The 57,671-nt window shown below is 40.5% G+C and carries 57 protein-coding genes, 2 pseudogenes and 1 riboswitch (1 of these 60 running past the window's edge); of the genes and pseudogenes, 49 read left to right on the top strand and 10 right to left on the bottom strand.

The window, feature by feature from the left end; translation table 11 throughout:
- Positions 1 to 128 carry the final stretch of an ABC transporter permease gene (locus tag DXA07_RS00285; protein ID WP_118482817.1) on the top strand. It extends 763 nt beyond the left edge of the window, so only the last 128 of its 891 coding nucleotides appear in the window; its start codon lies beyond the left edge, outside the window; it ends in the stop codon at positions 126 to 128.
- Between the two features lie 32 nt (positions 129 to 160).
- A riboswitch (cyclic di-GMP riboswitch) is annotated at positions 161 to 236 on the top strand.
- A gap of 42 nt (positions 237 to 278) precedes the next feature.
- Here the strand turns inward: DXA07_RS00285 and DXA07_RS00280 are convergent.
- Positions 279 to 1,145, bottom strand: coding sequence for an AraC family transcriptional regulator (locus tag DXA07_RS00280; RefSeq protein ID WP_118482815.1), 867 nt, complete (start codon positions 1,143 to 1,145; stop codon positions 279 to 281).
- A gap of 219 nt (positions 1,146 to 1,364) precedes the next feature.
- Between DXA07_RS00280 and DXA07_RS00275 the strand changes: the two genes are divergently transcribed.
- The 5 genes and pseudogenes from DXA07_RS00275 to DXA07_RS00250 all read left to right on the top strand — a co-directional run bounded on the left by DXA07_RS00275 (position 1,365) and on the right by DXA07_RS00250 (position 9,257).
- Positions 1,365 to 4,403 carry a glycoside hydrolase family 2 TIM barrel-domain containing protein gene (locus tag DXA07_RS00275; RefSeq protein ID WP_118482813.1) on the top strand — a complete coding sequence of 1,013 codons (3,039 nt, stop codon included), beginning with the start codon at positions 1,365 to 1,367 and terminating at the stop codon, positions 4,401 to 4,403.
- A gap of 16 nt (positions 4,404 to 4,419) precedes the next feature.
- Positions 4,420 to 5,792, top strand: a pseudogene (locus DXA07_RS00270) (glycoside-pentoside-hexuronide (GPH):cation symporter).
- A gap of 214 nt (positions 5,793 to 6,006) precedes the next feature.
- On the top strand, positions 6,007 to 6,447 hold the full coding sequence (locus DXA07_RS00265) for an Hsp20/alpha crystallin family protein (RefSeq protein WP_118482811.1): 441 nt from the start codon (positions 6,007 to 6,009) through the stop codon (positions 6,445 to 6,447).
- 364 nt (positions 6,448 to 6,811) lie between these two features.
- Positions 6,812 to 8,167, top strand: a complete 1,356-nt coding sequence (locus DXA07_RS00255) for an AAA family ATPase (RefSeq protein WP_118482807.1) — start codon at positions 6,812 to 6,814, stop codon at positions 8,165 to 8,167.
- A 157-nt stretch (positions 8,168 to 8,324) separates the two neighbouring features.
- Positions 8,325 to 9,257, top strand: a complete 933-nt coding sequence (locus DXA07_RS00250) for a beta-ketoacyl-ACP synthase III (protein ID WP_348980706.1) — start codon at positions 8,325 to 8,327, stop codon at positions 9,255 to 9,257.
- A gap of 642 nt (positions 9,258 to 9,899) precedes the next feature.
- Here DXA07_RS00250 and DXA07_RS00245 read toward each other — a convergent pair.
- Positions 9,900 to 11,258 (bottom strand): citrate synthase, encoded by a 1,359-nt coding sequence (locus DXA07_RS00245; protein WP_118482805.1) that lies wholly within the window; start codon positions 11,256 to 11,258, stop codon positions 9,900 to 9,902.
- Positions 11,259 to 11,410: 152 nt separating this feature from the next.
- On the opposite strand from DXA07_RS00245, the gene DXA07_RS00240 reads away from it, so the two are divergent.
- Genes DXA07_RS00240 through DXA07_RS00230 form a run of 4 tightly spaced genes read left to right on the top strand, consistent with a single transcriptional unit; the run spans position 11,411 to position 14,727 of the window.
- Positions 11,411 to 12,451 (top strand): triacylglycerol lipase, encoded by a 1,041-nt coding sequence (locus tag DXA07_RS00240; RefSeq protein WP_243013939.1) that lies wholly within the window; start codon positions 11,411 to 11,413, stop codon positions 12,449 to 12,451.
- Positions 12,452 to 12,477: 26 nt separating this feature from the next.
- A complete protein-coding gene (locus DXA07_RS13190) occupies positions 12,478 to 12,762 on the top strand; it encodes a hypothetical protein (RefSeq protein WP_243015386.1) in 285 nt (94 codons plus the stop codon).
- 29 nt (positions 12,763 to 12,791) lie between these two features.
- On the top strand, positions 12,792 to 13,973 hold the full coding sequence (locus tag DXA07_RS00235) for a hypothetical protein (RefSeq protein ID WP_118482803.1): 1,182 nt from the start codon (positions 12,792 to 12,794) through the stop codon (positions 13,971 to 13,973).
- 58 nt (positions 13,974 to 14,031) lie between these two features.
- Positions 14,032 to 14,727, top strand: a complete 696-nt coding sequence (locus tag DXA07_RS00230; protein WP_021944463.1) for a hypothetical protein — start codon at positions 14,032 to 14,034, stop codon at positions 14,725 to 14,727.
- A 56-nt stretch (positions 14,728 to 14,783) separates the two neighbouring features.
- On the opposite strand, the gene DXA07_RS00225 is transcribed toward DXA07_RS00230, so the two are convergent.
- Complete coding sequence (locus tag DXA07_RS00225; protein ID WP_021944462.1) at positions 14,784 to 16,043, bottom strand: transglutaminase domain-containing protein; 1,260 nt, start codon at positions 16,041 to 16,043, stop codon at positions 14,784 to 14,786.
- A 216-nt stretch (positions 16,044 to 16,259) separates the two neighbouring features.
- Here DXA07_RS00225 and DXA07_RS00220 point away from each other — a divergent pair, with 216 nt between their 5' ends.
- Positions 16,260 to 16,439, top strand: a complete 180-nt coding sequence (locus DXA07_RS00220; RefSeq protein ID WP_021944461.1) for a DUF6472 family protein — start codon at positions 16,260 to 16,262, stop codon at positions 16,437 to 16,439.
- Between the two features lie 37 nt (positions 16,440 to 16,476).
- Here the strand turns inward: DXA07_RS00220 and DXA07_RS00215 are convergent, their stop codons facing one another.
- Positions 16,477 to 18,321 carry an ABC-F family ATP-binding cassette domain-containing protein gene (locus tag DXA07_RS00215; protein ID WP_118482801.1) on the bottom strand — a complete coding sequence of 615 codons (1,845 nt, stop codon included), beginning with the start codon at positions 18,319 to 18,321 and terminating at the stop codon, positions 16,477 to 16,479.
- Positions 18,322 to 18,506: 185 nt separating this feature from the next.
- Positions 18,507 to 18,764 (bottom strand): HPr family phosphocarrier protein, encoded by a 258-nt coding sequence (locus DXA07_RS00210; protein WP_008400539.1) that lies wholly within the window; start codon positions 18,762 to 18,764, stop codon positions 18,507 to 18,509.
- 373 nt (positions 18,765 to 19,137) lie between these two features.
- On the opposite strand from DXA07_RS00210, the gene udp reads away from it, so the two are divergent.
- The 3 genes from udp to DXA07_RS00195 all read left to right on the top strand — a co-directional run bounded on the left by udp (position 19,138) and on the right by DXA07_RS00195 (position 21,376).
- On the top strand, positions 19,138 to 19,914 hold the full coding sequence (gene udp / locus DXA07_RS00205; RefSeq protein ID WP_118483090.1) for a uridine phosphorylase: 777 nt from the start codon (positions 19,138 to 19,140) through the stop codon (positions 19,912 to 19,914).
- 141 nt (positions 19,915 to 20,055) lie between these two features.
- Positions 20,056 to 20,307, top strand: a complete 252-nt coding sequence (locus DXA07_RS00200) for an acyl carrier protein (RefSeq protein WP_008400537.1) — start codon at positions 20,056 to 20,058, stop codon at positions 20,305 to 20,307.
- Positions 20,308 to 20,329: 22 nt separating this feature from the next.
- A complete protein-coding gene (locus DXA07_RS00195; protein WP_008400536.1) occupies positions 20,330 to 21,376 on the top strand; it encodes a hypothetical protein in 1,047 nt (348 codons plus the stop codon).
- A 418-nt stretch (positions 21,377 to 21,794) separates the two neighbouring features.
- On the opposite strand, the gene DXA07_RS00190 is transcribed toward DXA07_RS00195, so the two are convergent.
- The 3 genes from DXA07_RS00190 to DXA07_RS00180 are packed head-to-tail and all read right to left on the bottom strand — an operon-like array spanning position 21,795 to position 23,904.
- The gene (locus tag DXA07_RS00190) at positions 21,795 to 22,757 is read right to left on the bottom strand and encodes a hypothetical protein (RefSeq protein WP_118482799.1); all 963 of its coding nucleotides are present in this window, start codon (positions 22,755 to 22,757) and stop codon (positions 21,795 to 21,797) included.
- On the bottom strand, positions 22,754 to 22,981 hold the full coding sequence (locus DXA07_RS00185; RefSeq protein ID WP_008400533.1) for a helix-turn-helix transcriptional regulator: 228 nt from the start codon (positions 22,979 to 22,981) through the stop codon (positions 22,754 to 22,756). Before DXA07_RS00185 ends, DXA07_RS00190 begins: the two co-directional genes overlap by 4 nt.
- A 14-nt stretch (positions 22,982 to 22,995) precedes the next feature.
- On the bottom strand, positions 22,996 to 23,904 hold the full coding sequence (locus DXA07_RS00180; protein WP_118482797.1) for a DUF2975 domain-containing protein: 909 nt from the start codon (positions 23,902 to 23,904) through the stop codon (positions 22,996 to 22,998).
- 278 nt (positions 23,905 to 24,182) lie between these two features.
- Between DXA07_RS00180 and fliB the strand changes: the two genes are divergently transcribed.
- The 5 genes from fliB to DXA07_RS00160 all read left to right on the top strand — a co-directional run bounded on the left by fliB (position 24,183) and on the right by DXA07_RS00160 (position 27,203).
- A complete protein-coding gene (gene fliB / locus DXA07_RS13635) occupies positions 24,183 to 24,665 on the top strand; it encodes a flagellin lysine-N-methylase (protein WP_284467250.1) in 483 nt (160 codons plus the stop codon).
- On the top strand, positions 24,662 to 25,264 hold the full coding sequence (locus tag DXA07_RS13630; RefSeq protein WP_284467249.1) for a hypothetical protein: 603 nt from the start codon (positions 24,662 to 24,664) through the stop codon (positions 25,262 to 25,264). Before fliB ends, DXA07_RS13630 begins: the two co-directional genes overlap by 4 nt.
- 190 nt (positions 25,265 to 25,454) lie before the next feature.
- Entirely contained in the window at positions 25,455 to 25,919 is a 465-nt protein-coding gene (locus DXA07_RS00170; RefSeq protein ID WP_348980717.1) for a TIGR00730 family Rossman fold protein, read from the top strand.
- Positions 25,920 to 25,942: 23 nt separating this feature from the next.
- A complete protein-coding gene (locus DXA07_RS00165; RefSeq protein ID WP_021944452.1) occupies positions 25,943 to 26,683 on the top strand; it encodes a DNA alkylation repair protein in 741 nt (246 codons plus the stop codon).
- A gap of 46 nt (positions 26,684 to 26,729) precedes the next feature.
- Positions 26,730 to 27,203, top strand: coding sequence for an LURP-one-related family protein (locus tag DXA07_RS00160; RefSeq protein WP_118482794.1), 474 nt, complete (start codon positions 26,730 to 26,732; stop codon positions 27,201 to 27,203).
- On the opposite strand, the gene DXA07_RS00155 is transcribed toward DXA07_RS00160, so the two are convergent.
- On the bottom strand, positions 27,200 to 27,736 hold the full coding sequence (locus tag DXA07_RS00155) for a TetR/AcrR family transcriptional regulator (RefSeq protein WP_118482792.1): 537 nt from the start codon (positions 27,734 to 27,736) through the stop codon (positions 27,200 to 27,202). The two genes, DXA07_RS00160 and DXA07_RS00155, sit on opposite strands and share 4 nt — an antisense overlap.
- A gap of 140 nt (positions 27,737 to 27,876) precedes the next feature.
- Between DXA07_RS00155 and glgB the strand changes: the two genes are divergently transcribed.
- The 29 genes and pseudogenes from glgB (at position 27,877) to DXA07_RS00015 (ending at position 54,693) form a co-directional block, all read left to right on the top strand.
- A complete protein-coding gene (gene glgB / locus DXA07_RS00150; protein WP_348980716.1) occupies positions 27,877 to 29,778 on the top strand; it encodes a 1,4-alpha-glucan branching protein GlgB in 1,902 nt (633 codons plus the stop codon).
- A 20-nt stretch (positions 29,779 to 29,798) separates the two neighbouring features.
- Positions 29,799 to 31,682, top strand: a complete 1,884-nt coding sequence (locus DXA07_RS00145; protein WP_182427533.1) for an aminopeptidase P family protein — start codon at positions 29,799 to 29,801, stop codon at positions 31,680 to 31,682.
- Between the two features lie 22 nt (positions 31,683 to 31,704).
- On the top strand, positions 31,705 to 33,291 hold the full coding sequence (locus DXA07_RS00140; protein ID WP_118482786.1) for a zinc ribbon domain-containing protein: 1,587 nt from the start codon (positions 31,705 to 31,707) through the stop codon (positions 33,289 to 33,291).
- Complete coding sequence (locus DXA07_RS00135) at positions 33,279 to 33,491, top strand: hypothetical protein (protein ID WP_118482784.1); 213 nt, start codon at positions 33,279 to 33,281, stop codon at positions 33,489 to 33,491. The genes DXA07_RS00140 and DXA07_RS00135 overlap by 13 nt, the downstream gene beginning before the upstream one ends.
- A 769-nt stretch (positions 33,492 to 34,260) precedes the next feature.
- A complete protein-coding gene (gene thrH, locus DXA07_RS00130; protein ID WP_021944446.1) occupies positions 34,261 to 34,863 on the top strand; it encodes a bifunctional phosphoserine phosphatase/homoserine phosphotransferase ThrH in 603 nt (200 codons plus the stop codon).
- A 123-nt stretch (positions 34,864 to 34,986) separates the two neighbouring features.
- Positions 34,987 to 35,520, top strand: coding sequence for an N-acetylmuramoyl-L-alanine amidase (locus tag DXA07_RS00125; RefSeq protein ID WP_021944445.1), 534 nt, complete (start codon positions 34,987 to 34,989; stop codon positions 35,518 to 35,520).
- Between the two features lie 138 nt (positions 35,521 to 35,658).
- The gene (locus tag DXA07_RS00120) at positions 35,659 to 36,558 is read left to right on the top strand and encodes a Precorrin-6B methylase 2 (protein WP_118482782.1); all 900 of its coding nucleotides are present in this window, start codon (positions 35,659 to 35,661) and stop codon (positions 36,556 to 36,558) included.
- Positions 36,559 to 36,826: 268 nt separating this feature from the next.
- Positions 36,827 to 37,300, top strand: a complete 474-nt coding sequence (locus DXA07_RS00115) for an HAD domain-containing protein (protein WP_021944443.1) — start codon at positions 36,827 to 36,829, stop codon at positions 37,298 to 37,300.
- A 62-nt stretch (positions 37,301 to 37,362) separates the two neighbouring features.
- A pseudogene (locus DXA07_RS00110) lies at positions 37,363 to 38,034 on the top strand (F0F1 ATP synthase subunit A); the annotation flags it as partial.
- Positions 38,035 to 38,070: 36 nt separating this feature from the next.
- On the top strand, positions 38,071 to 38,295 hold the full coding sequence (gene atpE, locus DXA07_RS00105; RefSeq protein ID WP_008400511.1) for an ATP synthase F0 subunit C: 225 nt from the start codon (positions 38,071 to 38,073) through the stop codon (positions 38,293 to 38,295).
- A gap of 102 nt (positions 38,296 to 38,397) precedes the next feature.
- Positions 38,398 to 38,901, top strand: a complete 504-nt coding sequence (gene atpF / locus DXA07_RS00100; RefSeq protein WP_008400510.1) for a F0F1 ATP synthase subunit B — start codon at positions 38,398 to 38,400, stop codon at positions 38,899 to 38,901.
- Positions 38,882 to 39,391, top strand: coding sequence for an ATP synthase F1 subunit delta (gene atpH / locus DXA07_RS00095; protein WP_118482780.1), 510 nt, complete (start codon positions 38,882 to 38,884; stop codon positions 39,389 to 39,391). The genes atpF and atpH overlap by 20 nt, the downstream gene beginning before the upstream one ends.
- Before the next feature lie 6 nt (positions 39,392 to 39,397).
- Positions 39,398 to 40,906, top strand: a complete 1,509-nt coding sequence (atpA, locus tag DXA07_RS00090) for a F0F1 ATP synthase subunit alpha (protein WP_008400508.1) — start codon at positions 39,398 to 39,400, stop codon at positions 40,904 to 40,906.
- The gene (gene atpG, locus DXA07_RS00085) at positions 40,907 to 41,791 is read left to right on the top strand and encodes an ATP synthase F1 subunit gamma (protein WP_021944440.1); all 885 of its coding nucleotides are present in this window, start codon (positions 40,907 to 40,909) and stop codon (positions 41,789 to 41,791) included. It abuts the gene before it with no gap.
- A 13-nt stretch (positions 41,792 to 41,804) separates the two neighbouring features.
- Complete coding sequence (atpD, locus tag DXA07_RS00080; protein ID WP_044944676.1) at positions 41,805 to 43,193, top strand: F0F1 ATP synthase subunit beta; 1,389 nt, start codon at positions 41,805 to 41,807, stop codon at positions 43,191 to 43,193.
- Positions 43,194 to 43,213: 20 nt separating this feature from the next.
- Positions 43,214 to 43,621 (top strand): ATP synthase F1 subunit epsilon, encoded by a 408-nt coding sequence (atpC, locus tag DXA07_RS00075; protein WP_118482778.1) that lies wholly within the window; start codon positions 43,214 to 43,216, stop codon positions 43,619 to 43,621.
- 100 nt (positions 43,622 to 43,721) lie between these two features.
- Positions 43,722 to 43,979, top strand: coding sequence for a hypothetical protein (locus DXA07_RS13185; protein ID WP_243013943.1), 258 nt, complete (start codon positions 43,722 to 43,724; stop codon positions 43,977 to 43,979).
- 29 nt (positions 43,980 to 44,008) lie between these two features.
- Positions 44,009 to 44,446, top strand: coding sequence for a lysophospholipid acyltransferase family protein (locus DXA07_RS13180; RefSeq protein ID WP_243013944.1), 438 nt, complete (start codon positions 44,009 to 44,011; stop codon positions 44,444 to 44,446).
- Positions 44,447 to 44,718: 272 nt separating this feature from the next.
- Positions 44,719 to 45,237, top strand: a complete 519-nt coding sequence (locus tag DXA07_RS00065) for a hypothetical protein (RefSeq protein ID WP_118482776.1) — start codon at positions 44,719 to 44,721, stop codon at positions 45,235 to 45,237.
- The gene (locus tag DXA07_RS00060) at positions 45,219 to 45,530 is read left to right on the top strand and encodes a hypothetical protein (RefSeq protein WP_118482774.1); all 312 of its coding nucleotides are present in this window, start codon (positions 45,219 to 45,221) and stop codon (positions 45,528 to 45,530) included. The genes DXA07_RS00065 and DXA07_RS00060 overlap by 19 nt, the downstream gene beginning before the upstream one ends.
- 327 nt (positions 45,531 to 45,857) lie before the next feature.
- On the top strand, positions 45,858 to 47,144 hold the full coding sequence (locus DXA07_RS00055) for an aminotransferase class I/II-fold pyridoxal phosphate-dependent enzyme (RefSeq protein WP_118482772.1): 1,287 nt from the start codon (positions 45,858 to 45,860) through the stop codon (positions 47,142 to 47,144).
- A 198-nt stretch (positions 47,145 to 47,342) separates the two neighbouring features.
- The gene (locus DXA07_RS00050; RefSeq protein ID WP_117822504.1) at positions 47,343 to 47,912 is read left to right on the top strand and encodes a LytTR family transcriptional regulator DNA-binding domain-containing protein; all 570 of its coding nucleotides are present in this window, start codon (positions 47,343 to 47,345) and stop codon (positions 47,910 to 47,912) included.
- A gap of 298 nt (positions 47,913 to 48,210) precedes the next feature.
- On the top strand, positions 48,211 to 49,662 hold the full coding sequence (locus tag DXA07_RS00045; protein ID WP_118482770.1) for a hypothetical protein: 1,452 nt from the start codon (positions 48,211 to 48,213) through the stop codon (positions 49,660 to 49,662).
- Complete coding sequence (locus tag DXA07_RS00040; protein ID WP_118482768.1) at positions 49,662 to 49,844, top strand: hypothetical protein; 183 nt, start codon at positions 49,662 to 49,664, stop codon at positions 49,842 to 49,844. The genes DXA07_RS00045 and DXA07_RS00040 overlap by 1 nt, the downstream gene beginning before the upstream one ends.
- A 67-nt stretch (positions 49,845 to 49,911) precedes the next feature.
- Entirely contained in the window at positions 49,912 to 51,819 is a 1,908-nt protein-coding gene (locus DXA07_RS00035; protein WP_147352499.1) for a hypothetical protein, read from the top strand.
- 15 nt (positions 51,820 to 51,834) lie between these two features.
- The gene (locus DXA07_RS00030; protein ID WP_118482764.1) at positions 51,835 to 52,518 is read left to right on the top strand and encodes a hypothetical protein; all 684 of its coding nucleotides are present in this window, start codon (positions 51,835 to 51,837) and stop codon (positions 52,516 to 52,518) included.
- A gap of 250 nt (positions 52,519 to 52,768) precedes the next feature.
- Positions 52,769 to 53,317, top strand: coding sequence for a hypothetical protein (locus tag DXA07_RS00025; RefSeq protein ID WP_182429545.1), 549 nt, complete (start codon positions 52,769 to 52,771; stop codon positions 53,315 to 53,317).
- Positions 53,318 to 53,373: 56 nt separating this feature from the next.
- Positions 53,374 to 54,003, top strand: coding sequence for a hypothetical protein (locus tag DXA07_RS00020; protein WP_118482760.1), 630 nt, complete (start codon positions 53,374 to 53,376; stop codon positions 54,001 to 54,003).
- A gap of 3 nt (positions 54,004 to 54,006) precedes the next feature.
- Positions 54,007 to 54,693, top strand: a complete 687-nt coding sequence (locus DXA07_RS00015) for a hypothetical protein (protein ID WP_118482758.1) — start codon at positions 54,007 to 54,009, stop codon at positions 54,691 to 54,693.
- Positions 54,694 to 55,041: 348 nt separating this feature from the next.
- Here the strand turns inward: DXA07_RS00015 and DXA07_RS00010 are convergent, their stop codons facing one another.
- Positions 55,042 to 55,968 (bottom strand): tyrosine-type recombinase/integrase, encoded by a 927-nt coding sequence (locus tag DXA07_RS00010; protein ID WP_118482756.1) that lies wholly within the window; start codon positions 55,966 to 55,968, stop codon positions 55,042 to 55,044.
- A gap of 400 nt (positions 55,969 to 56,368) precedes the next feature.
- Between DXA07_RS00010 and DXA07_RS00005 the strand changes: the two genes are divergently transcribed.
- Positions 56,369 to 57,671: pentapeptide repeat-containing protein (locus DXA07_RS00005; RefSeq protein ID WP_147352498.1), on the top strand; the 1,303-nt coding region annotated here is incomplete at its 3' end.

Below are 57,671 nucleotides of genomic sequence, written 5' to 3'. Positions count from 1 at the left end.
AGTTGAACCTGTACAGATGGCGCAGCGTTATATCCGTTATTTTATTAGCAGGCTGGTGTGTGACGACTAGATTATGTATAAAATACGGGAAATACACAAAGCGTATAAAATTCTCATGTATTTATTGACTTTTTTATATCCGATATTAATATAAAGCATATATGATATTTGGCAAAGCATTCTAAAGGATGTGACGCAGAGCTATAGGGCCTGTAAAATGGCAGCCAGTTGCATTTTTACTAAACGAACATTGCTGGAACTGGGCAATGTTTTTTCTTTTATACTGTATGCGCGCCTCTTTTCCGATATTGAGAGGGGGAGAAGCCCTTTTGTTTCCGGAACAGCCGGCTGAAATATAACTGGTCATCATATCCTACGACCTTGGCTATTTCATTTATAGAATAGTTCGTCTGTTCTAAGAGAAGCTGGGCGTTGTTGATCCGGCGGGATACGATGAACTGCATCGGGGTCATGCCTGTGTATTTCTTGAAATTCCGTATGAACCAGCTCACGCTCATTCCTCTTGACTCGGCATATTGTTCTATGCTGATGTCTTTATTATAGTTTCCATTAAAGTAGGAAACTGCATAGTCCATTTCACGATCCAGATATTCATTTTTCAGGATATGTTCGCGTGACAGCTCCCGTTTAAATACGATTAAAAGGCGTGTTAGCAGTAAAACCAGCATTTCTTCATAATCATCCTGACAACGCTGCAGCTCCAGGATGATCTGTTTAAATATATGTTCATATTCCAGAGAGGAACCGACAGGAAATACTCTCCGGTTATCTTTAAATCCATATTTCCTCAGAAGATTCTTCACATCGGAGCCGGTGAAATGAATCCAGTAAACCTCTGTTTTATCTGCACCGTAATATTCATATTTCTGTAGTTCCTTCGGGCGGTAGAGTACCATATTGCCGGCAGGAACGATCGTCTCATTCTCAGCCTTATCAAAATGAAAATGTCCAAGCCCGGATGCGATATAGATGATCTGGTAGTCCTGTCTGCCCTTAGGACGATAGGTAGGCATCTTCGGGTCGCCACTTAAGCGGTATGTTCCGCAGCTTCCGACAATAAGCGGTCTGCGCTTGTCCTTGAAATCAAGGTAGGAATGATTCAGGTATCCGGTATTTATATACATGATGAAGCTCTCCTTTATTTGTAGGATTGTAATATAAAAAGATTTATTGATATTGTATCATTTTGTCCATATTCTGTCCATTCCGGTTCATAGACAGAAATGCTGTTCAAGTGTATGATAAATACAGACAAAACGAAATAACAAGATAATATTTGCAAATAATATCAAAAACATAAGAATAGTCGAAAACAAAAAAGTACATATAAGGGAGGATGACTTATGATAGTGCCACGTTATTATGAGAATTTGAATGTATTACATGAAAATACACAGCCTGCAAGGGCATACTATGTACCGGCTTCCTGTAGGATGGATGATCTGGTCGAGCACAGAGAAGGATCAGATCGGTTACAGTTATTAAATGGAAAATGGAAATTCCAATATTTTAAAAGTATTTATGATGTGAAGGATGCTTTTTATGAGATGGGATATGACACCGGAGCATTTGACGAGATCGAGGTTCCGGGCGTATGGCAGATGGCAGGATATGATACACACCAGTATACAAATATCCGCTATCCATTTCCATTTGACCCACCATATGTCCCACAGGATATACCGTGTGGAGCTTATGTGCATACCTTTTCTTATGCAAAGGATGTGGATGCGGCAAAGGCATTTCTGAATTTTGAAGGTGTGGATAGCTGCTTCTATGTGTGGATAAATGGGGAATATGTCGGATACAGTCAGGTATCCCATATGACCGGTGAGTATGATGTGACAGACATTTTAAAAGAGGGAGAAAATACGATTGCTGTCCTTGTCATGAAATGGTGTGATGGTTCTTATCTGGAGGATCAGGATAAATTTCGGATGAGTGGAATTTTTCGTGATGTCTATATTCTGAAAAGACCGGAGTGCGCCATTCGCGACTACCGCATCACGACTTCTGTTTTAAAGGAAAAGGCTGAGGTGAAGCTCGATCTGAGCTTTTATCAGGAGACAGCGGTTAAGGTTACGATCGAAGACAGGAATGGTGTGGTTGTAGCGGAAGGACAGGCAGAGCATGACGGAGCTTTCACATTTGAGATTATACAGCCGACACTTTGGAACACCGAGAATCCATATCTGTATACACTTATTTTGCAGAGTGAAAATGAGACGATCGTTGATCATATCGCTGTCAGAACGATAGAGATAAAGGATAAAGTTATTTACTTCAATGGACAGAAGATCAAATTCCGCGGTGTCAACCGGCACGATTCTGATCCGGTAACCGGCTTTACAGTGGATGTGGAGAAGATAAAAAAGGATCTTACCCTTATGAAACAGCACAACTTCAATGCGATCCGTTCCAGTCATTATCCAAATGCACCGTATTTTTATCAGATGTGTGACAAATATGGCTTCATGGTATGCGACGAGGCGGATATAGAAGCACATGGCCCATATATGTTATATCGCAAAGAGGATACTGACTACAACCGGTTCAAAAAGTGGAATGAGAAGATTGCAGACAATCCGGAATGGGAGGCGGCTATTCTTGACCGGGTGAAGCGGATGGTCGAGAGAGATAAGAACCGTTTCTGTATCGTGATGTGGTCGATGGGAAATGAAAGTGCATATGGCTGCAATTTTGAAAAAGCACTTGCATGGACGAAGCAGTATGATCCATCCCGTATTACCCAGTATGAAAGTGCAAGATACAGAAATTATGATGCGACCTATAATTATGAGAATCTGGATCTGTACAGCCGTATGTACCCGGCGCTGTCAGAGATCGAGGAATATCTGGAAAAGGACGGAAGCAAACCATTTCTGCTGGTTGAATACTGCCACAGCATGGGAAATGGTCCCGGAGATTTTGAAGATTATTTCCAAATGATCCACAGTGATGACCGCATGTGCGGTGGATTTGTATGGGAATGGTGCGACCATGCAGTTGCGCATGATCAAGCGGAAAACGGAAAGACGAAGTATTACTACGGCGGAGATCATGGAGAGGCGATACATGATGGTAATTTCTGTATGGATGGTCTTGTGTATCCGGACAGAACCCCGCATACCGGACTGCTCGAATACAAAAATGTCTACCGCCCGGTCAGAGTTCGGTCATTTGATCAGGAGAGCGGAACGCTTACCCTCCATAACTATATGGATTTTGATGATATTCAGGATTTCGTGGATATCTGTTATGAGGTAACTCAGGATGGCTTAAGTGTTCAGAAGGGCAAGGTAGTGGGTGCTTCGGCTGCTCCGCACAGTGATTGCACCGTGGGGCTTGATATCGATGTTCCTACGGCAGGCAGAGTATATCTGAAGCTTTCTTATCAGTTAAAGAAAGAGCTTCCGTTAGTTTCTGCGGGTCATGTATTGGGCTTTGATGAACTTTTGCTTGAGAATAAAGATGGAAGAAACCAGACAGCTGCCAAATGGACGGCTTCGGATGTGGAAGTATCCGATATCAGGGTAGAGGAAGACGATGCATGGATCGTGTTAAATGGTGATGGCTTCACATATCGGCTGGATAAGCGTACCGGCTTGTTCAGCGGACTTCAGTATGCAGGCAGGGAATATCTGAATCATCCAATGGAGCTTAACATCTGGCGTGCGCCTACAGATAACGATATGTATATCCGGGCAGAATGGGAGAAGGCTCATTATGATGAGGCATACACAAGAGCATATAGTGAACAGATCCTTCAGAACAAATTCGGAGTAATGATCATGTGCCATGCAGGTGTGGTAGCTCCAACCGTTCAAAAGCTGATCGATGTAGAGATTATGTGGAAAATAGATGGCGCAGGCAGAATTGCTGCGGGAATAACAGCAGTAAAAGATGAGGAACTCCCGGATCTTCCAAGATTTGGTATAAGAATGTTTCTGGATAAGAAGCTTTCTGAGGCTGCCTATTATGGCATGGGACCACAGGAAAGCTACCGCGACAAGCACAGAGCTGCCAGCCATGGCTTGTTCAGAAGTTCTGTGCAGGAGCTTCATGAAGATTACATCATGCCGCAGGAGAATGGAAGCCACTATGACTGTGATTATGTGGAACTGACAAATCTGCGATATGGAATGGCTGTTGCTGCAGAACATACATTTTCATTTAATGCCTCTTATTACACTCAGGAAGTGCTTACGCAGACGAAACACAATTATGAGCTTACGGAAGCCGACAGTACGGTGCTCTGTATTGATCATGCACAGAATGGAATCGGTTCGAACAGCTGTGGCCCGGTTGTTTCGGATGAATACAGGTTCAGTGAAAATGAGTTCCGGTTTGATTTCACGCTGGTACCGTTTGTGAGGGGTTAATTAGGAGGAGATACGGATGGAAGAGAAGAAATATTTAAAATGGTATAATAAAGTAGGTTATGGTTCGGGAGATATCGCGGGAAATGTGGTATATGCGTTTCTGACATCCTTTGTCATGGTATACCTGACGGATACGGTCGGACTTGCTTCAGGCATTGTCGGCACACTGATCGCGGTATCCAAATTATTTGATGGATTTACGGATGTATTTTTCGGATCCCTGATTGATAAGACACACAGCAGACTGGGAAAGGCAAGACCATGGATGATCTATGGATATATTGGCTGTGCAATCACGCTGGTTGCATGTTTTGCAGTTCCAGCCGGTATGGGTAAGGCTGCACAGTATACATGGTTTTTCATTGCATACACATTGTTAAATGGTGTGTTTTACACGGCAAATAATATTGCGTATTCGGCACTTACCTCACTGATCACAAAGAACAGCAAAGAACGAGTTCAGATGGGTTCTTATCGGTTTATATTTGCATTTTCAACCAGCCTTTTGATCCAGACGATCACGGTCGGATTCGTGGACTGGTGCGGTGGAGATGCGGCGGCATGGAGATTAGTAGCAATCATCTATGCGATAGTTGGTCTTGTGGTAAATACGATCTCCGGTCTGTCTGTGAAGGAGCTTCCGGAGGAAGAATTAAACGATGGAGAGCCGAAGAAAACCGAGGAGAAGTATAGTCTGGTTCAGGCATTTAAGCTCCTTATTAAGAACAAATATTATATTATGATCTGTGGAACTTACATCTTGCAGCAGCTTTACAGTGCCATGATCGGTGCGGGTCTGTTCTATATGACATGGGTTCTTAAGAATAAGAATCTGTTCGGGCAGTTTGCCTGGGCAGTAAATATTCCCCTCATTATAGCACTGATATTTACACCGACGCTGGTTGGCAAATGGAAGGGCATGTATAAGCTGAACCTTAGAGGATATATCATAGCGGTTATTGGCAGAGCTTGGTTGTTGTTGCCGGCTATATTGGAAGCATCCCGCTTATGCTGGCATTTACAGCTCTTGCAGCGCTAGGCCAGGGACCTTGGCAGGGAGATATGAATGCGGTTATTGCTTCCTGTTCCGAATATACCTACCTGACACAGGGAAAGCGGGTTGACGGAACTATGTACTCCTGTACTTCGCTTGGTGTAAAGATCGGAGGAGGAATCGGAACGGCGGTTGTCGGCTGGCTCCTTGAACTGTCCGGTTATAAAGGAACGATGGCGGTTCAGCCACAGTCGGCTCTTGATATGATGCAGTTCATGTATCTGTGGCTGCCGTTGATATTTGATATACTAATCCTGCTTATACTTTCCAGAATGAATGTGGAAGCGGCAAATGAAAAGCTTAAGGCAGAGCGGGGAATGTGTGCAGGAGAATAATCTACAAGACTTCACAGATTTTTCACAAAAACTATTAGCACTCTCTATTGACGAGTGCTAATACAAGTGGTATAACATAATCAGAACGAAGGAGAGGACATCAGATAGAGACTGATGGAGGTTCCGGAGTTCCGGAAAAATAACAATTACGTGTTCTGACAATGGTCAGCACACAAAAGAATAAAATGTATGTATTTGAATGGAGGAATGACTTATGTTGATGCCTAGTATTTTTGGAGAAAATTTATTTGATGATTTTTTTGATGATTTTGCACGTCCTTATAAAGTGACAACAGGTTATACACAGCCTGCTAATATTATGAAGACAGATGTAAAAGAGACCGAAGGTTCATTTGAACTGGATATTGATATGCCCGGTTACAAGAAAGAAGATGTAAAGGCAGAGTTGAAGGATGGTTACCTGACCATCACAGGTACAACGAAGAAAGAAACAGGCGATCAGGACAAGAAAGGCAAATATGTCCGCCGTGAAAGATATTGTGGTTCTTGCAGCCGTAGCTTCTATGTTGGTAAGGCAGTTGAAAAGGAAGACATCAAGGCAAAATTTGAAGATGGTGTTTTAAAGATCAGCGTACCAAAGAAAGAAGAGAAGCCAAAGGTTGAGGAAAGCAAATATATCTCAATTGAAGGATAATTCTTTCACTTCCTGTATGAAAATTATTAAAGTAAATCATTTTGTCTCCTTCTGATAGAAATGTCAGATATGAATAATCATAAATGGGGCTGTTGCTTTACGAAGAATCATTCGTAGGGCAGCAGCCCTTTTTAGTTTTTGCAGCATACAGGAAAGACATCGTAAGCAATCGTTGCAGGAGCCGGAACATATCAAAACAAGTTGTTTCCTTAAAACAGGAAAAATGTTACAGACAGACAGTAAAAAATGTGGAAAAATGTTATAAAATAAGGAGAAAAACGTGGAAAAATGTTACAGACGGGCTTGAAAAATTTGAGAAAAATGTTACTATTGATTATAGACGGTATATATGGGAGGTGGAAAAATGTTAAGAAGAAAGGCATATCAGGAGCTTTTAAAGTGGAAGAATGAATCAAAAGGAAAGGCAGTATGTATAATAGGAGCCAGACAGATTGGAAAGACAACACTCATCCGGGAATTTGGAGCAAGAGAATATGAACATTTTGCAGAGATAAATTTCGTAACGGACAAAAATGCTTCCAGAATATTTGAGGGAAAACTGGTTGCTGATGAAATTATTACAAATATAACTGCGTATTTGCACAAAAGTCTTGAGCCGGGAAAAACGTTGATTTTATTTGATGAAGTGCAGGAATGCCCGCAGGTCAGAGCTGCGATAAAATTTCTTGTTGAGGATGGAAGATTTGATTATATAGAATCTGGTTCATTACTGGGAGTGCGTTATAAAGAAATCAGTTCGTATCCGGTTGGATTTGAACAGATATTGCCTATGTATCCGCTTGATTTTGAGGAATATATGTGGGCAAATGGAATACAGCAGTCAACATTTGATTATTTAAAAGAATGTTATGATAATGCTTCAAGGGTTTCAGATACGGTTCATGAAACATTAAGCAAGCTTTTTTATAGTTATCTTGTAGTGGGTGGCATGCCTGAAAATGTGCAGATTTATGTAGATACACATGATGTTGCAAAGGTTGTTATGAACCAGAGAAGTATTTTGGATTTATATCGATTGGATATTGCAAAATACGCATCAGAGAATGAGAAAGCAAAGATCAAAGCAATATATGATGGCATTCCATCCCAGTTAAATGAAAAAAATCGCAGATTTAAACTTAGTAGTATCCATCCGGATGCCAGAATGTTACGATATGAGGATTGCTTTAATTGGCTGACAGATGCAGGAGTCGCACTGGCATGTTATAACGTAGCAGAACCTCAGCCCCCATTGCAGTTAAGCGAAAAGAGAAATCTTTTCAAATTGTATATGGGTGATGTCGGTTTGCTGTGTGCGGCTTGTATGGAAAATGTTCAGTTCGATCTGCTAATGGGAAACGTGGATGTTAATATGGGGAGTATTCTTGAAAATGCGTTTGCACAGAACCTTCAGGCAGGTGGCTTTCATTTGAATTATTATGATTCAAAAAAGATTGGAGAGTTAGATTTTGTATTACAAAGAGGTTTGTCGGTTGAGCTTGTAGAAGTAAAATCTGGAAATGATTACCATAAACATAAAGCGTTGGATCGTGCATTACAGGTTGAAAACTGGAAATTTAAAGAGTCGGTTGTCTTTTCAAAAGGAAATATAGAGTCAGAGAATGGGATCACATATCTGCCCTGGTATATGGTCATCTTTTTTCATCAGGAAAAAGAGCCAGATCAGATGATATATGAAATAGACCTAAGCGACTTATAAAAGGAATGCACATAGATTCTTTACAGGGAATTGCTGGAATTGGTATGTTATGTTATACTAAGCGGGATTAAACAATGCAGGAAGATATATAGACCGAATGAAAACAAGCCTAAAATGAGGGATATATAACAATAAAAAAATACAAAGGGGAAAACCTATGCCAATAAGAATAATGGGAACCGGAAGCTTTTTACCGGAAAAAAATGTGTCAAATACAGACCTTGAGAAATATGTAGATACTTCGGACGAGTGGATCTCCAGCCGAACCGGAATTAAGAATAGAAGAATCGCAGTACATGAGACAACTGCAGGAATGGCAGCAGAGGCTGCAAAGAAAGCCTTGGAGATGGCAGGAAAAGAAGCAATTGATGTAGAACTGATCGTGTTTGCAACAGTAACACCGGATTATTATACACCGAGTGCCGCATGCCAGGTTCAGGCGGAACTGGGCGCAGACAATGCCATTGCATTTGATGTAAATGCCGCATGTTCAGGATTTGTATTTGCACTCAATGTGGCAAAAATGTACATCGAGACAGGCTTTGTTAAGAATGCACTGGTAATTGGTGCGGAGACATTATCCAAGATCCTCGACTGGAACGATCGTGGAACTTGCGTGTTGTTTGGAGATGGAGCAGGTGCAGCGTATCTGGAAGAATCCGACAAGGGAATTATCAGTGTAGTACAGGGATCGATCGGTAAGAAGGGAATGGTTCTGAACTGCGAGAGCAGACGTACTCACAATATATTTACGGAAGCCGGGATCGAACATGATTATCTGCATATGGATGGACAGGAAGTATACAAATTCGCAGTCAGACAGTGCCCGAAGTGCCTGCTCGAAGCACTGGAAAAGGCAGATATGACAGCCGATGATATTGATTATTTCGTTCTTCATCAGGCAAATGTCCGTATTATCGAATCAGTAGCAAAGCGGTTAAAAGCACCGATCGAGAAGTTCCCGATGACGCTCGGATATACCGGAAATATGAGTGCTGCCAGTGTACCTGTCATGCTTGACAGTCTGGTGCGTGATGGCGGCTTAAAACGTGGCGACAAGGTTGCAATGTCAGCATTTGGCGCGGCTTAACCTATGGTGCGATCGTACTTGAGTGGTAGAGAACGTCTAAACGGCGGTCGCCTGTGCGATACCAGATTCGACCTTGTGCCAAGACTCCCTGCGGTTCCTATAAACTGCATATACCCGATTCGCAAATATTCCTGTGCTAACTCGCCTGACGGCTCAGACAAGCACTCATATTTGCCGGTATATGCAATTCATAACGGAATCCTCGCTGATGTCTTGAGACAAGGCCGAATCTGGTATCGCATAGGTGACCGCCGTTTTTCGTTACATTCCTCAGTGCAGCGGTACATAAGGTTGCAAAAGACGCAACCTAAGTACCGGCGTTCGGAAAGGTTTGCTTCATAACAATATAGGATCGAGATAGATGAACGACAGAGAGAAAAGGCTGTAGCAGCATACAATTAATAAAGTCCTGTCCAGATAATGCCAGATTAAGCAGAAATGGAAAATAGCATTACTGTTATGTAGCAAGCCTTTTCTCACGTCAGTCGTTAATGAGCCACCGTTAGGTGGGGAATTTAGGACTGCTACGTGAGAATAGAGTGCAAACGCCTTGCGGAATAATATGTAATGCTATTTTCCATTTCGTTTCAAAGTCACCTGGACAGGACTGATTAGCTGTAAGCTGCTACAGTCTCTTTTATATTATCGTTCGTTGATAGGAACGTACTCTTTGATCTCTGCAATGCTGGTGTAGGCAGGACGGATGATCTTGTAGGAATTAACAAGCTCTTCCATACGGTGTGCACTCCAACCGACTACTCGTGCAATTGCAAATAACGGGGTAAACATCTCAGCAGGAATCTTTAACATTTTGTAGAGAAGTCCGCTGTAATAGTCAATATTGATACAAACACCTTTGTAAATCTTACGTTCTTCGGCAATGATCTTAGGTGCAATGCGCTCGATCATCTCATAAAGGGCATATTCTTCGTCCATACCCTTTTCGGCTGCCAGAAGCTTTACATATTTTTTGAATTCCAGAGCACGGGGATCGGATATAGAATAGAATGGATGTCCCATACCATATACGATACCGGTCTTGTCATATGCTTCCCGGTTGACAATCTTACGGATATACTCGCCAACTTCTTCCTCATCTGTGATATCTGATACATTGTCACGGATATTTTTCATCATACCCATAACCTGATAATCACCGCCACCGTTTAAAGGCCCCTTTAAGGAACAGAGGGCAGCAGCCATTGTTGCATATGTATCGGAACCGGAAGAGGTTACAACACGCGTTGTAAAGGTTGAGTTGCTTCCGCCACCATGCTCCATATGAAGCACCAGTGCCAGATCCAGTACACGGGCTTCCAGACGGGTGTATTTCCGGTTGGAACGCAGGGTACTTAATATATTTTCGGCAAATGACAATTCAGGAAGCGGCTTATGGATATAACAGCTCTTGCCAAGTTCATAATGGCGGTATCCCTGATAGGAATAAACGGCCAGACGAGGGAACATACTGATCAACTGGATACACTGCTGTAATACATTTTCCAGAGAGTTGTCACCCATCTTTTTATCGTATGAACCAAGAGCCAGTGTACTCTTTGTCATATTTGCAATAATATCGGCAGTCGGACTCTTCATGATCACATCCTGAATGAAATGATGCGGCAGATCATAACTGATATTTAAAACCTGCTTGAAGTTCTGAAGCTCCTTTTCATCCGGCAAAACGCCGAATAACAAGAGATATGTACATTCCTCAAAACCAAAACGATTATCCAGGAAAAATCCTTTGATCAGATCATGAATTTCGTAGCCACGATAGTAGAGCTCTCCGGCACATGGAATACGGTTGCCGTTTTCATCTGTTGTAAATGATTTACTGAGAGAGACATTCGTGATTCCGGCATTGATACCGATACCATTTAAATCACGGAGACTACGTTTTACACCATATTTTTCATATAAGGCATCATCAATGCTGTTGTTTTTGATACACATATCCAGATGGCTCTTTGTGAAAGGGCCGATATTATTAATTGACATTTCAATTTCCTCCTGTGAATAGGATAATACTAAAAGTCATTATCGCATTTTTTTATAGAGAATGCAATGAAATAATTGTAGCAAGGCAGCACATGCTTTGGTATAATTAGTATGGTTACAAAAAAGGAGAGTGTATAAAACGGAGGATATACATGAGAAAAGGGAGATTGGCGGTTGTTACAGTCTTTGGAAGCCTTGCAGTCGGGCTTGCTGCCTGTACGGTATTGTCAGGCAGAGTTTATAATAGCGTGTTGTACGATATTGTTCCATGGCTTGTTACGGGGATGGTCTGTGTAATACCGACGGTATTGTGCGGAAAACTGGAAACACCAAGACTTAGCAAATGCAGAAACGGCTGTATGCAGCTATTTGTATTCTGTGTATCCACAGTGCTTACAATTATATATACCGTTTTATGTATGGCAAAAGTTCTTCCGGCTGAATATATACCGACAAATGGGAAAATGTGGGTATTTCATATATTGACAGCGATTCTTGTGGAAGCAGTTGTGTTCTGGAATGGAATGATCCGGATATATCTGACGTCAGAACAGCTTGGTATCAAATGGAGAGGGATCGGAGCTGTATGTGGCATGATACCGGTTGTAAATCTGGTCGTATTTGGGAAGATGCTTCGCTTGACGATAGGAGAGGTTTCATTTGAAAATGATAAGGTTCGATTGAATCGGGAACGGAATAAAGATCAGATCTGCAAAACAAAATACCCGATTCTGCTGGTGCATGGTATCTTCTTCCGGGATTTCAAATTGTTAAATTACTGGGGAAGAATTCCAAAGGAACTGGAGACAAATGGTGCAGTTCTTTTTTATGGCAATCACCAGTCGGCAGCATCGGTTCCGGCATGTGCGCAGGAGCTGGATGCAAGAATCCGGGAGATCGTAGCTGAAACGGGCTGTGAAAAAGTAAATGTGATCGCACATTCAAAAGGTGGTCTGGATATGCGCTATGCCTTATCAGAACTTGGTACAGATCGGTATGTTGCATCACTAACAACGATAAATACACCGCACCGGGGATGTGAATTTGCAGATTATCTGTTAAATATTGTTCCGGAAAAAGAGCAGCAGAGCGTGGCAAAAGCGTATAATGCAGTATTTAAAAAATTGGGCGATGATTCGCCGGATTTTCTGTTGGGAGTAAAAGATCTGACAGCTTCGGCATGTAAAGCCTAAATGATAAATTACATGATGCACAGGGCGTGTTATATCAGAGCGTTGGTTCGAGGCAGAATGTGGCAGGAAATGGCAGATTTCCGCTGAATTATACATATCGATTGGTAAAATATTTTGATGGAGCAAATGATGGACTGGTAGGCGAAAAATCATTCCCATGGGGAGCAGATTTCAAATACCTGACAGTGGAGGGGAAGCGCGGAATCTCGCATGGAGATGTGATCGATCTAAACCGGGAAAATATTCCGGGATTTGATGTCCGGGAATTTTATGTGAAGCTGGTTCATGATTTAAAAACAAAGGGATATTGATATATAAAAGAAAAGGAGCAGGTAATAAAATGGGTGAGGAAAATAAAAATGTAAAAAAGCCCGCAGTATCAAATGCAGTAGTGAAGAAAAGATCGGCGGGAACTGGAACAAAGAGCACTGGCGGCACACGTCCGGGTAACGGGACAAAAAGCACTGGCGGCACACGTCCGGGTAACGGGACAAAAAGCACTGGCAGTACACGTCCGGGTAGTGGCACAAGTGCTGGTAGTGCGCATTCAAATAGAACAGGCAGTGGTGTAAAAAATACCGCAGCCAGAAGCAATGGAGGCAGCGCAAGAAACACCAGCGCACATTCAGGTAACGGAACAAAGAGTGCCAACACTGGCAGCGTACGTTCAAACAATACATCAGGAAGAAAGACACAGCCACAAAAAAGAAGACGCAGGAGAATAACGGCAAATCAGTTTACATTGCTGCTTGCAGTTGTTGTAGGCATTATTCTGCTTTTTATGGTAAATGGCATTATGCGTGGCCGCTATCTCAAGGTAAAGCAGATTTCAAGCGAATATGTATTGGGTTCGAAATTTGATATCACGGCATATGTAGAGCCGGTGAACAGTAAGGCGGTTGTTACCTGCGATACAGCGGATTTTGCACCGGAGAAGATTGGTTCCTATAAAGTGAGCTATATAGTAAAATGCGGAAAGCTGAAAAAGAAGAAAAAACTTACGCTTGAAGTAGTTGACAGAGATTTCCCGGAAATTATCGGACCGGATAATCTGGGCGTTTTCGTAAATGAGCAGGTCGATCTGCTGGATTACTATTCAGTAGAGGATTCACAGCCGGATCTGACCAATGAACTTACGATCAACCGTCAGATCGATACAACAAAGACCGGAGATCTGGACTGTACACTTCGTGTTACAGACTGGAGCAATAATTCATCATCAAAGGATATTACAGTTACCGTATATGGCTTTGAAGGGGATATGAAGAATGCGGCGCTGGCAATCCGTGCATATAACCGGGATAAGGGATATGCGGTATCGGATAATGGAGTATATGTATATTATCCGGATGAAGATAAGAAAACAGCAAATGTATTGATCAATAACAGTATATTATATGAAGTTTCTGATGATTGCAGCAGTAAGGAAATGGATGAAAATGACGAACTGGTTCAGACGATTATGAACGAAGGAATCTGGATATCCATTGATAATCTGGGTGATTTTAATTATTTAAAATAAACACTTTCGGGTGTAGCTTGCTGGCTGATATCAGATCAGAAATTGGGAGGATGTCATTATGGATAATACGGAAATTTTCCTTGATAAATACAAGGAGCTGGAAAATGCAGCAATTAATGAATTCAAACTTCCGCCGGATGGTTCGGCGGTTGCCAAGCTGGAGAAGCGGAGTGAATTCAAGGATATCCGGTTTGAACTGAATTATTGCAGAGAAGTGAGAAATCTTCTGCAGCATAACCAACGGCTGGATGAGGAATTTGCTGTACAGCCGGGCAAGAAGATGATCGAGCTTCTGGAAATGGTGCTGGATCGTATCAAGAATCCGGTGCGGTGTATGGATATTGCAGTACCCTTTAATAATCTGGTATGGCGTTCGTTGGATGATCCGGTTATGCCGGTTATCCGGATCATGAATGACAGAAATATTTCTCATGTGCCAATCCTGAAAGATAAAAGGGTAGTGGGAGATTTCAGTGACAACTGTATTTTTCCGTATTTATTGGGAGACACAAATTGTCATATTGATGAGAAAACCCGGTTTCGGGATCTTCAGGAATATATTGAGCTGGAGAAACATCCGTCTGAACGTTTCCGCTTTGTTGCATATGATGAAAAAGTTATGAATGTTAAGAAATACTATGAAGAAAGCAGAAGAGATCATGAAAGGATTGGCCTGATCTTTTTAACAGAGACAGGACACCCGGATGAACGCCTGTTGGGAATCCTGACCTCCTGGCTGATCATAGGAAATTAATAAGAAAAAAAGTGGAACTGTACCTTTGTTATCATAGGTATAGTTCCACTTTTTTATTATGACAGTGGTGGACGACGAAGTTCCTCATCCAGTTCGGAATGATCGATCGTTACGGTCTTTGTATTCTTAATCTTTTCGACACGTCTTGCTTTCCGTCTTTTGTGAATCCGTTTAACCAAAGTGACGATCAGGATTATGATAACACCAAGGCTGATCAGGACAACGGACACACCGTATTTATCCAGTATTTTATCGAAAAAATTGTAATTGTCTTCCTGCCAGATGTTTTCAGCTTCCAGTGTAGACTGGATGCTGTCGATACTGTGAGCCGTACCGGTACAGGTTGGAATACCAGGCAGCCAGTCAGATGCAGGATTCAGATCGGATGCTTCATCACTGGTAATGTTAAAATAATCATAGATCAGAACATTTTTGCCGGAGGTTGTTTCCGGATGATCATACGCAAGATCTACAATATACCAGCCATCATCCAGATAAACCATGTTCCATGCATGTGAATTATAGGTAGAATCATCGTTTTCTTTGGTATTTCCTTCTACATAGATACATTTTACACCGGTGGCATCCATAACTGCCTTGAATGCTTTGGCATATCCAAATGAAGTTGCTGTCTTATGCTTTGCGTTGAAAATACCATCTACTGTATAGGACCAGCTTAATCCGGAATGTGAGTTTTCATTGCTGACCTGGAAGTAAGTATCTTCAATGATCGCATTATGGATCAGATATTCCTTCTGGTAATCAGGAAGATCTTTTTCCAGATTGCCAGCAAGATTTGATACGGAGATATCAATGTTATTCTTAATGACCTGTCTGGAACTTCCATTTGCATAATCATTATAACAGACAATCTCGACATTATAGCATACAGCACCGCCATCTAAAGACTTGGTACTGTAATTAAAGGAAGGAGACATCCAGAAGTATGTAGGATTATCTGCCAGAAAGGCATTGATAACTGCCTGCATACCTGTCGGACCGATAACTTCCCATGTTTTGCTTGTAACATTGATCGAAAATGCTTTATAGTAGCTGTTTTCGGTATTCGCATTTTCGTATTCCGCATTCTGGTTTGAATTGTGAAATGCATCTGCTGCTTCTTTTAACTGGTTATAAGCATCCCGGTAAGCATCGTTATCGAAATTGTTATAATAGTATAAAGAAGTATCGATGGTAGCTGCGGCAGACTTTTTATCTTTTGCATCTTTGTCTGCGGTATCCTCTGCGGCGAGGACTGTCATACTTGAAAAAGTAAAAATAGCAGCTATTATAAATAATAGTAGTTTTTTCCTCATAATTACGCACCCCAGTTTCTTTTCTATATCAGAAAAGTTATAAAATTATACTTTCTTAATAATATCACAATATGGAAAGTATTGCCAGTCAAAAACTCTTTTCTGTAGGCATGAACAATATATTATGGGATAGGACTTGCAAATTGGAAATAATATGTGTAATATTTACTGAAAACAGGCAATTAATTTGGGAAAATGATAAGAAGGAGGTTGCTTATGGGAGCAGCGAGTTGTGATTTGTGCGCACACTATGTGTATGATGAAGAAGATGATTTTTCGGAATGCATGGTGAATATGGATGAAGATGATTATGCCAGATTTATAACGAGCTCATATGAAAGCTGTCCATATTTTCAGTTAGATGATGAGTATAAAGTAGTGAGGAAACAGATGTAAGCCTGTCTCCTCATTTTCTTATTTATTATGATTATACCTATTTTTTAAAGGATTCCAGAAGATCTGTAAGGTAAACATACCGTTCCATCAGATGTTCCAGCTTCAGTTCGGCATTTTCCTTTTCTGCCATCAGGTGATTCAGCTTTGTAAAATCTGTTGTGGAAGCTGCGATTTCCCTGTCCAGTCCATCAATGGTTTCTTCACAGGCAGCAATGTCGTCTTCAATGGTATCGTATTCACGCTGTTCATTAAAAGTGAATTTGGTTTTTGCACGTTTCGGTGCGGTATCCTTTTCTACTGTTTCTGATTTTGAAATATCTGCTGCAGGTTTTCCCTTGGAAGCCGGAGCAGGCTTTGCAGAACCGGAACCGGACTTTACAGAATTTGCAAATGTTCCATATTCCAGATAATAGTCGGTATAGCTTCCTTCAAACTGCCTGATCTGTCCATAGCCGTCATAGACAAACAGCCGTTTTACAACACGGTCAAGGAAATACCGGTCGTGGGAAACTACGATCAGAATGCCCTGAAAGGTATCCAGATAATCTTCCAGAATACAGAGTGTTGATATATCCAGATCATTGGTTGGTTCATCCAGGATCAGAACATTCGGCGAGCCGGCAAGGATCTTAAGCAGATACAGGCGGCGCTTTTCCCCGCCGGACAGCTTGCCGATCCGTTGGTGCTGCAGGGTGGAGTCAAACAGGAATTCCTCACAAAGGGTAGATGCCGACATATATCCATCGACGGTTCGGATATATTCTGCGGTTTCCTTCACATAGTCCAGTACAATCTTGTTATCGTCCAGCATTTCATTTTCCTGTGAGAAATATCCGATATTTACGGTTTCACCGATCTCTATGATACCGGAGTCGGGTTCCAGCTTGCCGGTGATCAGCTTCATAAGGGTTGATTTACCACAGCCATTTGGTCCGGTAATACCGATTCTGTCATTACGCAGAAAATTATAAGAGAAGTTCTCGATGAGTGGGTGAGTAAGTCCCGGAAAGCTTTTTGAAATATTATGAAGTTCTATCGTTTTATTTCCAAGTCTGCTGGCAATTGAGCTGAGATTTACTGTCTTATCAGCTTCCATCATTTCTTCGGCTGCAAGGGCTTCATAGCGCTTGATATGAGCCTTTTGTTTGGTGCTTCTTGCGCGCGCACCACGGCGGATCCATGCGATCTCTTTCCGGAGAATATTCTGGTGCTTGCGTTCGGTGGCAAGCGCAATATTTTCACGTTCGGCTTTCAACATGAGATAGCCTTCATAATTGGCATCATAGTTGTAGATGTATCCTTTGTCGATCTCAACGATCCGGTTTGTTACACGATCGAGAAAATAACGGTCATGTGTGACCATGACCAGTGCACCCCTGTAGTTGTTCAGATAGTCCTCTAGATATTCGGTCATATCATTATCCAGATGGTTAGTTGGTTCATCAAGAACCAGAATATCACAGCTTGAAAGAAGGGCAGCGGCAAGGGCTACCTTTTTCTTCTGACCGCCGGACAGACTGGAAACCGGGATGCTGGTATCTGTGAATCCAAGCTTATCCAGAAGTGCCCGTGCATCTCCTTCAATGCTCCACTTATTTTCTTCTGTGCTGTTTGCCGTGATAACATGTTCGTAGATTGTTTCATCATCATGGAAAGTCGGACTCTGTGGAAGATAATTGACAACAACATTATTGCCTTTCACGATCAATCCGGCATCGCAGGTATCGATACCGGCGATCATTTTTAACAAGGAGGATTTCCCCGTGCCATTTATACCAATCACACCAATCTTATCACCGGTGTTGACAGAAAAATCGGCTCCCTTAAAGAGAACCTTGTCTGTATAGGCTTTATGAATATTTTTCATTGTTAATAAGTTCATTTGTGTTCCTCAAATCATTATTCAAATTTACTTATCCATTTTATGATGGTTTTCCAGCTACGTCAATAACCCTTTTCCTTACAATGAAAAAAGGATACCCGGTAATCATGACCGGATATCCTTTTTTACGACTGCTCTTATAGCTTCTGTTTGTCGTATATTCCTTTTATTAAATGTAAGTTGCCTTATGCGACTGCTGGTTCAGCGATGAAAGGCTTCAGTGTTGACATGTATGAATCGGAAATACCATCATAGAATTTTACGGTTAATTCATCTCTCAGATCGAGACTGATAACACCAAGAATAGATTTTGCATCTACCATATAGTTTTTGTTTGTAGCTGATATATCGACATCACCATGATATCCTCTCATTACATCTACAAACTGCTTTACTTCATCAACGCTGCTTAATTTTACTTTAATGTCAGTTGATTTAGCCATAAAACTCGCCTCCTTGATTTGTTGAACAATTTATAATCCTTTTTTTTGCTAAAGTCAAATTATGAAAGTGTGAACAAAAAGCAAAATTATTACCAATTTATAAAATTTTTTAAAGCGAATAGAAATTTTATCCTAAAGAAATTCAAAAATCGGCATTTTTAAGTTAAGGATATTCATTTATATGTAGTAAAACTGTAATGGTGTTACAAATTGCTATGAAAAATTTGTACAAAATAGGAGAAATTGGTGATTTTGGTGTATATTTTCGGTATAATACAGGTAAATAGCAGTTGATATGTATCTGCTTTTGTAAATAGCTGTAAAAAAACAGGGATTGACCGGAACAAAAGCAGACAGAAACGGAGGTGGCAGTATGATCTATCAGGAAGGATCAGGACGGGAATATCACATAAAGACAGGGAAGAACGAAATCGGAAAATATGTAATCCTGCCGGGGGATCCGAAGCGGTCAGCGAAGATCGCAGCTTATCTGGATGATGCAAAGCTGGTTGCGGACAACCGGGAATTCGTGACATATACCGGATATCTGGAGGGCGAGAAGGTCAGTGTAACATCGACCGGTATCGGCGGACCATCAGCAGCGATTGCATTGGAGGAACTGGTGCATTGTGGCGCAGATACATTTATAAGGGTTGGAACCTGTGGCGCGATGCAGTTAGATATCATGGGAGGGGATATCGTGGTGGCAACCGGTGCTGTCCGGATGGAGGGTACATCAAAGGAATATGCTCCGATCGAATATCCGGCGGTTGCAAGCTATCCGGTTATTCAGGCACTGACAAAAGCCTGCGAGACGACGGGAGTTCGATACCATACCGGAATTGTTCAGAGCAAGGATTCCTTCTATGGACAGCATGAGCCGGGAAACAAGCCGGTGTCCTATGAACTGGAAGCCAAATGGGAGGCATGGAAGCGGATGGGCTGTCTGGCATCCGAGATGGAGTCAGCGGCGTTATTTATCGTAGGTGCTTATCTGGGTGTGAAGGTCGGAGCCTGTTATCTGGTGGTTGGAAATCAGGAGCGGAAGGCAGCAGGGCTTGAGAATCCACTGGCATACGATACAGACATGGCAGTAAAGACCGCAGTTGAGGCAGTCCGGCAGATGATTCTGGATGCAAGGAAAGAATAAAAGCTATTAATATAGTAAGAAGTTATTGAAAAAAAGTGTTAAAACATATACAATGTTAATAACAGTATTTGGTAAATATTAACAAAAAGAACCTGACGATATAATATGTCGGGTTCTAAAATATCAGATAGGAGGTCAGTAATGGACAGAAAGGATTTGGAAGCAAAGGTTTTACAGGCTGTAGCTTGTGTTATGCCGGAGATCGACATCAGCAAGCTTGACATGACAGCCGAGTTGACAAAAGAATATGGGGTTAATTCTGTATCAATTATTCAGTTGATCGTAGAGCTTGAAAATGATTTCAATATTGAATTTCAGGATTCAGAACTTGCATTGGGCTTGTATTATGATATGAATGATGTGGTTGCCGCTGTTGCAGCCAAGTTGAATTAAAGAAGACAAGGGAGGTATAATCATGAGCAATAAAAAGATATTGCCAGTCAGCTACCCGATGATTACATCATGGCAGTGGCATGCAACATTATTCTCAATTCTGGGGGATGACGAAAAAGCTAAGAACTGGATCTTCAGCAATTACATCCAGCTTAGATGTTATAATATTGAGGAGATTTTCACAGGAGATGAGATGCTTCTGGCAGATATGATGCCGGGAAGCAGTTCTTTGAAGGAGTGTCCATATCTTCTGTTCTCACTGATGACAAAAGAGCAGGTAGAGAGCTACTGTGGAGATATCATTAACTTCATTATTAAAACGATCGACCTGAACGGATATGTCTATGGTGTATTTGACGAGGCAAAGATCCTGTGCGATTCCGGTGCAGATTACAAATTCCCACATGAGTTATTTATTTTTGGCTATGATAAGGATAAGGAAGAATTCCATGTTGGTGATTTCACATTTGGTGAGCATTATTCTTATTCAACTGTATCTTTTGAGGATGTTAAGCGGGGTTACGATATCATAACAGCATCCGAAGATCATATGTTTAAGGATGATTATAAAGGCAGACGTGGTTTATATGTGATCCAGAAGAATACCGCTGAGATGTATTATGATCTGGATGTGGCATATATCAAGGATACATTGGTTGAATATCTGGACGCAAAGGATTCCAAGAATCATTTCCGTATGATGAGAAATCGTTTCTCAGATACAGTATTCGGTGTAAATGTATACGATGCAGTATATAAGCAGATCGAAAAGCAGCTTTCAGGAGATGAGCCTGATTTTGATATCCGTGCGCTTCACCTGTTATACGATCATAAAGTTCTGATGAATGAACGTCTGAAGTATATGATGGCAAAAGGTGTGTTGGCTTATGATAATGAGATTCTTGACGAGTACATGGAGGTTGTCAACAATATGCTGACAGCAAGAAACCTTCTGATCAAGACATCCATCACAGGAAATGTGAACTGCCTTGATCGTTTTGAGAAGTATATCATGACCGCAAAGGCCAAAGAGATTGAGGTCCTCAACAAGGTTGTCGAGAGACTTTAAAGTAGCAGACGAAAACACCACGGTGTATGTTTAAGGGACGAATTCGGGCCGGGCTTATATCTATTATTACGCAAAACGCTTTCGCTCTATTCCTCGGCGTAGCGGTACATAAGGCTGCGCAAGACGCAGCCTAAGTACCGACGCTCGGAAAGGTTTGCTTCATAATAGTATAAGCCCGGCCCGAGTTCTGTTCCTTGAATATATACCGTGGTGTTTTCTGTTTGAGGAAGAACCAAAGACAGAAAAATATAGCCGGCTGTTCTGCAACAGATATTTTCATGAAGCAAGCCTGTTCGAATGTCGGTTCTTAGCGATCCACGGAAGTGGGAGCTTAGTACCGCTACATGAGAATAGAGCGAGAGCGTCTTGCGGAATGAAAAGTATCTGTGCCGGACAGCCGGCTATATTTTTCGTCCGGTTACTTTACAATATGGATCTCTGAAGGCTGATAGTAAAAGCTGTCAGTTGAGATATAGCGGTTGCGGTAGTCAGGATCTGTGGTTTCTGCGTCATCATCTGTATGAGTAAGGACGTCGTAGGAAACAATGCCTTTGGTGGACACTTCTTTTATGAGCAGATAGGAAGCACCTTTTAAGGATAGCGGTTCATCGGTGAGGGTGGCTGCTTTTTGTGTGTCGCTCCAAAGTATGGTATTGTCATCGGACATACCATAGAAGGTGTAGCTGTCTACAGGATCTGAAATGGATCGTACCGTAAGGGAGATCGTATTCGTTGTAGTGGCATTGGAATCGATGCCTGATTCTGTGTAGCTTTCAGAGAAGGTTTGAGTCGTTGATTCGCCTTCGTTCATGATTGAAACAGGAGAGCCGGGTGTTATAAAGAGATCACCATTTTCTTTCTGATAGATTAGATTCAGATAGATATAATAAAGATCTGAATCTGTGGAATAATCTGTTTTGTCCGGATCAACATAGAGAGTGCCGGAAAGGGATAAGGAAGCTTCTGTGGTACCATCAGGCGGATATATATAATTGCTTTGACCGGTTAGTGTATGGGATGAAGACTCATAGGAGGTAGTGCTCGTTCCATCGGAACCGGAAATGTTTATAGATGGTTCAGCCATCATATCGGAACAGAACGAATAATAGAAACCTCCTTCTTCTTCGGATACATCAACTTTAATTGCAGCAAGATAGCAGCCGGAGATATCGGGATTATCCGGTTTGAAAGTATCTGTTTTCTGATCATATGTGCAGGAAATCGGTTCTTCCTGATCATCCAGAGGTGTTGCTGTACAATAGATACCAATCAGATGCCTGGTAACTGCAGATGGGGTATTTTCTTTCTTTGCAAGCTGACAGCCGGAAAGGACAGTCAGACCTAAAATGGTCAGTATACTTATAGATAAAAATTTCTTCATGCTTCTTCCTCCTCATCAAGATTTCCGTCAAATGACAGAATATCGCCTACATCACAGTGCAGGTAGTAACATATTTTATTGATGGTTGTAAATCGGACACCTTTTGCTTTTCCGCTTCGCAAAATGGAAAGATTTGCTTCGGTTATGCCGATCTTTTTGCATAATTCTTTAGAAGTCATATTATTTTCTTTTAAGACTTTTTCCAGATTGATCTTAATTGCCATATGAAACCTCCGTGTTAAATGAATGCTTCATTTTCTTCTTCCAGCGTGTGTGCTGTCTCGAATTTCTTTGCAAGGATAAATGCCGTTACGGTCAGAAGTATCTCTATAATAGGAAGAGATACGGTAAAGGTTGTATCTGAAAGTGACGGAAGCATAAGAAGCTGCAGGATGTTTCGAACAACTTCAAGTACTGCCGTAATGCAGAGAACTCTTATACACAGATGGGAGAGTGCCCCTGCATCCTGGATCGTCTGATCGGTGAAATGATTGTCTTTCAGAGAACGACACAGCCGGAAGGATGCGATCAATACCCAGATGAATAACAGGGATGGAACCAGGTCGCAGAGGAGTAACGGAATGCGGTCAGGCTGAAATGATCTCATGCTGCCATTATCAAGCATAACAGCACCATCTTCTGATGATATGATCCGGGAATACAGGTCAGGACCTGTTTGATTTGCAGAAACCCATAGTTTTGGAAGCTTTATGAAACAGATATTAATGATTGATATGATCATTACAAGAATGATGAAAACCTGTGCGATCTTTGCCAGATTGATCTCATTTGCATACCGGATTATGGCAAGAACCCGGAGAATGATGTAACAGATAAAGATGGACCACAGGGTTGTCGATATTGCCAGATTGATCATAGGTATCGAATAATGAAAATAGGGGTTTATAAGCCCCGGATTTATTATCAGGTAAATGCCGATAAAGAGGGCAGCAGAGCATACGAGTAACAGATAGTCTGCACGGATCTTCTTTTTCCTCAGACAAAGAAGCAGAAATGCGATTGCCGGGAGACAGCAGATAATGATATAAAGTATGATCGCGATACAGTTACCGGAGTTTCCGGATAATGAAAGCTTTCGAAGCCATACTGCGATCCATTCAAACGGAGTTGTAAAAATCTGATTCATGGTTATATCCTTTCTGATAGCTGATTTTATCTAAAAATTATCGAAAAACAATAATTACAGTTTCAAAATATCATTAAAATTATCGTTTGTCAATAATTTCTATGGATTGCGAGCTTGATTCATTTATGCAGGTCTAATATAATAGAAATTGCCGTGTTCAGATTTCGTATCATTTGATTGAAGGATAAAATGATCGTTGGCATTTCGGCACCGGCATAAGGGAACATGGGAGAGCAATATTCTCAGTGACGATATATAAATGTTTGTGAGGCAGAGATATGATTTATTCTTATCCGGATTATTATAAAAAGTTTAGATGTATAGCGGACAAATGCCCGGACACCTGCTGTTCTGACTGGCAGATCGTGATCGATGATGAATCATTGGAAAAATATCGGAATTACGCAGGAGAATACAGGCAGACACTTCACCGGAATATACAGTGGGAAGAGGGCGTATTCGGACATAACCGGAAGGGCAAATGTGCATTTTTGCGGGATGATGGACTGTGCGACATGTATAAGCATATGGGAAAAGACAGCTTATGCACGACCTGTCGGGAATATCCAAGACATACGGAAGAATTTGAAAATATAAGAGAGATTTCATTATCGCTTTCCTGCCCGGAGGTGGCAAGGATATTGATGCAGAAGACAGAACCGGTAACATTTGTCTGTGAAGAAGACGATGAGGAAGAAGTATTTGAGGATTATGATTATTTCCTGTTTTCCATCTTGAGGATATCCGGGAGGAGATTTTGAAGATTACCCAGAACCGGGAAGAAAGTCTGAAAGCAAGGATCAGAAAGGTATTGCAGATCGGTGCTTCCGCACAGAGACATTATGAAGAAGGGGATCTGATCGACTGGGGTGAATGTGAGGATACAGATAAAGTCTGCGTGAAAGATGAATATGAACTGTTCCGGAAGCATATGAGATTCCTGTCAGAGGAGCTGGAGCTGTTATATCAGGACTGGGATGATGTGTTGGTGGAATCCGAAGTGCTTTTGTTTGATCAGGGGGAATCCGGTTTCACAGAGAATAAGAAACGATTTCTGTCATGGTGGGGAAACAGCAGCCTGCCTTCACTTGAAATCGTGCTGGAGCAGATCGTTGTTTATTTTATCTCGATCTATTTGTTAGGTGCGGTCTATGATGGGAATATTCTTGGTAAAATAGATTCCGCGGTGGGCCATGTGACAGTAATCTTCCTGCTGCTTCTCGCCAGATGGATAAAGTGCAGTGAGAAGTTAGAGATGGCTGATCTGATCGAACTGGTGTATCGGTATTCCAGAGAGATCGAACATTCGGATGAGAATCTCGACCGGGTGGAAGAACTGGACTGGTTTATAAGAATATAATTTGAATTTCAGTGAACTCTATAGCATACTATAGGATAAGGTTGCTCACAGAGCGATGAACAGTGATAAAAGGAAAATGGAGTAGCAGTATGAATATATGTATATTTGGTGCATCCAGTAATGACATTGATCAGGCATACATGGATGCGGTTTTTAATCTTGGAAAGAAGCTGGCAGAGAGAGGACATACATTAGTATTTGGTGCGGGTGCAAGAGGACTTATGGGGCTGCCGCCAGAGGAGCAAGTGCCGGAAACGGTGAGATCGTTGGCGTTGCACCCACATTTTTTAATGTGGATGGCATCATCTATGACAAATGCACAGAGCTGATCCGGACAGAGACGATGCGTGAGCGGAAACAGATCATGGAGGATCGGAGTGATGCATTTATCATGGTGCCGGGTGGAATTGGAACATTTGAGGAATTTTTTGAGGTGCTGACTTTAAAGCAGCTTGGACGACATGGCAAGGCGATCATTGTCTATAACCAGGATGGATTCTTTAATTCCCTGTTTCAGATGATGGATGAATGTGTCGAGAAGGGTTTTATGAACCATGTAACAAACGAGATCTATCAGGTGATGACAGATACAGATGAGATCCTTTCTTATCTGGATGGCTATACACCGGAGGTCGGCAAGGTGTTTAAATTTTAAACGATATGGGTGCAGGAGGAAAAATGGGAGATACGAATGAATATACAGTTCACGATCTGGTACGGGATGAGTTGTATAAAAATATGGATGTTGAATATGGAAAATTTACAGCGAGTCTGTCACCGGGAGCAGGAAATATCATCGGCGTTCGGATTCCGGTGCTGCGCAAAATGGCGAAAGAGATTGCGTCTGTAAACTGGAAGGAGTATCTGGATGGTGCAAGGGATGATACCTTTGAAGAAGTCATGTTACAGGGCATCGTGCTTGGCTATGCCAGAGGAAAGATCGACGACATTCTCACATACATGGGACGGTTCATACCAAAGATCGATGACTGGTCGATCTGCGATACCTGTTGTAATACCTTTAAGATCGCAAACCAGTATCAGCAGGAAGTGTGGGATTTCCTGATGCCATATCTGGACGAGCAGGGAGTAATCGATGGCAAGCCTGCTAACGAGAGAAATCGTGAGTTTGAACTGCGGTTTGTAGCAGTTATGATGTTGAATTATTATCTGAATGATGCCTATATTGATAAGGTGTTATATGCATACGATCATATGAAGAATGATGGCTATTATCTGAAAATGGGTGTTGCATGGGGACTTGCAGAAGCCTATGTAAAATGTCCGGAGCCGACGAAGGTATTTTTAAATAATAACCATCTGGATGATTTCACATTTAATAAAGCAATCCAGAAGATGCAGGAATCCTTCCGTATCACACCGGAGGAAAAAGCTGCACTCAAGGCAATGAAGCGATGATAATGATAATATAAGTAAATATGGCGAAATGAGCGGAGGTGGCAGTATGAGAATGTATTTTAAACAGAGACTGTTTTCGTGGTTTGACAGTTATGATATTTATAATGAACAGGGGAATCCGATATATGTGGTAAAGGGACAAATATCCTGGGGACATTGTCTGAAGATTTTTGATCCATATGGGAATGAAGTCGGTACAGTAAAGGAACAGGTATTCACATTTCTTCCAAAATTTGAGATCTATCAGAGAAATCAATATCTGGGATGCATTAAGAAAGAGTTTTCCTTTCTTAAGCCCCGATATGATATTGCTTATAATGGATGGCATATTGATGGAAGCTTTATGGAATGGGATTACAAGATCACAGATGCTGCAGGTGGTATGGTTGCATCCATATCAAAGGAACTGTTTCATACGACAGATCAATATGTGATCGATGTATATGATCCACAAAACGCACTTATTGCACTTATGTTTGTTCTGGCCATTGATGCAGAGAAATGTTCGAGGAATGATTAGGAATGGTCGGCAATCCTTCCGATGGTATCGGCAAGAATCTCGATCACCTGCTCGGTATCTTCTTCCTTATATTTTAAGAAAGTATGTACGCTTCCTTGAATCAGCAGAGAAATTGTGATATTTTTCTCCAGATTGTCTTTGAATTCCGGATGCGTGATAAAGATCAGTTCCTTAATGCGGGCTTCCAGTTTGTTGGTGAGCACGCCACAGCTTCTGTCATCATCCGGGAAAAGAATGTTGAACAGATGTCCCTGTGTGATAAATGCGGTACAGAGCAGTCTGGCTGCGGCAGCCGGATCTGTGATGATAAGATCCGGATTTGGAATGTCTGCAATCAGTGACGTGATCGCATCATTTTCCAGATATTCCGACAGATCGTAGATATCTTTAAAATGAAGATAAAATGTCTGTTTGCTGATATTTGCTTTCTGGGTCAGCTCCCGGATCGTAATCTTTTCGAGCGGTTTCGCCGCACGTAATTCTATAAAAGCACTGAAAATGCTGTTCTTGGTTTTCTGTATTCTTAAATCCATTGCGATCTCCTGATTTACTATTTGTTGACTATGGTCAATAAATTGACGTTATTCAATTATTGGCTATGGTGTCAGCTTTTGTAATCTCATATAATAAACATGTCTATTTTAATCTATAAATTTACTATAGTCAATAAAGAATCATCTGTACAAATACAAAGGAGAATGACATGGATATTTACGAATTTTATTCCGGAAGAAGCTTTGATGCATATAGAGAACTGGGGGCGCATGTGAAGAAAGAGGTCACAGGAAAGAAGACGGTTGTCAGTGGTGTGGAATTTGTCACATATGCACCGAATGCTCTGGGGGTAAATGTGATCGGTGAATTCAACGACTGGAACGAGACAGTCATGGAACGCTGTTATGACGGCAGCTTTTTCAAGGTATTTGTGCCGGAAGCAAGACCGGGCATGATGTATAAGTATAAGATCTATCACAGAGACGGCAGCAGCATGGAGCATTGTGATCCGTATGGCTTCGGCATGGAGCTGCGTCCGGCATTTGCATCCATTATCCGGGATATGGATACATATCGTTTCCATGATGCCAAATGGATGAAGAACCGTAGTGTATGTCAGGGCAGCCCACTTAACATCTATGAAGTTCATCTGGGTTCCTGGCGCACAAAACCGGTCTTTGATGAACAGGGAAATCCGCTGACACCGGAGGAGATCGTAGAGAGCAACCGGGTAGCGGAGAGCTGGTATACCTATAAGGAGATCGCTCCGATGCTTGCGGAATATGTGAAAGAGCAGGGATATAATTATGTAGAGTTCATGCCGCTCTCCGAGCATCCGTCCGATCAGTCCTGGGGTTATCAGAATACCGGATTTTTCAGTCCGACATCCAGATATGGAACAGCAGATGACCTGAAGGAAATGATCGATATTCTGCATCAGCATAATATTGGCACAATTCTTGATTTTGTTCCGGCTCATTTCGCACTTGATGGCTATGGACTTGCCAGATATGATGGCACGGCATTGTATGAATATCCAAGCAACGATGTGGGATACAGTGAGTGGGGAAGCATGAACTTCATTCATTCCAAAGGAGAAGTGCGGAGCTTCTTACAGTCTGCGGCGAATTACTGGCTGTCAGAGTATCATTTTGACGGACTTCGTATGGATGCGATCAGCCGTATCATCTACTGGATGGGCGATGAGAGCCGTGGTGTAAATGACCGGGCGGTTGATTTTATCCGGAATATGAATCAGGGGTTAAAGGATCGTCATCCTTCGATCATCTTGTGTGCCGAAGACTCGACAGACTTTAAGGGTACAACGAAGGAAACAAAATATGGTGGACTGGGCTTTGATTACAAATGGGATATGGGCTGGATGAATGATACACTGAATTTCTTCCGTACACTTCCATTTGTCCGTGGCGAGCATTATCATGACCTGACATTCTCGATGATGTATAACTATAATGAACGGTATCTGCTTCCTTTGTCACACGATGAGGTTGTACATGGAAAGGCAACGATCATTCAGAAGATGGCGGGTATGTATGAAGAAAAGTTTCCGCAGGCAAAGGCATTATATGCTTATATGTATGCGCATCCGGGCAAGAAGCTGAACTTTATGGGAAATGAGATCGGACAGTTCCGCGAGTGGGATGAGAAGCGTGAGCAGGACTGGGATCTTTTGAAATATCTGAACCATGATTCTTTCCACCAGTATATGAAAGCATTGAATAAGATTTATATGAAAGAGCCGGCATTATCTGCATGGGATGATGATCCGAATGGATTTGCATGGATCCTTTGCGGTAAGGAAAATGATGTTGTCTATATCTTTCAGCGTGAAGTAAATGAAGATAAGGTGATCGTTGTATTAAACCTGTCGGGACTTGTATATAAAAATTATCACTTTAATTATGGAAATGGTGATACAATGAAGGTACTGATCAACAGCGACTGGAATAAATTTGGGGGAAGCACAAAAGATACAGAAAAGACGATCAAGGGTGTAAATGGAGATTTTGGATTTGACCTTCCGGCATTTTCCGGAATTTACCTGAAACCGGTCGATTAGAACATGAGAAGGTGAATATGATGACGACAACAGAGAAGCTTGCAGGGCTGCGTGAGAAAATGAATGAAACAGGCGTAGATGCTTATGTGATCACAACGGATGACTTTCATGCATCCGAATATGTTGGAGCATATTTCAGGGAAAGAGAATATATGTCCGGGTTTACAGGATCTGCCGGAACACTGGTTGTGCTCCCTGATACGGCAGCATTGTTTACAGATGGGCGGTATTTCATTCAGGCGGAAGCACAGCTTGCAGGCAGTACGATCGAACTGATGAAGAGTGGACAGCCGGGCGTTCCAACGATCGAGGAATATTTGTATGACCATCTGGAACCGGAAAAGGTTGTAGGCTTTGATGGAAGAACCGTCAGCCTGGATTTTGCTGACCGGATGCTAAAAAAATTGGGCGATAAAAAGGTCACTTTAAATGGTGAACTGGATCTGGTCGATGAACTCTGGACGGACAGACCGGAGCTGTCACATGAGCCGGTATTTGAATTGCCATTTTCATACACAGGTGAAACCCGTGCGGATAAGCTTGCGCGTGTCAGAGCGTCAATAAGATCCGCAGGCGCGGATGTCCGGGTGATCTCTGCATTGGATGAGATTGCATGGCTTCTGAATCTGCGGGGCAATGATATAGACTGTAATCCGGTATTCCTGTCATATATGCTGATCGCAGATGAAGACTGTCGTTTATATATCAATGATGTGATCTTAAACGATGAAATCACCAGAGAACTTGCCGTTGATGGGCTCACACTTTATCCGTATAATGCAATCTATACGGATCTGAAGCGGTTGCCGGAGATTATTCATACGCATAAACAGGCAGAGCAGATGACGGTATTGCTGGATGGCTGCCAGACCAATTACAGATTAAGAAGTTGTATACCGGATGGTATATCAGTGGTCGATGAACCGTCTGCGGTTCAGTTGATGAAAGCACGGAAGAATTCAGTAGAGTGTGAAAATGAACGGAATGCGCATATTAAGGATGGAGTTGCTGTAACGAAATTTATCTACTGGCTTAAGCATCATATCGGAACAGAAACGATCACGGAGCTTTCGGCAGCAGAGAAGCTGGAGTCTTTTCGAAAAGAGCAAAAGGGGTATATCGAGCCGAGCTTTGAAACGATATCTGCATATGGTCCACATGGCGCGATCGTACATTATGAACCGACAGAGGAGACAAATGTCGAACTAAAACCGGAGAGCTTCTTATTAGTGGACAGCGGCGGCCATTACATGGAGGGAACAACTGATATCACCAGAACGATTACGCTCGGAACTCTGACAGAGGAAGAGAAATGGGCATATACACTGGTGCTGATCGGACATCTGAATCTGGCAGCAGCAAGATTTAAACATGGAACGCGTGGTGAGAATCTCGATTATCTGGCGCGTGAACCGCTGTGGCGGTATGGTCTGGATTTCAATCACGGCACCGGTCATGGAGTCGGATATCTGTTAAATGTACACGAAGGACCAAACAGGATCCACTTCAGAATCATGGAAGAACGCAGACCGACAGCAGTATTCGAAGAAGGAATGATCACATCAGATGAACCGGGTATATATATAGAAGGAAGGTTTGGCATCCGTCATGAGAATCTGGTTCTTTGTAAGAAAGCAGGAAAACCGGCAGGCAAGCTTCCGGAGGTATTCTTGAAAGAAGCGGAAGCAAATGGAACATTTCTGGAATTTGAAACTCTGACCTGGGTTCCGTTTGACACAGAAGCTTTGATACCGGAACTGATGACAGATCGTGAGCTCCAACGATTGAATGAATATCACAAGAATGTGTATGAGAAGATCGCTCCACATCTGACGGAGGAAGAACGCATATGGCTGGAGCAGGCAACGAGTCCAGTATCGAAAAAATATCATAATAAAATTTGATGAATTTCAAGGGGAGAAACATATGATCTATAAGTGTGAGGCATGTGGGGGTGTGCTGGTATATGACCCGGATCTCGGGAAAATGAAATGTACACAATGTGGTCAGACAAGCGAACGCAGATTCCATATGAAGTTAAAGGAAGTAGATCCGGATACAGAGGAAAAAGAAGACGGAAAACGATCATTTGATAATCTGTGGTTTGGTCTTGATAAAGATCAGAAGTGGCATGGAGAGAAGGAAATCCAGATCAATCCTGACTGGGATGCGGATCTGTTGGCATTTGAGATGCGGAATAACAGACCGGAAGATATATCGGCTGCATCAAAACAGACGGAAGCAGAAGATATATCAGAAAAATCAGAGCAGCAGGCACAAGACACTGCTTATACAGGTGACCGGAGAGAGATGCAGGGAGAACGACTGATGTCGGTTCAGATATTCCGCTGTACTTCCTGCGGAGCACAGATTATGATCCATGGAAATGAGCGGGCAACTTTTTGTTCGTTTTGTGGACAGCCGACGGTTATATTTGACCGTGAATCGAAGGAAGTATGGCCGGATTATATCATTCCATTTTCCATAACGGAACAGCAGGCAGTGGATGCGATCAAAGAGAAATTCGGTACAGGCAGATATGTGCCAAGAGAGATCAAACATCCGAAGATTGACAAGATCCGTGGAATCTATATTCCATATTGGCTGTATACAGTGTATATGCGGAAAAAAGCAAATCTGCATCTGGTAACGAGTAATGAAGCTGAGAAGAAAGAACCGGAAAATATCTTTAATGCCGGAATGAACAGAAACCAATCCTTTTATACGATGCTGCAGTCATCGAAGAAGATGGGATTGTATCCGGGATCATTTCAGAATCAGAAATATGATGCGGAAACGAGAAGTGTCTCTGTAGGTATAAATGAGAAGACAGATATGTTTGCAGATGCATATGGAAATTTTGAACAGGTTACCTTTGATGCATCCAGAAAATTAGATGATCGGCTATCCAGTCGTCTGGAACCATATCATATGGAAGCATTAAAGCCATTTGATCCATCGTATCTGTCCGGATTCTATGCAGATCGGTATGATGTGCCGTCCAGAGAGGCTGCGCCGGACATCCATCAGAGGATAAGTGATGCTATGGATAAAGCAATGATAGAAGATACAGGAACGACTTACATAGAGAAGAGCATTGAACAGTACAGTGTGGATAAGATTGAGTATGCGCTCCTGCCTGCATGGTTCATGACCTTCTGGTATAGGCATGAGCTTTATACGATTCTGGTCAATGGGCAGACCGGAAAGGTTGTTGGCAATATTCCAGTGAATAAAAGGAGTTTTATTTCGGATGCGGTGATGGCCGGAGTTGTATGCTGCACGATCGGAGCGGTTGTATTTTATGAAATCAATCAGGGAATTGCAAAAGGGTATGGCTTTTTCCATGAATATGGAGGGTCGATCATTGTATTCCTTTTTATGCTGGCGGCGGGACTTTTTACCAGAAATCTCAGTAAATACAACAGGTATAAGCACGACAAAGAACGACTTGCATCCTCAACAACGACTGATTATGTAAAAGAAAGGCAGGATAAGACATGGATTCGATAAATATTTTACTTACAGGATTTAAATTGTTACCGATCATACAGGGCATTGTCTGTGGCGGACTGTTTGCGGCAGGTCTGTTGCTGTCGTGGATGCTTCGCTCCAACCTCCATGGCGAGATGGAAACAGAGAAGGAATTTGCCCAACAGCACAAAATCTCCTACTACCAGATCGACCAGGGACACAAGATTTTATTCTTCTGATTAATAAAAGGGAAAATCCTGCATATTTGTGGGGGAACATCTTGAATATCAGCTATAATGCCGCAGTGGCTTCTTTGTTTGAAAGATACGCTTTTTTCTTATTCGATACATATGCCTGATCCGCTCATGCTCCTGTGCAAACTCGCTCTTCGAGCTCAGACATGCACCCGCATTCGCTGGCAATATGTATCTCATAACAGAAAAAAGCTGGATATCTTATCAAACAAGAAAGGCACTGCGGCATTGCAGCTGATATCCGAAAAATTCTATGTTCCACAAATATGCAGGATTTTCTGCGTATATTGGTCAGGAGAATAAAACGTGGAATATAGGAAATTCCTGTATATGGATGCGGATGACAACGGAATTTGCAGGAGAGTCTGATATTTGCGATTCTCGATATATGTAAAAATATAATAAGAAAGACTGATCATGTTATTAATACAGCATGCTAGATTCCTAGCATATTATATAAAACAGTTTGTGTGTATGCAGGTGGGACAGGCTAGGTTTCAAAGATATTAAGTGTAGTTTCCGTAATGAGATACATATTGCCAGCGAATGCGGGTGCATGTCTGAGTCCGAAGGACGAGTTTGCACAGGAGCATGAGCGAATCAGGCATATGTATTTCATAGGAAACGAAGCGGATCTTTGAAGCCTAGCCTGTCCCACCTGCATACACACAAACTGTTTTCCTTAGATGTATTGCAGAATGACAGGCGGTATATTATAATGAAGCGAGAATGTAGATAACAGGAGGAACCCGAAATGGACATTGTATGTTTGGATTTGGAAGGTGTATTAGTACCGGAGATTTGGATCGCATTTGCAGAGGCAAGCGGTATCCCGGAGTTAAAGAGAACAACAAGAGATGAGCCGGATTACGACAAATTAATGAACTGGCGTCTTGGTATATTAAAAGAACATGGACTTGGCTTAAAAGAGATTCAGGAAACGATCGCAAAGATCGATCCGATTCCCGGTGCAAAGGAATTCTTAGATGAGCTTCGTTCTATGACACAGGTTATCATTATCAGTGATACATTTACACAGTTTGCAAGCCCGCTTATGAAGAAGCTCGGCTGGCCGACAATTTTCTGTAATTCATTAGAGGTAGCAGAAAGTGGAGAGATCACAGGCTTTAAGATGCGTTGTGAGAAATCCAAATACACAACCGTAAAAGCACTTCAGTCTATCGGTTATGATACGATCGCAAGTGGTGACAGCCACAACGATCTTGGAATGATCCGCGCAAGCAAGGCCGGATTCCTCTTTAAGAGTACCGATCAGATCAAAGCAGACAATCCTGATCTTCCGGCTTATGAGACATATGATGAGCTGCTCGCAGCTATCAAGAAAGTACTGGCTTAAGATCGGTCCTTTCATATAAAAATGTACGCAGTATGTAAGAAAGGCATATTAAGGTCATGAAAATTAAGTACATATAACAGAGAACCTGCATATACTGTAGCAAACAGAGTATGCAGGTTTTTTATGGCTATAAAAATAATGATCGATGCCGGACATGGTGGATTTGACAATGGGGCATCTTATAATGGCAGAACGGAGAAGAATGACAACCTGAATTTGGCTTTGGCACTTGGTGATGCGTTGTCAGAGCTTGGTTATGACGTGGAATTTACGAGAACGACAGATGTCTATGATTCACCGACAAGAAAAGCACAGATCGGAAATGAGAGCGGTGCGGATTATTTTATCTCCCTGCACAGGAATGCTGCACCGTATCCGAACAAATATAACGGAGTGGAAACCTTGGTTTATAATACATCAGGGATTGCATATGAAATGGCAGAAAATGTGGATGCAGAGCTTGCAAAGATCGGATTTGAGAATCTGGGAGTTGAGGAACGGAAGAATCTGGCTGTTCTGCGCCGGACAACGATGCCGGCAATTCTGATCGAGACCGGATTTATTGACAGTGATAAGGATAATTATCTGTTTGATTACCGGTTTGAAGATATCGTGAATGCGATCGCACTCGGAATTGATGAAACACTTCGTGGATAGATGTGTGAAAAGCGCACAAAAGAATTTACAGTTAACGAGAAAAATTGTATAATTATAAAGACTGTTTTAGAAAACGACAATCCGATTGGAGAAGGTTATCTGATTGGAAAATACGATAGAAAAGTGGGGTAGAAAACAATGAAAAATACGTTCAGTAATTCAGGCATGTTGAACTGGCTTGGCTTCTTTGCAAATAAGATGGATGTCAGCCCGGAGAAGATAAAGATGCTTAATATCTGCGGCAGACAGAAAAATGTCGTGCCAACGATTGATACACATAAGAGGGTTCTGATCTATACTGATGCCAGTCATGAAGATCTCTTCTATACATTATGGGAAGCGGGATTTGGCGAATATGATATCTGGATCGGCGAAGGAACAGAGCCGGGAAGTGAACTTACAAATGCAAAGCTCAAGAATGTTATTAATAAGAAGATATCCGAACCGACGGTTATATTTATCGTAAACGAGAAGACCAGAGAATCCGTACGGTACGGTATGAAGAATGATCTGTTTACAAAGGGATCGGTTCATTATGTATGCAATGAGATCCGCGCGGTTATCATGAGTATTCTCGGTGTAGATACTCATGATACGATTCTTGCTCTGATGGCAGAGAGTATCGTTATCGAAGCTGCGATCACAGCGAGCGAAGGTCAGATCATTGCAGTAGAGCCGGACAGCGGTTCCAGAAGATCTATGGAGGAAAATGTTGAGAAGTTTGGAGTTCATAATGTGCAGATCATTCCGGATATGAGCGAAGAATCATTGAGTAGGATTCCGGTACCAAGACTTGCATTTATCGTTGCGAATCATTATCTGGAATCTGATATTGAACGCCTGCTTGCAATCAATCCGCAGATGCAGTTTGTTATTTACACATTAGATCTTGGTATCCTTGCAGAGACCAAGCTGATCTTTGACAAATTCGGTATTCAGAATATGGAAGCGTTACAGATCAACGTATCCAAGACAAATAAAGAAAATGTATTTGTTGCTCAGCCGGCACCATGGATCATTACAGGTGGGGCTGAATAGAATACAGATATTCAGAAATAAAGCCCCATTCTCCGGTAAGAGTTTCTTCTGTTTTATGAACAACGTAAAAAACAGAAGAAAGCCTGAAAAGGATGGGGCTATTTTACTTTACAGAGTAGAATTAGTTATGATTTTTTATAAAAAGTTTAGAAATATATTTTTTATTAATAAATTAATAAAAGGTGAAAAATAAAAAATGGTGTGCTATAATACGTTGTTGTTTAAAGGACGACTGGAAGCACATGGAAGAATGCAGGAGGAAATTTAAATGAAAGTCATTTTTTTCGACATTGACGGTGTGTTAAATTCAAACAAATTCATCTGTAACAATCCGGGTGAAACCGTTGACAGAAAAAATGTAAAAAACCTTGCAGATGTTGTAAAGGCAACAGATGCGAAGCTGGTAGCGATCTTTAACTGGCGGAAAGAGGTTATGAAAGATCCGGTATGTGACGAGAGAGCACAGGAGCTGATCCTGAAGCTTAAGGAGGAAGGTCTCGTTATATCCGATGTAACTCCGCCGCAGGAACATATATCCGGCAAGTATGAGGATTATGGACGGTGCTTCGAGGTTAAGGACTATGTAGACCAACACGATGTAGACAGGCTGGTGATCTTAGATGACATGGACTCAGACTGGGACAGAGTTGGACTTGCTGATTACTGGATCAATACGGAGAATACAGTAAAAGGATTTTCCGAGAGTGATGCAAGAGAAGTAATAAATATCCTTAACAGTTAGTATGCCCTTTGAAAAAATTACATGAGAGGAAGTGAAGACCTACGGGTGACCTTGCAGAAAAGTTAACAGAGGAGCTGAATTGCGAGACTCTCTTTACCATTCCAATTTTTGGTGGAATCCCGATCTCGGAATCAATCGTGGTAACATGGATCATTATGGCGGTACTTGTTCTGTTGTCCGTTATACTTGTCCGGAATCTGAAAGTTGAGAATCCGGGAAAGAAACAGCTTGCTCTGGAGTCGATCATTACGACATTTAATAATCTGTTTAGTGACGTTTTGGGAGAAAAAGGTAAGGCATATATACCGTATCTGATCACTGTCATTTTGTATATCGGAATGGCAAATATCGCAGGTATATTTGGATTTAAACCACCAACCAAGGATCTGAACGTAACAGCAGCACTGGCGATCATGAGTATAGTCATGGTTCAGGTTGTCTGTATCAGAAGCAGGGGACCGAAAGGCTGGCTTAAGAGCTTTGCAGAGCCGGTAGCAATAGTAGCACCTATAAATGTAATGGAGCTTGTAATAAAACCATTGTCGTTATGTATGCGATTGTTCGGCAATGTTTTAGGTGCATTTGTTGTAATGAAATTAATTGAGGCGGTAGCGCCTGTCATTGTGCCTATTCCGTTAAGCCTTTATTTTGATATCTTTGATGGCTTACTTCAGGCATTTGTATTCACATTCTTAACTGCACTCTACATGCAGGAAGGATTGGGAGAAGACTAAGATTAACATAAGGAAAATGAAAAGGAGATAATAATTATGAATACAGTAATCGCAATTGGAGCTGCTATAGCAGTATTAACAGGTATTGGTGCAGGTATCGGACTTGGAATCGCAACATCAAAGGCAGTAGAAGCAGTAGCAAGACAGCCGGAAGCAGACAGTAAGATCACAAAGCTTCTGATCATTGGTGGAGCACTTGCAGAGGCAACAGCCGTTTACGGTCTGGTAATTGGTCTTTTGATCATTCTTCTTCTGAAATAATATTTATAAGAATATGATGATTGCGGCACTATATCATAATAGATATGAAGGAATCGTAATTGTCGGATAACGAAAACAGACAGAAAGGCAGGAGGTCATTAAATGATAAATTTAAGTGTCTCGTCCATAGCCATAACCATAATTAATATTATAGTTTTGTTTCTTCTGTTAAAGAAATTCCTGATCGGTCCGATCAATAAGATCATGGCAGAACGTGAAGAGATGATCAAATCCTCGATCGCGAATGCCAATCAGACGAAGGATGATGCCATGAAACTGAAGCAGCAATATGAAGATACTCTCGCAGGTGTTCAGGATGAATGTGATACCATGCGGGACAAATCCAGACAGGCTGCACAGAATGAATATAACAGGATTGTGGCAGATGCAGGCGAGAAATCAAACCGTATGATCAAGGATGCGGAAAAAACTATAGAAGTACAGCGTGAAAAGGCTTTGAGCGATATGGAATCTCAGGTTGCGGAGCTTGCAATGTCGGCAGCGGCTAAGATTCTGGGTGAAGACTCAAATGACGCGAAAAATCAGTCACTATATGATGAGTTTATAGAAAAAGCAGGTGAGGCCCATGACACAGAAAGCAATTAATTATGCTGAAGTTTTGTGCGAGCTGAATATTGATGCGGCTGAGCTTTCAGACATGGAAGCAGTTGTCAGGGAGAATCCTGAATTACAGGAGGCACTTACGTGTCCGGTTGTCAGCAGAGAAAAAAAGTCAGAAATTATCGATAAGATATTCGACGGTTCAAAGACTACGGTAAAATTCTTAAAGGTACTTTGCAACAATTCTGATTTTGATCAGTTCTTTGAGATATGCAGAGAATACAGAGTTCTTATAAAGAAGAAAGCGGATGTCCTTCTTGCAACCCTTTATTATGTGACACCTCCAACGGAGACACAGAAGAAGGGGATTGAAGATTTTCTGAAAAAGGAATATAAGACCTCAGATGTGGAACTGACATTGGAGAAGAACGACAGTCTGATCGGCGGCTTTATTATTAAGGTCGGAAATAAGGAATATGACTGGAGTCTGGCAGGCAGATGTAAGCGGCTTACACAAAGATTGGTTACGAGGTGATAAGATTTGAGTTCAATAAGTTCAGGAGATATTATCTCCATACTGAAAAGTGAGATAGAGAATTTTGACTTCGACACCCGGGACAAAGAAGTAGGAACTGTCATCTGGGTAGGAGATGGAATAGTAACGATATATGGTATTGATAATGCCATGTATGGTGAGATTGTAGTATTTGAAAATGGTATCAAGGGTATGGTACAGGATATCAGAAGAACCGAGATCGGATGTATCCTGTTCGGAAAAGATACCGGAATAAAAGAAGGTACGAAGGTTACCAGAACTGGTAAGAGAGCCGGCGTACCGGTAGGTGAAGAATTCCTTGGAAGAATCATCAATGCATTGGGTGCACCAATTGATGGTAAGGGAGCGATCAAAGAGGCAGATTACATGCCGGTTGAGCAGGAAGCACCAAGTATCGCAGACAGACAGTCGGTCAATGAACCACTTCAGACCGGTATTCTGTCGATCGATTCCATGTTCCCAATCGGTAAAGGACAGCGTGAGCTGATCATCGGTGATCGTCAGACCGGTAAGACTTCGATCGCACTTGATACGATCATCAACCAGCGTGGAAAGGATGTTGTCTGCATCTATGTAGCGATCGGTCAGAAAGCATCCACCGTTGCAAAGATTGTTTCCACACTTGAGAAGAATGATGCAATGGACTATACGATCATTGTAGCATCAACAGCCAGTGATCCTGCACCGCTTCAGTATATAGCACCATATGCAGGAACATCGATGGCAGAATATTTTATGCATAAGGGAAAAGACGTGCTCATCGTATACGATGATCTGTCAAAGCATGCAGTAGCATACAGAACACTGTCCTTGTTACTTGGACGTTCCCCTGGACGTGAGGCATATCCCGGTGATGTATTCTATCTGCATTCCAGACTGCTTGAGCGTTCCAGTAAGTTAAAGGATTCATTAGGCGGTGGTTCGATCACAGCCCTTCCTATTATAGAGACACAGGCAGGTGATGTATCTGCATACATCCCAACAAATGTTATCTCCATCACGGATGGTCAGATCTTCCTTGAGAGTGATCTGTTCTTCTCAGGTATGCGTCCTGCGGTAAATGTAGGATTGTCCGTATCCCGTGTCGGTGGTGCAGCGCAGACCAAGGCTATGAAGAAAGCAACCGGTACCGTCCGTATCGATCTTGCACAGTTCCGTGAGATGGAAGTATTCACCCAGTTCAGTTCCGATCTGGATGAGAATACAAAGGAGCAGCTTACTTATGGTAAGGGACTGATGGAGCTGTTAAAGCAGCCGCTATGTCATCCGCTTAGTATGGCAGAGCAGGTTATTACACTGGTTGCAGCAACAAATAAGCTGTTCTTAAATGTAGATATCAAGAAAGTAAAGCAGACACAGATGGATATGCTTGCATATTTCAAGGATGCAGAACCGGATGTTATCAAAGAGATTGAAGAAGGAAAGGTTCTGACAGATGATCTGAAAGAGCATATTCTTGAAGCAGGAAAAGAGTTTATGAAGAGGGTGGAGTAATTGGCAAGTACCAAAGAAATCCAAAACAGAATAAAAAGCATTAAGGATACAATGAAGATCACAAATGCCATGTACATGATCTCTTCTTCCAAACTGAAAAAAGCGAAGAAGGATCTGGAGAATACGGAACCGTATTTCTATACTTTACAGGTTTCTCTGGCACGACTGTTACGACATCTTCCTGATATGGATCATCTTTATTTCGAAAATGAAGACGATGAAAAGAAGGAAAATCCGAAAAGAGGTTATATTGTAGTTACAGCCGATAAGGGCATGGCAGGTGCATATAACCATAATATCATTAAGATCGCAGAAGAAGAACTGGCAAATCACCCGGACAGCGAATTATACGTTGTCGGACAGGTGGGAAGACATTATTTTGCAAGGAAGAATGTGCCGGTTGATATCCATTTCCAGTATACAGCCCAGAACCCAAGTCTTCACAGAGCGAGGGTTATTGCGGATAAGATGCTGGAGAATTACGAAAGCGGTAAGATCGATGAAGTCTATATCATTTATACGAAGATGATAAACAGTGTAACGGCAGAGCCGGAGATGATCCAGCTTCTTCCGTTCAGAAAGATGGATTTCAAGATCTCACAGGCGGATGTCTATCATGAGGAGATCATCATTGAACCTTCTCCGAGAGCGGTCATGGATCGAATTGTTCCGAATTATATTACAGGTTTCATATATGGAGCACTGGTTGAATCCTTCTGTAGTGAACAGAATTCCCGAATGATGGCAATGGATTCTGCAACCAGAAGTGCGAAAGATATGTTAGCTGATCTCAGTATTAAATACAACAGAGCCAGACAGGCTGCGATCACGCAGGAGATCACCGAGGTAGTTGGTGGTGCGAAGGCTCTGCAGAATAAGAAATAGGAGGTCTGATGTTTTGAAAAACGGTAAAATAGTACAGGTCATGGGACCTGTTGTAGACGTAGAATTTCCGGATAATGATTTACCAAACATCAAGGATGCTCTGGAAGTTGATAATCATGGAAAGAAATGCATAATGGAAGCTGCACAGCACATCGGAAATAATACCGTCAGATGCATCATGCTGGCAGCAAGCGAGGGCTTATCCAGAGATATGGAGGTTGTTCCGACAGGATCAGGAATCAAGGTTCCGGTTGGTACAGATACCCTTGGCAGATTATTTAATGTAACCGGTGACACTCTGGACGGTGGACCGAATCTGGCAGATACAGAGCACTGGGTCATCCACAGAGATCCTCCGTCATTTGAGGATCAGAGCCCTGTTGTTGAGATTCTCGAAACAGGTATCAAGGTTATCGATCTTCTTGCCCCATATGCCAAAGGTGGTAAGATCGGTCTGTTCGGTGGCGCCGGTGTAGGTAAGACCGTTCTGATCCAGGAGCTGATCCAGAATGTAGCAACAGAGCATGGCGGATATTCTATCTTCACCGGTGTCGGTGAGCGTTCCAGAGAGGGTAATGACCTCTGGACAGAGATGAAAGAGTCAGGGGTATTGTCCAAGACAGCCTTAGTGTTTGGACAGATGAACGAGCCACCTGGAGCAAGAATGCGTGTTGCGGAAACAGGACTTACGATGGCAGAATATTTCCGTGACGTAAATCATCAGGATGTGTTATTATTTATAGATAATATCTTTCGTTTTGTACAGGCAGGATCAGAGGTTTCTTCCCTGCTTGGACGTATGCCATCCGCAGTTGGTTATCAGCCAACTCTGGCAAATGAGCTTGGTGAGTTGCAGGAGCGAATCGCTTCTACAAAGTCAGGATCCGTTACATCCGTACAGGCAGTTTATGTGCCTGCCGATGACCTGACAGACCCGGCTCCGGCAACTACATTTGCGCATCTGGATGCGACAACCGTTCTTTCCAGAAAGATCGTAGAACAGGGTATCTATCCTGCTGTTGATCCTCTGGAATCCAATTCCCGTATTCTGGAGGTGGACGTTGTCGGTGAAGAACATTATAATGTAGCCAGAGGCGTTCAGGAGATTCTTCAGAAATACAGAGAATTACAGGATATCATCGCAATTCTTGGTATGGAAGAATTATCAGAGGAAGATAAGATTACGGTTACAAGAGCACGTAAGGTGCAGAAGTTCTTATCACAGCCATTCCATGTAGCAGAGAACTTTACAGGTGTTCCGGGAAAATATGTACCTCTTAAAGAAACAGTAAAGGGCTTTAAGGCTATCTTAGACGGTGAGATGGATGAATATCCTGAGTGGGCATTCTTTAACGTAGGCGGAATCGAAGAAGTCAAAGAAAAAGCCGCAAAGGGACAGTAGGATAAAGGAGGCAGACAGACATGAATACATTTTACCTGAGAGTCATATCAAGTAATAAAGTATTTTTTGATGATAAGGTTACGAAGTTTGTATTGCCTTTGGAAGATGGTGAGATGGCAGTCCTTCCTCACCATGAGAATATGATCATTGCAACCAGTATCGGGGAGATCCGAATTGATACACCGGATGGAAAGAAGATTCTTGGTGTTGTCGGGGAGGGATTTACCCAGATCGTAAATAACCGTGTAACGATGCTGGTGGATTCTGCAGAACGTCCGGAGGATATCGACAGAGTCCGTGCTGAACAGGCACTTGAACGTGCGAAAGAGCGTTTGAGACAGAAGGAAAGTCTGAAAGAGTACAAACAGACAGAAGCATCTCTTTCCAGAGCGTTAATGCGATTAAAGGTAACGGGTAGAGATTTATAAATGGCCGGATCCGGTGCGGATCGCACCGGATCAAAAAAACAGTTGTTGGATATTGCAGTACTTTTGGACAGAGAGTTGTAAATTCAGGGGATTTAGGTAGATGGTTAGATTTTTTATAGTGATCATTTCCTGTTTTTTTCTGATTTTGTATTATGTTCCGAAGATGTCATATTATGCCAGACATGGTGAGAAATATGATGAGGAGACATGCTACAGAATGGCACAGGTTATGATCGAGCATGTAAAGAAAAGAGGGCGTATCGAGACGGTTGCATCCGGCATGGAGAATCTGCCGACGGAAGGCGGATATATCATGTTTGCCAATCATCAGGCAAGTACGATGCACTCGGTGTTATAAGCGTACATGAAAAGCCATGCACATATGTAATGGATGCGAAGCGATCACATTTGTTTATCGTCACGCAGTTGTGTGAGCTGTTAAAGGCAAAGCGTCTGGATAAAACCGATCTCAGGCAGCAGGTTCAGGTAATTAATGACGTTGCGACAGAGATCAAAGCGGGAAGACGATATATTCTTTTCCCGGAAGGCGGATACGACCATAACCATAATTCTCTGAGAGGCTTCCTGCCGGGAAGCTTCAAGATCGCACAGAAGGCAAAATGCCCGATTGTGCCGGTCGTATTATATGATTCATTTAAACCATTCGAAGGAAAATCTTTCCGAAAGGTTATTACACAGCTTCATTTTCTGCCACCGATCCCATATGAGACATTTGCAGATATGAAGACCTATGAGATAAGAGATATGGTAGTTTCACTGATCCAGAACCAGCTCGACAAGATGGAGAGCCTGAATGACTGGTAGGAGATTGCCGAAGAAAAGAGAGATAGCAGTTATGTTATCTCTTTTTTTTCGTGGAAATCCAGATAGAGCAGAAATGTTGTATCTGAATTTTGGGGTTGGAGCATATACAAGTGTGGCATTTCCTTAGCAAAAATTTTAGAAATATATTGTCTGTTGAGATTTTAGATGGTAGAATAAATTTTGTCGATAATGAATATATTGTGTTATCGATGGGCTATCTGGCAGATGAGGCTGTCAGATGAAATTTAGTCTGAATTATAAAGGAGAGTAACATGGACGAGAATATGAATGGAAATCAGCAAAATGGCACAAATGCCGGACAGCCGGATGGAGCAGCTCAGAATATGAATCCAAATCAGCAGGCATACGGCGGACAGCAGTATTATGATCCGAATCAGCAGGCATATGGCGGACAGCAGTATTATGATCCGAACCAGCAGGCATACGGCGGACAGCAGTATTATGATCCAAACCAGCAGGCATATGGTGGACAGTATGGACAGCAGCCACAGGGTAATAAGCCGGCAGGCGGTGGATTTGATAAAGTAAAGAATGCGATTGTGAATAATAAGAAGATCGTTATTATTGCGGCGGCAGCAGTTGTTGCATTGATCCTGATCTTTAACATTATCGGTGGAATTGCTGGTCACGGTAAGCAGAGCCCAAAGGCAGTTGTTAAGGCTTATGTAAATGCAGTAGAAAAGCAGAGCGGTAAGAAGCTGTATAAGCTGATTGATAAGAAAGTCCTTAAATATACGAGGACGAAGAAGATATGGATAAAGATGAAATGATCGATAAGTTAGATCAGATTCTGGAATGGTCAGGTGAATCTCTCGAAAACCAGGTTGGTAAAGTAAAGAGCATCAAGGTTAAGTTCAAGAAGGTTAAGAAGTTAAAAGGCAGCAAGCTGGAAGATAAGCAGGAAGACTATGAAGATGAATACGATATCAAGGTCAGCCAGGTTGCACGCGTGGAAGGCACGGTCAAGGTAAAGGGCAAGGATGATGATATCGAGAATGATTTCACTATGTATGTCTATAAGAGAGGCGGAAAATGGTATCTGGATTTTAGTTCCATATACTAAGATGAAAGCTTGTAAAAGTATCAATTCGTAAATACATATAAGATGGCATCGGTTGGAGAGAGTCTGACCGGTGTCATTTTGTTTGCATATTACTTTATGAAAACAAGTCATATATAAAAAAATGGAGAAAAATACGATTTTTGCAGAAAAAACAGAATAAAATAAAGAAAATTCAATAAAATAGTTGATATTTGAAACGAAATAGACAAGAACTTTCAATTATAGGCTTGCCTTTTTTGAAAAATGTTTTAAAATAGCTAATAGGAATTTTACAGGACATAACTGATTTAACCGGAATAGAATAAGTGAAAGGCACAGGTATGTAGAATGAAGAAATACAAAGATATGAGTAAAGATGAATTATTGACTTTAAAAGCCGCTCTTTTGGAGGAGTATAAGGAAGAACAGGCAAAAGGTCTGAGTCTGAACATGGCAAGAGGTAAGCCTGGATTCTCACAGCTTGCATTGTCGATGGGAATGTTGGATGAGATCAATAGTTCTTCGGATATGAGAACTTTGTTAGGAAACGATACCAGAAACTACGGAGATCTGGATGGTATCGGTGAGTGCCGTCAGCTTATGGCAGATATGATGGAAGTTAAGAAGGAGAATATCATCGTATATGGTAACTCCAGCTTAAATGTAATGTATGATACAGTATCACGTTCCATGACACATGGTGTAAATGGTTCTACTCCATGGTGTAAGCTGGACAAGGTGAAGTTCCTTTGTCCTGTACCGGGATATGACAGACATTTCAAGATTACAGAATTCTTCGGAATCGAAATGATCAATATTCCTTTATTAGAGGATGGTCCGGACATGGATCTCGTAGAGGAATATGTAAATAACGATCCTGCGGTAAAGGGAATCTGGTGTGTACCAAAGTATTCAAATCCAACAGGAATCGTTTATTCAGATGAAGTAGTAAGACGTTTTGCAGCATTAAAGCCTGCAGCAGAAGACTTCAGAATCTTCTGGGATAACGCATACTGCATCCATCATTTATATAAGGACAAGCAGGCAGAGATTTTAAATATCATAGATGAATGTGAGAAAGCCGGAAATCCGGATATGGTATACATGTTTGGCTCTACTTCCAAGATCACATTCCCTGGCTCCGGTGTAGCAGCAATTGCAACATCTCCAAGAAATGTTGAATTTATCAAGAAGCAGCTTACCGTTCAGACAATCGGACATGATAAGATCAACCAGCTTCGTCATACAAGATTCTTTAAGAATATCGATGGCATGAAGGCTCATATGGAGAAGCATGCAGATATCTTAAGACCAAAGTTTGAAGCAGTTCTGAATGAATTCGATAAGGAGCTTGCAGGACTTGAGATCGGTTCATGGGTTAGACCGGTTGGTGGATATTTCATTTCGTTTGATGCATTAGAGGGCTGTGCAAAGAAGATCGTAGCAATGTGTAAGGATGCAGGAGTTGTTCTGACAGGCGCAGGTGCAACATATCCATATGGTAAAGATCCAAAAGACAGCAATATCCGTATCGCCCCATCCTTCCCATCTGTTGAGGAGATGGAAGCAGCTTCAAAGATCTTTGTTCTTTGCGTAAAGCTGGTCAGCATCGACAAATATCTGGGTGAAGAATAAGTAATAAATAATCGAATAGAGGACATATAAAAGCAACATCAATATGTTAAAAATAAGATTATCAGAAGGTAGTCTTATGGCTGGCATGTTGATGTTGTTTTTTGTTGAATAAAAAGAGCAGACGATTGATTTATGGGCGAAAATCTTATATTATATTGTTTACAGACATAATGCATTATGCGAAAAAGAGGGGGACATATGATGAAGATTGCCATATGTAATGGTGAAAAGAAATGCCGCGATCAGATGCGGACATCCATAGAGAATTATCTGGATACAAAAGAGATCTTATATACAATTGATACATTCGATTCAGGAGAGATGTTCCTGTGTGAGGGAGAATCCCTTCCTGAAAATTCTATTATATTCCTTGATACCAATACAACTTGTGTGGAAGAATGTCTGGATGCAGTTCTGGATAAACGGGAACCGCATACTGCCAGAAAGAAATTTACATTTAAAGAAGGGCAGACAGAGGTTTTATTCAATCACATTTTATATATTGAAAGTAAATTACATAAACTGGAGTTCCATATTATAGAAAATGGGAAAGTTCGGATATATACCAGGTATGGCACCATGAATGATCTGGAAGCAGAGCTGAAGTCATATCATTTTATCCGGGTGCATCAAAGTTATCTGGTAAATTTGCAGCATATCAGGCAGGTATCAAGATATGAAGTTACGCTTCATAATGGTGATATTATTTCGATACCGAAAGCCAGATATAAGGAAGTAGAGGAAGCATTTACAGCATATAAATATTGATAAGTGAACAGAGATTATAAAAAACAACATCCATGCAGCAACCTTAAGGTTTCGTAAGAAAGTCTTAAGTGGTTACTGCATGGATGTTGCTTTTTTTGTTTGTTACACTATCTGGGGTTTAAATGAAGAAATTTCATATTGATTTACGTGAGTTTGGTCATTTTCTGCAATATATTGTCGTTTTCTGCAAAGTGGGTTGTTTGGAGGGGGATAAAACAGTATAGTGCATGAAAAGGAGGAAGTAAAAAATAATTAAGTAACAAAAGAAAAAGGATCAATACATGGGAGGGTATTTATTATGAATTGGAGAAGAAAATGGAAACAGATAACAGCGGTTATTGCTGCTGGAGCAATGGTGGCAGGCAACATGACGATATTGCCAGCAAAGGCTGAGGAGAAGACCAGGTATCCATATACCATATTTGCATCAGCACAGAAAGAAGGAGCCATTACTATAAATGCAGATAATTTCTGCTTGAATGGTGATATGGTGACGAATGGAACGATATCAGCATCGGGAAATCTTCAAATTAATGGAACAAAAAAAGAATCAGCAGAGGAATCCATGATGTATTTGTTTCATGCAATAGATGATGCATATTTTACTGGTACCGATTATGTGGCATGTGAAGGAGACTATGTTTTAGAGGAGACGAATATCAATATCAGTACTCCGGTTGCGGCATCCGGAGAGATGAATCTGGAGGGAAATATTAACCTGAATACGGCAATTAAGGCATTGGAAACCATAACGCTTACCGGAGAGGTGAAAAATACAAATAATTCTGTTATCTATTCCAAATATGGAGATATCATTATTGACAGTACAAATGTGAATCTGAGTGGCTTGATCTACGCACCATTTGGACATGTGAAGATACAGGCACAGAATCTGGGATTAAATAACATTATTGTAATAGCGGAAACGGTTACGATCATAAGTAGTAGTGTAAATGTAAATTATAGTAGCCAAATGGCAGAGTTTGTAGGCACAGAGTCTGAATTACTAGACATACCGGATGATGAGAGAAAATATCTGGAGGGAAGAGAGCTTCCAGATGTTACTACTGAAGAAAATAGTTCAGAAGAAACAACAGAGGACAACAGTACCGAAGAAAATACAACAGAAGATAGTAGTACGGAAACGACAACAGAGGATTGGGATGCGAAACAGAAAAGATATGAGGAATTGATGAGTGATTTTGATAATTGGAACTCTTATCTGGATACTGATGAGGATGGGTTACCGGATGAACTGGAAGAATTGATTGGCAGTGACAAGATTCTTTCAGATACTGATGGAGATGGATTGGATGATTATTACGAGTTTTTACAGCTTGGAACATCATTAACTGAACCAGATACCGATGAAAATGGCATTAGCGATGCGGAGGAGGATTTTGACGGTGATGGTTTAAATAATGCGCAGGAATATATGTATGGAACGCTTCCATGGGAGTCGGATACCGACCAGGATGGGCTGTCCGATGGAGATGAAGTTCTGGTATATGGAACAGATCCATTAAAACCGGATACGGATGGAGATGGTTTGATCGATGGGGATGAACCGGCAATGGGATTTGATCCTACAAAGCCGGATACCGATGAAAATGGAATCCCTGATGGAAAAGAACGGATTGAACAGAGTGTTACATATGAGGTTGAGAATAAGGAGTGTGCTGTTACAGAGATTCAGGTGGATATGGTGACATCCGGTAGCTTACGGCATCAACAACAATTGAAAGTATAATGGATACAGATTATGGATGTTCAAATGTAGCAGGTCTGGTGGGTGAACCATTTGAGATAACAACAACATGTACATTTGAAACGGCGACACTTTCTTATAAGTCGATCAGACAAAGCTTGGAGAAACAGAGTTTAATGACCTTCTGTTTTTATGGTATGATGAGGATAATAACAGATGGTTGAGCTGGAGACAGAGCATGACGCTGAGACTGGGATCGTTAGTACGGAGACAACACATTTTAGCAAATATATGTTGGTAGATCAAAAGAAGTGGGAAGAGGTATGGAATCTGCAATTTGATTACCTTACCACAGTTTTGCCGGAGCGTGAAATTGATGCATGTTACACATATTTATTATTTGATTGTACGGTTCCTTGGGAGCTTGCGGGGACACCCGGCAATTCATCGGGATTGAAAGGGAAAAAATTAACAGAATATCACTCACAGTATATTGATGCTGGGCGACAGATTATAGGTGAGGTTACGGATACCATGAGAGAGAATGATAAAGTAGCATTTGCATTTTATCATGAGATTCATAATGATATGAGTAATACAGATACGTTTGAAGTTTTTGGGCGTTTGCTTTATGATGATGGGGATTATCTTACAGAAGCAGAAAATATAAAAGAAATAGCAAATCGTAATGAATTGGAAAAAATGTTGATAAAAGAATGGCAGTATGATAGAGAGATTAAATTAAATGAAGATTTAGAGATGCTTGGAGTTATATTACAGAATTATGAAGACTATGAAAAAACGGATACAAGATATCCTGACAGACGTATTGTTCTTGTATGTGGAAGTGATTTTAGCTATGGGTCATCAGAATTATTAATTTATTTGAAAAAAAGAAATATAAAAGTAGATACGATAGCATTAGGAGAATACGCAAAAGAAGCTCCGTTGATCAGAGTGGCAAAGATGACTGGTGGAACTTTTTATAAAATGCAGGATTTAAATGATTTATCCGATATGATTATGAAATTGGGGATTGGAAAACGCCCGGTCACAAATTCAAACACAGAAGTAACAGATCTGACAGATACGGATGAAGATGGTATTCCTGATGTAGTAGAACGAGGAGGAATGAGAAATCAGTATGGTATGATCGTTTATACTGATCCAAAGAAAAAGGATACTGATGGGGATAAATTGACAGATGGAGAGGAAATAGATCCGACAAAACGAAATAAGCAGTTTTCCAATATAATGACATTGGATGTTCCTAAGAACGCGGATTTTTATTATATGGAATCCAGTCCCCGAAATCCCGATACTGATGGGGATGGATATACAGACTATGAGGAGGTAAAAATATATCACTCAAATCCATCAATATGTAATGTCGATGTTTATGAGTTGCAGCATGATTATATTGCGGTGAATTTTATAGATGAAGATGGTAATAGTCAAATTTCATATGGTGGAAATCAGGGATGGTTTGGAGAGGAATATAAACAAAATAATATTGAGAAATATTCAACAATTGATAGTTATGGGTGTGGTTTAATTTCTATAAGTGATATTTTGTTGTATTTAGCGAGCGTAAATAGTAAGTATTCGACGGATATGACAGATCTTATCAGGACTGATAATGGAGCAATAGAATATAATTCTTATATTGACTATATAAGTCGCATGGAAAAAAGCTTTTTTCATGTAAGAGATATTGATCTCATAGACGGAAAGAAATGGACTGGAATTGATGGACTATCAATTGCATATGGAGTTTATAAATATAATTGGTTCTATAATGTTGATTTGCACAGTTATTGGGGGGGCGGAACAGATAAAATGTTGAAAAATATAGAAGAAATGTTGAAAAATGATATTCCTGTGACGTTGTCGGCAAATGCGATAAAAGAGCAGTATGAAGCGGAGGCGAAGGATAAGGGATTGTACATAAAAATGTATACGAATGATACTGAAATCCCGAGAGAAAAAAACTACGAAATGACAGATGCTACATTTGATAATCATTATGTTACAGTTACGGGAGTGATCAGAAATTCTATTGAGGATAGGACATGGTTACAGGTTTCATCATGGGGAAGAAAGTTTTATATTGATTATAATGAGTATTTATATTATATGCAGACATATGCATCTATGGGAGGTGCTGCAACAAATATTTTGCATATTACTGCGAAATAATGAAAGGAGTTTCTATTGAAGAAAAATATAAAGAAAAGAAAAAAATGGCTTATTCCAGTCTGCATAGTAGTAATACTTATTATTGTCATTGGTATTATTCGCTACAACAATAACATGCCGGTAAAAGAAGAGAATCCATATACTGTCTTTGTGCGGCAATATAGTGAAGTGTATGAACCTGATTGGGAACTGGAAAATGTAGGGATAAGATCTGAAACAGATGAAGATTATGCAGGGTTTAGAGTTCACTTATGGAGCGAAAAAGATTGCTGGAATTTAACTGATATGGCTAGGGTAAGCTACACACTTGAACCGAAGATAAGAAGTTATATAGGAGAAAAATATCAATCATATGCAATATCATTTATCTTTGAAAGCTATGCAGGAAGAATATTTCAATTTATCTTTTATGATAAGGATAAAAAGATGGTTTCTATGGCAAATTTGGGGTGGTGTGGTATCACTTTACCTAAAATTATAGAGGCATTTCCAGATATGACAGCGATACATACGGATGGAAGTGTTGCAATTAATTTTGAGGATCTGAAAGCAATTTCACAGTTAGAGGATTTACAGGAATGGTGGCTGCAAGGCGGAACAACAGTGCCGGAGAATTGGAAAGAATATATATGGTCAGTATTCCCAAAGTGTGAAATTTATGATGCATCCAATTTTAAACATACTAGGTTTCCGTGGTAATTATATAACAGGTATGCATGATTTGATTGATTTGGTTAAATCATGCATACTTTGCTATTTGGATTGTGTAATTCGGGATGCAGAGAGATATTAAAGAGATGAAAGGAGTTTCTATTGAAGAAAAATATAAAGAAAAGAAAAAAATGGCTTATTCCAGTCTGTATAGTAGTAATACTTATTATTGTTAGTGGTATTATTCGCTATAACAATAACAAGCCAGTAAAAAAAAGAAAATCCATATAATGTCTTTGTGAAGCAATATAGTGAAGTGTATGAACCTGATTGGGAGCTGGATAATGTAAGTATAGCACCAGAAACGGATATTGAATACGCAGGAGTTGAAGTGCGTTTCTGGGGAGAAGAGGGTGTCTGGAACTTAACTGATATGGCACATATATGCTATATACTTGCACCAAAGATAAGAAGTTATATGGGAGAAGAATATCAATCATATGCATTAGCATTTAAATTTCGAAGCTATGCAGGAAGATCATTTTCATTCATATATTATGACGGAGATAAAAGGATGATTTCTTTGACAAATATGGGGCGATGTGGTATCACTTTACCTAAAATTATAGAGGCATTTCCAGATATGACATCTATAAGTACGGATGGAGATGTAGCGATATCATTCGATGCGTTAAAAGCCATCGAACAGTTGGAGAGTTTGCAGGATTGGTGGTGCTTTAGGGAAACAATGCCGGAAAATTGGAAAGAATATATATGGTCCATATTCCCTGATTGTGAGATCCGTGACTTATCCAATTACTGGGAAATAGAAAAGGTTCCGTGGTAAGCATCGCAACGAATATTGTGTATATTACAGTGAAACAGTAGGGAGGGAGATTAGTATTGAAATATAAATTAAAAAAGAGATATATAGTATTGATATGTTTGTTAGTTGTATGTATTGGAAGAATTATATTTTATTATGCAACAACAAGTCCTTTTTATAGGTTTGTGAAAACAAACGTCAAAAATTGTAAAGGAGAATGGAAGCTTGAGGGTGCAAGTATCGTATTTGACAATCATATAGTTGTGTCTTTTTTTAATAAAAAATCTGATTGGAATATGAGTGAAATAGCATTCATATGTAAGGAACTCTTGCCTGAAATAAGAGACTATTATGGATCAGACTATGATGGATATGATATAGACTTCCATTTTAAAAGTTATGCAGGCAAGAGGCTTGCGGTTCAATATAGTGACGGGGATAAATTTTTAACTATTACTGCAAATCGATTATCAAGAGGGGTTTGTTTAGAGAATATTGTTATGAATTTTCCAGAAGTGAATTCACTTCAGTTGGATGACAGTGTTAGATGTAAATATTTGGATTGTTTAAAAGATGTTAAAGATTTGAAGTACATAGAAATTGGGAATCCTTTTTCTGAAGAAAAACAGGATTATATATTAACTTTATTTCCAGATTGTAAGTTTAAGGAAGGGGACAATTCTAATATAGGGAGGACAGAGGAATAATGTATGATGAAAAAATCGAATAAAAGAAAAAAATGGCTTATTCCAGTCTGCATAGTAGTAGTAATACTTATTATTGTCATTGGTATTATTCGCTATAATAATAACAAGCCGATAAAAAAAGAAAATCAATATAATGTCTTTGTGAGGCAATATAGTGAAGTGTATGAACCTGATTGGGAACTGGAATATGTAGGAATATTATCTGAAACGGATATACAATATGCAGGGGTTAAAGTTCATTTTCAGAATATAACAGATTCCTGGAATTTAGATAATATGGCTAAAATAAGCTATATTCTCGCACCAAAGATAAGAAGTTATATGGGAGAAGAATATCAATCATATGTGTTGTCATTTGTGTTTGAGGGTTATGCTGGAAGATCATTTGCGTTTAGATACTATGATGGAGATAAGAAAATGATTTCATTAGAGTCTATGGGTGGGTATGGTATTACATTACCTAAAATTATAGAGGCATTTCCAGATATGACATCTATAAGTACAGATGGAAGTATCGCGATATCGTTCGATGATTTAAAAGCCATCGAACAGTTGGAGAGTTTGCAGGATTGGTGGTGTTTTTCAGAGATAATGCCGGAAAAATGGAAAGAATATATATGGTCAATATTTCCTGATTGTGAGATTCGTGACTTATCCAATTATTGGGAAATAGAAAAGGTTCCGTGGTAATTATATGGCAGGTATGGGTATATTATTATTTGAATTGCATGATACATCGTAAGATGAAATAAGAGGTGGAGGTGGATGCGATTGAAAAAAGAATGGCTAGCTGCCTTTTCAATCATTGTTATTTTCTTAGGGTTAATTTATGGCGTAAGCTATCGGAAGAAGAAAAAATGTTTATTCATTCAAAATTTCCAGACTGTGTTATAGAAGAATCGACAGAAGACTAGAGATGATCTGGAAGAAATGTAAAAAGATGGTGTGGAATATACCAGCTTCAAAGGTTAGATTTGAAAATCTAATATTGAAGTTTGATATATTCTGCATCATCTTTTTTGATATATGCTATATGACTTATAGCATGAATTGATTTCGAGGATGTCTGGTTGCCAGAATATTACGCTGTTTGGCGACAGCTACATGAGTATATATTTCGGTTATGGTGATCGAACTGTGACCAAGCATTTCCTGTATATATCGAATATCCACATCTGCATCCAAAAGACTGGTTGCAAATGTATGACGAAACATATGTGGTGTAATATGCATATCAATAGATGCAAGTTCTGAGTATTTATTTATCATACGCCGCACAGCCTGATCGGATAAGGGTTTCGCAGCCTGATTAACAAAGAAAGAATCGCAGGCGAGTATTTCTTTTTGAAAAGTTATCTTATATTTTTTCAAAATACAAAGCACAGATTCATTCCCAATCTGGATGCGGCGTTCCTTTGATCCCTTTCCATAGATTAGAATGGTTCCGTCTTGCAGATCAATGGAATCATTGTGAAGAGAGCAAAGCTCGGAGATTCGAATACCCGTTGCAAAGAGTAGTTCCAGTACGGCAGTATCTCTTAATGCATTTTTTCGTTGATATTCTGTTGGAGCCAGTGTTTGCTGTCTGTGTGCTACAGACAGAAGCGTTTCGACAGTAGCTAATGGGATTGTTTTTGGTAAAATAATAGGTTCGCGAAAACGCAGTTGAAGCTTATCGAATGGATTTTGTGGCAGAAAATCCTTATATAACAGGTAATGAAAGAAGGCTTTTAATGAAGCAATCTTCCGTTTTACTGTTCTTGGTTTATATTGTTCGTGAAGACCTGCGACATATTCCTCTAAAAGATCGGGAGTGATATCTGTGATGTCAGAAGGAATTTGTGCATGTGCAAATTGTGCCAGATCAATCCGGTATGCTTTTAATGTTTTCTCATCCAGTCGCTTCTGGTTCTTACAGTAGGTGAGATAGTTTTGAATGTGTGTAGATAAAAGAGTCGTAGTCATTTGTATTTGTTCTCCTTAAAATTATTTATTAGATGCACTTCAAGATAGATCCGATATAAGCCCGGTATGGGTCTTACCAAGGTCATTTTTGCTGTGCATAGAATCTTCGTAGCAGGATTCTGCCTTGCTTAGTATATATTCCAGAATTTATAAAATGGAAGAATACAATCGAAAAATAAGAGAAATTTGGTCATTTTCTGCAATATATGGTCGTTTTATGCAAAACGGTTGATTTTGCATGGGATTGGGGATAGATTGGAGGGGAAGGAAAGTAAGAAAATAAGTGATGGATAATCTTATATTATCCATTGTTTTAGTAAGTAAGTAGTTCTATTAGAGACCGATAGATTATATGACTTTTGCAATATAAGATAATAACTAATACATATGGAGTACTATTATGAATAAAGATAATGAAATACTATTACAAAATGTAATAAATGATACAACTATTTCACAAGAAGATGTTATAAAGGCACAGATTGAATTAAAAAAACATGTAAAAAATAAAGATTTTTACAGAATAGATCAATATAAAATAAATTTCGGAACTCAGATTTCTAAAAATTATTCTAATTTGAATCAGCGTCGTTCCTTTTATTCTGATTGTTATTTTACAAAATCAAATTTTACAAATACGGGGTTTACTGGTTCTATTTTTTCTAATTGTAATTTTACAAATAATTTATTAAAGCGTACAGTTTTTGATTCATGTAATTTTAGACAATGTAATTTTGAATATTCAATCAATGGTAATAATACATTAGAAGGCACAGATTTTAACAATGCTGTATTTGTAGAATGTACATTTGAAGGAATTACTTTTGATGCTGGAATGGCTTCTAATGCTATATTTCAAAGCGTAAGTTTTAAAGAATGTGTATTTTTAGGTATGCTTTGGGAAGCTGCAACTTTTGAGGATGTGTATTTTGATAATTGTCAAATGAAAGGACTTAATTTTGAACAGTGTGTTTTTGATAATATCCATATGAATAATACTCGTCTATTATTTCCGACTATTCCATATATAATTAACGGGATAAAATATTTAATGCAGACTGATGATAATGTTCAAATTTCTTCTGCAAATAGTTCAAGTGGTTTAATAAAGAAAGAAGAATATTTAAAACTTCTCCCTATATTAGAAAAATTTTATTATGGTACAAAAAATTATTTCCCATTGGCAAATATTTATGTCGCTCAAAATAAGTATCAAGATGCATACAATGCAATAATAAACGGGGTGCGTGTCGCTATGCAATTAAGGTCGTTTCGAAGTTTACGAAGTTTTTGTATATTGCTGAAAACCATTCCTGTTTTAGAGCCAAAACATTTTAATTTTGTATATGAATGTATACAAAATGAAATTGGATGTCAATTTTTTTCATCGACAGATTATTATATTTTATCAAGATACCTCGGTGAAGTTCGCCAACTACTAGTAAATGGAAAAGATGGTACTGTGGTAGGAATTACTATTAAAACAAATATAGAATCCAATGAATGTGATAAGTTAGGGATATTAATCTCAGTCATAAACTCTATAATTGATTATTCGTCAACAAATGCAAATAATTATATTGAGTTAAGGCATTATTCTCCATATGAAATTTTTTGTCAAATAACAGCTAATCCTGAATGTATTTTTTATATAATAGGCATTATATATTCTGGATTATTAGGTGTAGATACATTATATAAAA

Source organism: Clostridium sp. AM54-37XD (genome assembly GCF_003478225.1).
Classification (GTDB): Bacteria; Bacillota; Clostridia; order Lachnospirales; family Lachnospiraceae; genus Coprococcus; species Coprococcus ammoniilyticus.
Note: the sequence above shows the minus strand (reverse complement) of the source record. Positions and strands in the feature narration are given on the sequence as shown.

Bases quoted from the DNA above. Each gene is read 5' to 3' on its own strand.
- DXA07_RS00280 (WP_118482815.1), bottom strand. From the start codon at position 1,145: ATGTATATAAATACCGGATACCTGAATCATTCCTACCTTGATTTCAAG.
- DXA07_RS00275 (WP_118482813.1), top strand. From the start codon at position 1,365: ATGATAGTGCCACGTTATTATGAGAATTTGAATGTATTACATGAAAAT.
- DXA07_RS00265 (WP_118482811.1), top strand. From the start codon at position 6,007: ATGTTGATGCCTAGTATTTTTGGAGAAAATTTATTTGATGATTTTTTT.
- DXA07_RS00255 (WP_118482807.1), top strand. From the start codon at position 6,812: ATGTTAAGAAGAAAGGCATATCAGGAGCTTTTAAAGTGGAAGAATGAA.
- DXA07_RS00250 (WP_348980706.1), top strand. From the start codon at position 8,325: ATGCCAATAAGAATAATGGGAACCGGAAGCTTTTTACCGGAAAAAAAT.
- DXA07_RS00245 (WP_118482805.1), bottom strand. From the start codon at position 11,258: ATGTCAATTAATAATATCGGCCCTTTCACAAAGAGCCATCTGGATATG.
- DXA07_RS00240 (WP_243013939.1), top strand. From the start codon at position 11,411: ATGAGAAAAGGGAGATTGGCGGTTGTTACAGTCTTTGGAAGCCTTGCA.
- DXA07_RS00235 (WP_118482803.1), top strand. From the start codon at position 12,792: ATGGGTGAGGAAAATAAAAATGTAAAAAAGCCCGCAGTATCAAATGCA.
- DXA07_RS00230 (WP_021944463.1), top strand. From the start codon at position 14,032: ATGGATAATACGGAAATTTTCCTTGATAAATACAAGGAGCTGGAAAAT.
- DXA07_RS00225 (WP_021944462.1), bottom strand. From the start codon at position 16,043: ATGAGGAAAAAACTACTATTATTTATAATAGCTGCTATTTTTACTTTT.
- DXA07_RS00220 (WP_021944461.1), top strand. From the start codon at position 16,260: ATGGGAGCAGCGAGTTGTGATTTGTGCGCACACTATGTGTATGATGAA.
- DXA07_RS00215 (WP_118482801.1), bottom strand. From the start codon at position 18,321: ATGAACTTATTAACAATGAAAAATATTCATAAAGCCTATACAGACAAG.
- DXA07_RS00210 (WP_008400539.1), bottom strand. From the start codon at position 18,764: ATGGCTAAATCAACTGACATTAAAGTAAAATTAAGCAGCGTTGATGAA.
- udp (WP_118483090.1), top strand. From the start codon at position 19,138: ATGATCTATCAGGAAGGATCAGGACGGGAATATCACATAAAGACAGGG.
- DXA07_RS00200 (WP_008400537.1), top strand. From the start codon at position 20,056: ATGGACAGAAAGGATTTGGAAGCAAAGGTTTTACAGGCTGTAGCTTGT.
- DXA07_RS00195 (WP_008400536.1), top strand. From the start codon at position 20,330: ATGAGCAATAAAAAGATATTGCCAGTCAGCTACCCGATGATTACATCA.
- DXA07_RS00190 (WP_118482799.1), bottom strand. From the start codon at position 22,757: ATGAAGAAATTTTTATCTATAAGTATACTGACCATTTTAGGTCTGACT.
- DXA07_RS00185 (WP_008400533.1), bottom strand. From the start codon at position 22,981: ATGGCAATTAAGATCAATCTGGAAAAAGTCTTAAAAGAAAATAATATG.
- DXA07_RS00180 (WP_118482797.1), bottom strand. From the start codon at position 23,904: ATGAATCAGATTTTTACAACTCCGTTTGAATGGATCGCAGTATGGCTT.
- fliB (WP_284467250.1), top strand. From the start codon at position 24,183: ATGATTTATTCTTATCCGGATTATTATAAAAAGTTTAGATGTATAGCG.
- DXA07_RS00165 (WP_021944452.1), top strand. From the start codon at position 25,943: ATGGGAGATACGAATGAATATACAGTTCACGATCTGGTACGGGATGAG.
- DXA07_RS00160 (WP_118482794.1), top strand. From the start codon at position 26,730: ATGAGAATGTATTTTAAACAGAGACTGTTTTCGTGGTTTGACAGTTAT.
- DXA07_RS00155 (WP_118482792.1), bottom strand. From the start codon at position 27,736: ATGGATTTAAGAATACAGAAAACCAAGAACAGCATTTTCAGTGCTTTT.
- DXA07_RS00145 (WP_182427533.1), top strand. From the start codon at position 29,799: ATGACGACAACAGAGAAGCTTGCAGGGCTGCGTGAGAAAATGAATGAA.
- DXA07_RS00140 (WP_118482786.1), top strand. From the start codon at position 31,705: ATGATCTATAAGTGTGAGGCATGTGGGGGTGTGCTGGTATATGACCCG.
- DXA07_RS00135 (WP_118482784.1), top strand. From the start codon at position 33,279: ATGGATTCGATAAATATTTTACTTACAGGATTTAAATTGTTACCGATC.
- thrH (WP_021944446.1), top strand. From the start codon at position 34,261: ATGGACATTGTATGTTTGGATTTGGAAGGTGTATTAGTACCGGAGATT.
- DXA07_RS00125 (WP_021944445.1), top strand. From the start codon at position 34,987: ATGGCTATAAAAATAATGATCGATGCCGGACATGGTGGATTTGACAAT.
- DXA07_RS00120 (WP_118482782.1), top strand. From the start codon at position 35,659: ATGAAAAATACGTTCAGTAATTCAGGCATGTTGAACTGGCTTGGCTTC.
- DXA07_RS00115 (WP_021944443.1), top strand. From the start codon at position 36,827: ATGAAAGTCATTTTTTTCGACATTGACGGTGTGTTAAATTCAAACAAA.
- atpE (WP_008400511.1), top strand. From the start codon at position 38,071: ATGAATACAGTAATCGCAATTGGAGCTGCTATAGCAGTATTAACAGGT.
- atpF (WP_008400510.1), top strand. From the start codon at position 38,398: ATGATAAATTTAAGTGTCTCGTCCATAGCCATAACCATAATTAATATT.
- atpH (WP_118482780.1), top strand. From the start codon at position 38,882: ATGACACAGAAAGCAATTAATTATGCTGAAGTTTTGTGCGAGCTGAAT.
- atpC (WP_118482778.1), top strand. From the start codon at position 43,214: ATGAATACATTTTACCTGAGAGTCATATCAAGTAATAAAGTATTTTTT.
- DXA07_RS13185 (WP_243013943.1), top strand. From the start codon at position 43,722: ATGGTTAGATTTTTTATAGTGATCATTTCCTGTTTTTTTCTGATTTTG.
- DXA07_RS13180 (WP_243013944.1), top strand. From the start codon at position 44,009: ATGGATGCGAAGCGATCACATTTGTTTATCGTCACGCAGTTGTGTGAG.
- DXA07_RS00065 (WP_118482776.1), top strand. From the start codon at position 44,719: ATGGACGAGAATATGAATGGAAATCAGCAAAATGGCACAAATGCCGGA.
- DXA07_RS00060 (WP_118482774.1), top strand. From the start codon at position 45,219: ATGGATAAAGATGAAATGATCGATAAGTTAGATCAGATTCTGGAATGG.
- DXA07_RS00055 (WP_118482772.1), top strand. From the start codon at position 45,858: ATGAAGAAATACAAAGATATGAGTAAAGATGAATTATTGACTTTAAAA.
- DXA07_RS00050 (WP_117822504.1), top strand. From the start codon at position 47,343: ATGATGAAGATTGCCATATGTAATGGTGAAAAGAAATGCCGCGATCAG.
- DXA07_RS00045 (WP_118482770.1), top strand. From the start codon at position 48,211: ATGAATTGGAGAAGAAAATGGAAACAGATAACAGCGGTTATTGCTGCT.
- DXA07_RS00040 (WP_118482768.1), top strand. From the start codon at position 49,662: ATGGATACAGATTATGGATGTTCAAATGTAGCAGGTCTGGTGGGTGAA.
- DXA07_RS00035 (WP_147352499.1), top strand. From the start codon at position 49,912: ATGTTGGTAGATCAAAAGAAGTGGGAAGAGGTATGGAATCTGCAATTT.
- DXA07_RS00015 (WP_118482758.1), top strand. From the start codon at position 54,007: ATGATGAAAAAATCGAATAAAAGAAAAAAATGGCTTATTCCAGTCTGC.
- DXA07_RS00010 (WP_118482756.1), bottom strand. From the start codon at position 55,968: ATGACTACGACTCTTTTATCTACACACATTCAAAACTATCTCACCTAC.